Here is a 41,496-nt window from a genome sequence, read left to right as displayed (position 1 = left end):
CTCGCCGTGTTACTGGCCGCCGCGAGCCGCGCTCAGTTCGAGCGGCTCGCGGCGTGGCGCGCGGCCTGTGCCTCGGGGGCGCGACTCGATGACTGGGATCCGCCCAACCTGCCCGAGTAGTCCTCAGTCATCGCTGTCGGTGCGCCGTGGCGCGAAGGCGTCGAGCAGTCGGCTCATGTGCGAGCGGAAGTCGTCCTGCTGCTGCTTCTCGGCGCTGACGAAGCGCTCATCCTGCTCGACCAGGCCCTGCATCAGCTCGGCACCGCTGGCGCGGGCGTCCTCGAGGAAGCCGAGCGCAGGCTGCGAGAAGCGCTCCTGCATCTGATCCATCAGCTGACCGATCCGACGACCGGGGCGCTCGCTCTGCGAGTCGTTGCCGAGTTGCTGGGTCTCCTGATAGCGCTGGGCCTGAGCGACCGAGTAGCTGGTACTCGAACTCATGTTCAGCTCCATGCGCGAGAGCTGCCCGGCGTCGAACGAGAGACTGCCGGCCTGGGAGAAGGCCGCCTGCACGTCGCCCTGGAAGAAGCTGTTGGCCAGCTCGCTGGTGTCCTGTACCAGGTTGCGGATGGCGTCGAGCTCTTCGGTGTCGAGATCACCCTTGACGCTGAAGCTGTAGTTGCTGGAGGCGCTGCGCGAGACGTCGAACTGCGCCACCTGATTGCCCTCGCTGTCGCGGGCGAGTGCTGCAGTGGCGCTGTAGTCGAGCTGCTGGCCGAAGTCGATACGCACGCTGTCGCCGTCGCGGGTGCGCACCTCGAGCGAGAAGGACTCGGCGTGCTGGAAGCGCTCGGCGACGCCGATGGCGGTAGTGGCGCTGCTCGCCGTGCTCTGGCCGCCGGGGGCCAGGCCGTCGAGCGCGGCGAAGGTCAGTTGCTCGGTCTCGTCGAGCTGTTCGGCGACCTTGCCCTGAAGCATGTCGAGGTTGGAGAGGATCTCGCGCGCCTCCTCGAAGCCCTTGCGTGCGCCCTCGACGGCCTGCTGATAGAGCTGTTCGACCTCGGCCTCGGAGCGGCCACGGGCGCGGGCGCTCTCCAGCCCGGTGGCCACCGCATCGGCGATGCGGTTGGCGACCTTCTCCGGGGTGAAGTTCTCGGCGTCGAGCTTGCGCACGGCATTGGCGTCCATGCCGGGGATGTGCGCGGCGAGTCGCTCGAGCACCTGCTGCTGTGGCGCCGCTGCGCTGCCGTCGCGGGTCGCTGTCGTCGGCGAGCCCGATGCGCCGGCACCCGAGCGCAGGGTCGTGAGCGATTGGAGCTGCGAGACGGATGAGTGGAGCGAGATCATCTCTGGGCCTCCGGGGCGAGTCTGTTCCGTCCCTGAGTAACGGCCGCGGCAAGAGGTTCTTGAATCTTAGCTATCAGCGATCAGCCTCCAGCTGCCAGTCATGGCTGCCAGCCTTCGGCGCTGGCAGCTGGTCGCTGGTGGCTGAACCACCAACGGCGAGTCTCCAGCTCTCGGCCTTAGTCATGGGCGCTAGCCTTCCCTGGCGGCTGGCGGCTGGCGGCTGGCGGCTGGCGGCTGGCGGCTGGCGGCTCAGATATGGAAACGCCCGAGCAGGGTCTGGAGTTCGAGGGCGAGCGCGGCCAGGGCCTCGCTGGCGTGGGCGATCTGGCCGGAGGTGGTGGCGGCGTGCGCGGTGCCGTCGTTGATGTTGGAGACGCTGCGGTTGACCTCCTCGGCGACCGCGGACTGCTCCTCGGCAGCGCTGGCGATCTGGGCATTCATGTCGGTGATGGTGCTGATCGACTGGGTGATGGTCTGGAAGGACTCGGCGGCGTGCGTGGTCTGGGCGACGCCTTCGCCGGCCTTGGCGCGACCGCGCTCCATCGCCTCGACCGCGCCGAGCGCGCCGCCCTGCAATCGTTCGATCATCTCCTGCACCTCGGTGGTCGAGGCCTGGGTGCGACTGGCAAGGTTGCGCACCTCGTCGGCGACCACCGCGAAGCCGCGCCCGTGCTCACCGGCGCGTGCCGCCTCGATCGCGGCGTTGAGTGCGAGCAGATTGGTCTGGTCGGCGATGGCGCGGATCACGTCGAGCACCTTGCCGATCTCCTCGCTGTCGGCGGCGAGGCGCGAGATCGCCTCGGCCGCGCTCTCGACCTCGAGGGCCAGCGCATCGATGGTGGTGTTGGCCTCGCCGACCACGGCGCTGCCGGCCTCGGCCTCGTTGTCGGTGTTCTGAGCCGCCTGCGCGGCCTCGGCGGCGTTGCGTGCGACCTCGGCCACGGTCGAGGCCATCTCGTGCATCGCGGTGGCGACCTGCTCGACCTCGCGCTGTTGCTGGGCGACGTGTTCGCGGCTCTCGGTGCTGGTCCCGGAGAGCTGCTCGGCGGCGGCCGAGAGTTGGCTGGCGGCGCCGGCGACCTGGCTGACCAGCGTGTGAATGCGCGCGATGAAGGCATTGAAGGCGTGCGAGAGATCGGCGATCTCGTCGTTGCCGTGGACCTCGAGACGCTGGGTCAGGTCGCCCTCGCCCTCGGCGATGTCACGCAGTCGCGCGGTGGTGGCGCGCACCGGTCGGACCACCAGGCGGGTGAGCAGCACGCCGAGCAGGGCCGCGAGCACCAGTGCGACGCTGGCCGCGCCCAGCATGCTCCAGCGTGCCAGCTGGCTGGTCTCTGCGGAGATGGCGATGCTCTCCTGCTGCTGGGCCTGGAGCGATTCCTCGAGCACCCCGAACAGATGGCGCAGGGTCTGCAGGTAGGCGAGGGTCTCGTTGCGATAGATGCGCAGCGCCTGATCGTGATCGCCGCGCTGTAGTGCGCTGTTGATCCGCTTGGCCGACTCGTGGACGGCGCGATGCGGGACCGCGATGGTGTCGAAGGCGGCGCGGAACGCTTCGGGGTAGCGCGCATAGCCCGGGTCGTTGCGCAGGCTGTCGTACCACTTGCCGAAGTCACACCGGTGCGGGTCGAGTTCGCCGGTGAAGGGTTGGTCGAGCAGCAGACTGAGCCCGAGATCGTTGACCCAGGCCAGGTGGTCGATCTCCTTGACCAGCTGGAAGTTGGATTGCTCGAAGCTCTTGATCAGCGCCTGCTGGACCTTGTCGGTGCGTTGCAGTCCACTCCAGCCGATCAGCGCGATCAGCAGCATGAAGACGAGTATGACGGTGAGGGCCAGGCCGATCTTGCGGCCGAGGCTGAGATGGATGCGGGACATGTTGGCTCGGTTGTTCTTGACTGTGCGTGTGGACCGGGGCGGTCCTGGTCGTTGTCTTGCCGAGCGGCGATGCGGCGGGGTCGGACGTGATGAGTGCGGGCGCCCGGATGGGCGGGCCACGTCAAGACCGGGCGTGATCCGTGCGCTCGGGCGATTGGATCCTCGGGCGAGCGATCCCTGCTTCGCGAACTCCTTCAGACCATGCGCCCGGGGCGATTGTCACGCGATTGTAACCTGATCGTCACCGGGTGTCCGGGGTTCAGGTCACGGAAACCCGGTGACTTTTGTACGCCGGGTGTCCGTGTTGCCGGCGAAGGTCGAGGCGGCCGTGGGGCGGTTCGGGCCGCGCGCCGACGGGCCGATCAGGCCTGGGGTTCGGCGCCGCCCTGCGGGGTGGGTTCGCCGTCGCCGAGCAGTGCCCAGAACAGCACCGCGACCCAGCCGACGAGGGTCCAGCCGAAGAGCACATTGATGAGGGTGATGCGCAGACGTCTGGTCAGTCCGCGGTCATGGGCGATCAGCCCGGGCAGCACATAGAGGGTGAGGAAGACCGCGGAGAGGAAGAGACCGCTGACGTCGATCGGGTAGAGCGCGTTGATCCCGACCAGCACGACCAGCCAGCCGAGCAGCAGCGCGGTGACGCTGAGACGCAGCCCGAGCGCCTGGGCGAGCCGCATCGGTGCGGACGAGGCGATGCGGTCGATGGTGTCGCGCCAGTCGGTGCGGGTCTCCGGGGTGGGGTGTTCCTGGGCCATGCTCGATGTCTCCAAAGTGCGAGAAGGGGGCAGCATAGTCCAGAACCCGGGCGAGTCGGAAGCGAGCCGGCGGGTCAGCCGGGCAGGGGCGGGGCGGCGTGCGCTCGGTAGCGGCTGGGGGCGACCCCATAGCGCGCCTGGAAGCGGCGCGAGAAGTGGCTCGGGCTCTGGAAGCCGACCTCGTAGGCGACGCGGGTGACGGCCATCCCTTGGTCGAGCAGCTCGGCGGCACGGCGCAGCCGACGCTCGAGCAGATAGGCGTTGGGGGTGCAGCCGAGCAGGGCGGCGAAGCGGGCATAGAATCGGGTGCGCGACATGCAGCTCAGTCGGCACAGCCGCTCGATGTCGAGCGGCTGGGCGAGATGACGCTCGATATGGTCGAGCACCGCGCTGAAGGGGTCGTGATCGGGCTCGGCGGCGGCGCAGGCGAGCAGGAACTCGCGCCCCTGCTGGCGCAACAGCCGGCCCAACAGCTCGTCGACGCCGTGATCGAGTACCAGGTCGTTGTCGGCGTCGGCCTGGAGAAAGCTCCCGGCGATGCGTTCGAGCAGGCGCTGGGTGGCCTCCGAGTGATGGCCGTGCCAGCTGTGCCGAGACACCGTCTGCCAGCTCCCGCGCCCGCGCGGCAGCGGCGCGTGGCGATCGAGCCGGTCGCACAGTCGGCGCAGTCGCTCGCGCTCGACGGCGATGGTCAGGCAGCGCGTCGGTCGTTGCAGCGTCGCCTCGGGGAAGTCGATCAGCACCTGCTCGCCGGGGGCGAGCACATAGGACTGGTGCGGCAGGAAGTCGTGCGCCGGGTGCGGGCCGTGCATCCGCTTGCGGCCCTGGGTCATCGCGCAGTAGAGCAGCTCCTCGGCGCGCAGCGGCACGTCGCGGGCCGGGGCGAAGGTGTCGTAGATCGACAGCTCGGCCGCGTGACGCGCGAACAGCGTGCGGTTCTCGATCAGGTCCACCGGCGGTTGCGATGGCAAGGCGGTGTTCAACGACATCGGTACGCTTGGCGACATGCTGTTCCCTCCGTGGTCCCCGGGCCTGGACTGTCAGGCCAGTCTTGGGGACTGCGGGGCAAGTATTCGATGGTCATGCCCCGTTAACGTCCTGTTGCCGGCACGGCGCGTGTCTTGCCGCCCAAGCGATGACGACAACAGGAGGATCTGAGCCATGATCTATGCCAACCCTGGTGATCCCGGCGCCGTGGTGCGCTTCGCCGAGCGCTATGAGAACTTCATCGGTGGCGAGTGGGTCGCCCCGGTCAATGGTCGCTACCTGGACAACGTCAGCCCGGTCAACGGCCAGGTGTTCTGTCAGGTGGCCCGCTCCGATGCTGCCGACATCGCCCTGGCGCTCGACGCCGCCCACGCCGCCGCTCCGGCCTGGGGGCGGACCTCGGTGACCGAGCGCTCCAACCTGCTGCTCAAGGTCGCCGATCGGATCGAGGCCAATCTGGAGCGGCTGGCGGTGGCCGAGAGCTGGGACAACGGCAAGGCGGTGCGCGAGACCCTGGCCGCCGACATCCCGCTCGCCGCCGACCACTTCCGCTACTTCGCCGGCTGTATCCGCGCCCAGGAAGGCTCGATGGCCGAGATCGACGAGCACACCGTCGCCTATCACGTCCACGAGCCGCTGGGCGTGGTCGGGCAGATCATCCCCTGGAACTTCCCGCTGCTGATGGCCGCCTGGAAGCTCGCCCCGGCGCTGGCCGCGGGCAACTGCTCGGTGCTCAAGCCCGCCGAGCAGACCCCGGCCTCGATCATGCTCTTCATGGAGCTGATCGCCGACCTGCTGCCGCCCGGGGTGATCAACGTCGTCAACGGTCTCGGCGAGGAGGCCGGGCAGGCGCTGGCCACCAGCGAGCGCATCGCCAAGATCGCCTTCACCGGCTCGACCCCGGTCGGCCAGCACATCCTGCGCTGTGCCGCCGACAAGTTGATCCCCTCGACCGTCGAACTCGGCGGCAAATCGCCCAACATCTATTTCAGCGACATCCTCCGTCACGAGGACGACTATCTCGACAAGTGCGTCGAGGGGCTGGTGCTGGCCTTCTTCAACCAGGGAGAGGTCTGCACCTGTCCGTCGCGGGCGCTGATCCAGGAGGACATCTACGAGGACTTCATCGGCCGGGTGATCGAGCGCGCGGCGCGTATCAAACGCGGCAACCCGCTCGACACCGACACCCAGGTCGGCGCCCAGGCCTCGCAGGAGCAGTTCGAACGCATCATGTCCTATCTCGACATCGGTCGCGAGGAGGGCGCCGAGGTGCTGATCGGCGGCGGTGCCGAGTGTCTCGACGGCTGTCTGAGCACCGGCTACTACGTGCAGCCGACCCTGCTCAAGGGGCGCAACGACATGAAGGTCTTCCAGGAGGAGATCTTCGGCCCGGTGGTCGGCGTGACCACCTTTCGCGACGAGGCCGAGGCCATCGCCATCGCCAACGACACCGAGTTCGGGCTCGGCGCCGGGGTCTGGACCCGCGACACCAACCGCGCCTACCGCGCCAGCCGCGCGATCCAGGCCGGGCGCGTCTGGGTCAACTGCTACCACGCCTATCCCGCGCACTCGGCCTTCGGCGGCTACAAGAAGTCGGGCATCGGGCGCGAGACCCACAAGAAGGCGCTCGACCACTACCAGCAGACCAAGAACATGCTGGTGAGCTACAGCACCAGCCCGCTGGGCTTCTTCTGAGCGCACTGGGCCGCCCCCGGGGTGCGAGCCCCGGGGCGGTCCGTCGGACGACTAGTTGAACATCTGGCAGGAGATGCTGCACGAGGACCTGGTGAAGACGGTGCCCGGCGGGCAGGGCATGCGCTGCGGGACGTCCTCGGGTACGCAGACCGTCGTCTGGTGCGGCTCGAAGCTGCCGACCGAGGTCGTCCAGCCGGGCGGGCACTGATAGCGGATCTCGAGCGGCGGGCGGGCGACGTGCAGGTCATCCGGGTCCGGGTGTTGCTGGACCTCGACCTCCCTCGGGTCGGGTTTGGTGAACTGATCCCTGGGCTCGGCCTGGGTGGTCGGCGCCAGTCCGGTGAGCAGGGCCAGGGAGAGGCCGAGTGCGGTCACGGTAGGTCTCATGCGCGGATACCTCGCTAGTCCATTGATCGAGATGATGTCCTTGCGCGCGCTCCTGGCACCGATCTGCAGGGATGCGATCGGTGAGGCGCTCGCCTCACCGACCGAGCCGTGCCACCGGACCGCGTGTCTATTGAGCCGGGTCCTGTCGTCACGGGTCAGCGTCTCAGCTGTTTCTTCACCGACTTGAGGTATTTGCCGAAGTCGCGGTCCTTCTTGCGCCGCTCGGCATGGGAGCGCTGGTGGAAGGCGGATTCCTCCCGGAGCTTCAGGTAGCTGTCGAGCTGTGCCCGACCGATCGTCCCGACCTCCACCGCCTGCAGGATAGCGCATCCGGGCTCGTCGGTATGGGTGCAGTCGCGGTAGCGGCAGTGCTGCGCGAGCGCGGTGATCTCGCCATAGCTGGCGTCGAGACCGCCCTCGGCGCCGATGACGCCGAACTCGCGCATCCCGGGGTTGTCGATGACCAGCGCGCCGCCGTCGAGCCGCATCAGCTCGCGTCGTACCGTGGTGTGACGTCCCTCGCCGGTGCCGCTGACGCCGCCGGTCTCCTGACGTGCCTGATCGGTCAGCAGGTTGATCAGGGTGCTCTTGCCGACGCCGGACGAGCCGACGAAGCAATAGGTCCTGCCCGGGGTGAGCAGCAGTTCGAGCGTCTCCAGCCCCTCCCGCGTCACGCTGCTCAGTGTCAGCACCGGCGCACTGATGCCGGCGTCACGGATCTCCGCGATCTGGGCCTCGAGCACCTCCGGCGCGACCAGATCGGTCTTGGTCAGCAGGATGTAGGGCTCGGCGCCGCCGTCGGTCACCATCACCAGATAACGCTCCAGGCGCCTCAGATTGAAGTCGAAGTGGCAGGACTGGACGATCACCGCGCAGTCGATGTTTGCCGCGATCATCTGCGGCTCACTGCTGTTCCCGGCGACCTTGCGGCGCAGCGCGGTGCGCCGCGCGAGCAGTGCATGGACGATGCCGAAGTCGTCGTCCGCGCCACCCTCCACAGACACCCAGTCACCGACGCAGGGGTGTGCGTCGGGGTGTGGGTGGCGATGGAGATAGCGACCGGCGAGCCTGGCACGGAACGGGCCGGTCTCGTCGAGCAGCAACAGCTGGTCGCGATCGACCGCGGCGACGCGGGCGAGTCGTGTGTTCGGGGCGGGGTCGAGCCTGTCCTCGAACCAGTCGGTCCAGCCCAGGGGGATCAGTTCGGCGTGCATGGTGGTCGTGTCGTCCGGTGATGGGTGGGTCCATGGGGGCAGCCGAGGCGCTGTCGCGATCGTCTTCGGGAGGCGTCATCAGCCGTGCCTTCGTGCCGATTCTAGCGGTCCCGCGAGACGGGGTCCTTGCGGACATGCCGGTCGGGGACGGGCGGGGTCGCCTTCGTGCCGAGCCGCCGCGAGATCGGCGCGAGACCAGGGCGGTTGCGTGGGACGGCCCGAGGCGTTCGCTCGGGCTCGATGAACGGCTGTATGATGCGAGGCGTCGCAGACGAGGAGCGTCAGCCCGGTGATTGCCCCCTTGACGCGCATGTTCCGCGCGGCCCGACTGCTACCCTCCAGCGCACCCAATCCATCATCGACGCCACAGGGAGGGGACGCGATGTCTCGCTCAGGACACCTGATACGCAGCGCCCGCGAGAACACCGGCGTGTCTCTCGGCATCAGGCCATTGGCGCCCTTGGCCGCGCTCTTCGTCGTCCTCGCCGTGCTGCTCCTGCCGGCGACGACGCTCGCCCAATCGGCGCCAGAGGTTGTGTCTCCGGGCCAGGAGACGGCATCGGGCGCGATGATCGAGGGGCAACCGCTCGATCAGGTGGAGGACTGGCGGCTCACCGGCGTTCCTGCCGAGCTGCAGGCATGGGTCCCGTGGGCGCTGCGAGACCAGGCCGCCGCGCTCGGCTGCACCCCCGCGCTGGCCGCCGGCGCCGCCCTCGATCCCGTGTGTGCCTGGCCGGGGCCGCTCGTCCTGTCGATCGGGCGCGGGGCCATGGGTTTCCGACAACCCTGGACCTTGCTCGAGCGGGGCTGGCTGCCGCTCCCCGGTCAACGCGGGGCCTGGCCGACCGAGGTGACGCTCGACGGCGCGCCCGCGACCGTGGTCGATCGGGACGGGAGGCCGTTCCTGTTCCTGGACGGCCCCCGCGCCTCCGCTCGCGTCGAGGGCGAGATCGCGTGGCTCCGCCGCCCGACGCAGCTGTCCATCCCCGAGCAGGTCGGGGTGGTGCTGGCGGCCGACGGCACGCCGCTCAGGCTCGACGACAACGGCGATCTCTGGCTCCAGCGCCCTCGCGAGGCGACGCCGGCGGCGCCCCAGGACTCGCTGTCGATCAAGGTCTTCCGGCGCTTCACCGATGGCAACCCGATGATCGTCGTCACCCGGCTGCTGATCTCCGTGACCGGGCGCGAGCGATCCCTGACGTTCGCGGACTTCCTGCCCGAGGGCTTCGTCCCCCATCAGGTCGAGAGCGCGCTCCCGGTGGGCATCGATCAGGCGGGGCGGCTCGAGATCCAGGTCGGGCAGGGCTCGCACTCGGTCGATGTCCTGGCGCACGCCACCGGCGACATCCTCAGCATCCCGGTCCCGGATGTCGCCGGCGAGGGCTGGCCCGGCAGGGAGCTGTGGTCGTTCCAGGTGGTGCCGGCGCTTCGTTCTCTCGGCTTCACCGGGCTGGATCAGATCGACCCCAGCCAGACCGAGATCCCCGAGCCGTGGCGCGGCGATCGCGCCTTTCTGGCCGACGCCGGCAAGGCCGGATCACTCGATGTACAGTTGCTCGCCGATATCGGCTCGGGCGTCGGGCGTGTGGACCTGCGCCGCGAGGCGTGGCTCGACTTCTCCGGTCGCGGGCTGACGTTTCGCGACAGCATCACCGGCGAGCTGTTCGCGCCGGGCCGTTTCTCGTCGCCCCTGGACATCGGCCGTCTCGAGCTGAACGGCACACCGTGGGTGCTCTCGGAGATCGCCTCGGACGATGAGACGGCATCGCTGGACGGGATCGAGGTGCCGGCGGGGCGACTCGCGCTCACCGCGGAGGGGCGTCTGGAGACCGATCCCGAGCAGTCCGGCACCTTCCCCCTGCGGCTCGCGAGCAATGGCTGGGCGGCCGAGAGCGCGGTGTTCGACTCGGTCAACACCACCATCAACCTGCCGGCGGGGTGGCTCGCCGTCGCCGCCTTCGGCACCGACAACCTCCCGCAGACCTGGCTCACCAAGTGGAACCTGCTCGATCTGTTCCTGCTCATCCTGGTCGCCGCGCTCTTCGTCAAGGCCCTGGGCCTTTGGGCCGGGGTGCTGTGGGTGATCGTCGGGGCGCTGACCTGGCAGTTGCCCTTCGGCGGCGGGTCGCTGTGGATCGCCGTCATCCTCCTCGGCATCCTGACGCGGGCGTGCTACCAGCGCGATATCCCGCGTCTCGGCAACCTCGTCGGCGGGATCGCCGCGGTGCTGTTCGTCGTGCTCGCCGTGTTCGTCGCCTCCTACACGGTCTATGCGGTCAAGACGTCGCTGTTTCCGCAGCTTGATCGCAACTTCGCCAACCGCTACGACGCGGCGTTGTCCAGCCCGAACCGCGCGATGGGGTTCGCCGAGGCCGAGATGGCGATGCCGTCATCCGCGCCCATGCGAGGCAAGGCCGCCGCGCCTTCTGACTATCTGGGCCTCGATCAGGACGGTGGTCGCCTGCAGGTGATCGTCGATGCCGAGGCCAAGATCGGCACCGGGCCGGGACTGCCCACCTGGCGCGGCAACCAGACCACCCTTGCCTGGCAGGTCCCGAACGTTCCGGATGCCTTCGAGTCCGCCTCGCTCTATCTGCTCACGCCGATGATGTTCGGCGCCGCGAAGCTGATCGGCGCGGGCGGTCTCATCGTGTTGCTGGTGGCATTGGCCTTCCGCGGCTACCGGACCTATCGCGACCGGCCCGCGGCATCGGACGAGGAGGCGATGACGCTCGACGTCGACGCCGCCCGGTCCTCGTCGCCCGCCGTTGCGCTGATCGCCGTGGCGGTGCTGTCGAGCCCCGCGCTCTTCGTCAGCGACGAGGCGCTCGCCCAGTCCGCCGGCTATCCCTCGGAAACGCTGATCGAGGCGCTGCGTTCGCATGTGCTCCGCTCCCCCGAGTGCGCGCCCAACTGTGCGTCCTCGGGCGACATGCGGGTGATGATCTCCCGCGCCGACGACCAGCAGGGGTGGACGCTGCGGCTGCTCCTGGACGTCTCCGCCCTGCACGAGACCGCCTATCCGCTCCCCGCGCGACGCTCCGAGTGGCAGCCACGGGCGGTCCTGCTCGACGGCGAGACGACGCCGGTGCGCGCGGATGCCGCATCGCGGATCAGGTACGTCCGCGTGCCCGCCGGGCGACACACCCTCGAGCTGTCCGGCGCCATCCCGCCCGGCGGGCTGACCCTGACGCTCAACGCCCCGCCGCAGCGAATCCGGGTCGACGCCCCGGACATCTGGCGCGTCGATGGCGTCTCCGCGCTCGGGCTGTCCAACGGCAGTCTCAGCATCGCGCCCCGGCAGCGCGCTGAGGCCGGGGACGCGAGCGCGCCCGATACCGCGGGACTCGAACCCTTCACCCGGGTGCTCAGGACCATCTCCTTCGGTCCCAAGTGGACGGTCTCGACGCGGGTGCAGCGCCTGTCGAGCAGCAGCGACAGCGCCGTCGTGCTGGTGCCCCTGCTCGATGGCGAGCGCGTCGTCTCCTCGGGCCTGTCCGTTCGGGACGGCCGCATCGAGATCCCGTTCCGCGCCGGCCAGACCGAGCGTCGGTGGACCAGCGAGCTGGAGTTCGCCGATCGCATTCGTCTGGAGAGCCCGGGCGGGGGCGCGTTCAGCGAGACCTGGGCGATCGCGGAATCCCCCTTGTGGCGCGTCGAGGCGGTCGAGGACGAGGGCGTCGCAACCCTCCAGCAGGGGGCGCTGCGGACCTGGAAGCCCTGGCCGGGACAGCGCCTCGAACTCAACGTGACCCGGCCCAAGCCGGTGCCGGCCGCAACCATGACGGTGCGCGCCTCGACCCTGACCGTCATGCCGCGGGCCAAGGGCTCCCGATACACACTGGAGGTCAGCATCCAGTCCAGTCAGGGGGATGTGCTGCCGATCAGGCTGGCGGCCGGGTCGCGCTTCGAGGCGCTCGAGGTGGATGGCTCCAGACGGCACGTCCGAGAGACCGCGCTGGAGGATGGCCGGGTGGAGCTTCAGGTCCCGATCGATCCCGGTCTCCATAGGGTCCTGGTGAGCTGGGATGCCGAGGCGGCGATCGCGACGCGCTACCGGGTCGAGCCGGTCGAGCTTGGCGTGACCGCCGCGACGAATCTCAGCGTCAAGGTGATGCCCGCCGAGGATCGATGGGTGGTCTGGACCGCCGGTCCCTCCATGGGGCCTGCCGTGACCTTCTGGGCGCTGCTGATCGCCGTTGTCGTCGCGGCCCTGGTGTTCGGGGCGATTCGCGGGATTCCGCTCAAGCGCCTCGATTGGTTCGTGCTCCTCGTCGGACTGACGCAGTCGCTCCTTGCCGCGGTGGTCGTGGTGGTCTGGGTGCTCGCCTTCCATGCGCGCGGTTGGTTGTCACCGAAGGCCTCGGCGTGGCGGCACAACCTCGTGCAACTGGTGCTGGCGCTGCTGACCGTCGCGGCCTTCGCCACGCTGCTCGACTCGATCCCGTCGAGCCTGCTCGGCCAGCCCGAGATGCATATCGCCGGCAACGGATCGAGCGCCGATGCGCTGCAGTGGTATCAGGACCGGGTCGAGGGTGAGGCGTGGGTGGCGCTGCCGCAGCCCGAGATGATCTCTGCCTGGGTGATCGTCTACCGGGCGTTGATGCTGCTGTGGGCGCTGCTGGTCGTGCGCCTGGTCGTCCGGCTGGCAAGCTGGGCCTGGGCGCGGTTCGTCGCCCCCGTGGCGTTCAAGCCGATCGGGGGAGGGGCGCGGCGCGCGCAGCCGAAGGTCTAGCGTGCAGGGGCTGGCGCGGCCAGGGACAGGCCATGCACACTATCGGCCAGGGACGGGCGAGGGCGATGCGGTCGCTGCCGGACGATCGGTCGGCGTGGTCGGGCCGAAGAGGGCCGTGGCGCGGCGCACGCCGCGTAGATAACGACACTCTCGCCGTGCCGCGAGCGCCGTCATCCGCTCCGGCGCACCGATTGCCGCACCGAACCCCTTGAGCAGGAAACCGGCGTGCTCGACGAAGCGCTCCGTCGCGATGCCGAGTCGGGTGAGGATGTCGGGCAGCTCCGCCGGGATCGACCCGCGCTTGCGTGGGTGCAGGGCGCGGCCGAGCGAGTCGACGAGGGTCAGATAGTCGCCGAAGGTGAAGGGGATTGCTGCCGGGACTTCGGCGGGGTTGCCGAAGGGCAGTAGTGGGGCAGGGGGCAGGCGATCGAGGACGGTCTCCCAGAGGTGAGTGCTGCGGGCATCTGGTGAGCTGTCGGCGTGGTCGGTCTCGGGCGCTGCGGCGGTGCACGCCGTTGGTGGGGCGTCGACAACCTCAGGTGTCGATCGCTCTATGACAGCGAACGATCGTCCTGCCGTGTCACCTTCGTCCGCGCGCAAGTCGGCGATCCGCGCCGCGATCCCGGTATGCGCGCTCTCCTCCGGCGTCTCCGCGACCCCCGCCCGAATCGGGTTGAGATCGACATAGGCCATCACCGCCAACAGCGCCGTCTCATCGAGGATCGCCTGCGAGCGAAAGCGCCCCTCCCAGAACCGCCCGCGCACCCCGTCCTCCCGATTCGCCGCCCGCGCGATCGACTCGTTGAGCACCCGCATGAACCAGGAGAGATCCGCCAGCCGCGCCCGATATGTCGCGACCAACCCCGCGACCACCTCCAGCTCCGCCTCGGTCATCCCCGCCCGCGTCGCAGGCGACAGGAACCGCTCCACCACCACCGGCCCCCGGAACAGACACCGCCAGCGCCGCAGCACCTCGGTCTCCGACCACCCCGCCGCTCGATTGGCATCCACCCGCACCACCAGATGCACGTGATTGCTCATCACCGCATAGGCCGCGACATCAATCGCGAACACCCCCGCGAGCTGCCGCAATCGCAACTCCACCCACCCGCGCCGATGCTCGAAGCTCCGTCCGGTCAACCGATCGAAGCCGCAGAGATACGCCCGGCGCACGCACCGCGTGACGACGTGATACCAGGGCGTATCGGACAAGGAGACGAGCGCGGCGCGGGGACGAGTCATGGGGCATCTCCGCTGGAGGTGTTGGGAGAAGCGTAGGAGAGCGTCTCGCGAGCGTCAACGGTAAGTGGGTGTCCTTTACTCTCCCGAACACCCCCGCGAGCTGGCGCAACCGTAGCTCCACCCAGCCGCGACGATGCTCGAAGCTCCGTCCGGTCAACCGATCGAAGCCACAGAGATACGCCCGGCGCACGCACCGCGTGACGACGTGATACCAGGGCGTATCAGAAAGGGAGACGAGCGCGGCGCGGGGACGAGTCATGGGGCATCTCCGCTGGAGGTGTTGGGAGAAGCGTAGGAGAGCGTCTCGCGAGCGTCAACGGTAAGTGGGTGTCCTTTACTCTCCCGAACACCCCCGCGAGCTGGCGCAACCGTAGCTCCACCCAGCCGCGACGATGCTCGAAGCTCCGTCCGGTCAACCGATCGAAGCCACAGAGATACGCCCGGCGCACGCACCGCGTGACGACGTGATACCAGGGCGTATCAGAAAGGGAGACGAGCGCGGCGCGGGGACGAGTCATGGGGCATCTCCGCTGGAGGTGTTGGGAGAAGCGTAGGAGAGCGCCTCGCGAGCGTCAACGGTAAGTGGGTGTCCTTTTGTTTGCTCATCACCGCATAGGCCGCCACATCGATCGCGAAAACCCCCGCGAGCTGACGCAACCGCAACTCCACCCACCCGCGCCGATGCTCGAAGCTCCGCCCCGTCAGCCGATCGAAGCCGCAGAGATACGCCCGGCGCACGCACCGCGTGACGACGTGATACCAGGGCGTATCGGAGAGGGAGACGAGCGCGGCGCGGGGACGAGTCATGGGGCATCTCCGCTGGGGGTGTTGGGAGAAGCGTAGGAGAGCGCCTTGGGAGCGTCAACGGTAAGTGGGTGTCCCTTTCAGTACCTGTGTCCCTTTCAGTACCTTGGGAACGTCAACAGTAAGTGGGTGTCCTTTACCTCAACTGTAGCCGGGCTCGCCCTCGTTGACGCCGACCCTCTCGTTGGTCGACTCGGAGAGGTCCATCAGCACGACGATGGCGAGATCGCGGACGTGGCGGGTGATGCGGATGTTGATGCGCGGGTCGGGCATGACGCCGCGACGGATGTCGACCATGGCGCGCACCGCGGCTTCGAGATCGAGTTCCTCGCCCTCCTCGTAGCCGCGCCGACGCACCACGCCCTGGGGCTGGAGGGCGTCGATGAGGTGGCGGATGCGCGAGGCGATGGGGCGATGGCGAACGGTAAGTGGGTGTCCTTTACTCTCTTCTAGTAAGTGGGTGTCCTTTACTCTCTGGTGTCCTTTTTTTTTTTTCTGGAGGTGTAGGGGGAAGCGTAGGAGAGGGCCTTGGGAGCGTCAACGGTAAGTGGGTGTCCTTTACTCTCTTTACTCTCCACGGTGCGGGGACGAGTCATGGGGCATCTCCGCCGGGGGTGTTGGGTGAAGCGTAGGAGAGGGCCTTGGGAGCGTCAACGGTAAGTGGGTGTCTTTTTGTTTGCGCTGCGCCGCCCGGTCAACCGATCGAAGCCGCACAGATACGCCCGGCGCACGCACCGCGTGACGACGTGATACCAAGGCGTATCAGACAAGGAGACGAGCGAGGTGCGGGGACGAGTCATGAGGCATCTCCGCTGGAGGTGTTGGGAGAAGCGTAGGAGAGCGCCTTGGGAACGTCAACAGTAAGTGGGTGTCCTTTACCTTTACTACTACTACTACTACTACTACTACTACTACTACCGGGTGTATCGGAGAGGGAGACGAGCGAGGCGCGGGGACGAGTCATGGGGCATCTCCGCTGGAGGTGTTGGGAGAAGCGTAGGAGAATGCCTTGGGAGCGTCAACAATAAGTGGGTGTCCTTTTGATTGCTTGCTGATTGCTGCTTTTATTCTCTCAGGTGTCCTTTTCTACGTTAAGTGTGGCGAGATTCATCGATCGACTTTTTTAGCTTTGCGCACGCTTCGTCGATGCGCTTAATCAAAGGGTCTCTTAGCTGTTTAGCGCTAAAATTACAGGTATCAAAATTTTCTAGGGTGACTGCGCGACGGAGGCCGATCATCAGGCGGCACACCTGCGTGCGTTGAAGAAGATTGGCGTTCGATAAATCTTCGGATAATATCTTAATCATAACGAGGATTTCTGAAGCTAAGTCTTTTTCTTCTTTCTCACTTGTGTGGTATTGATAAGCGAGTCTATGGATATTATCAACTTTCCTGCAGAGTTTATCGATTTCAGATAATAACTCTTTTCGGCGCTCACTGCGCTTCGTCAGACGGGAAGTTGCAAACCATGTAAAAAACGCAACAATAGCTGTGACAGGCAAATCCGTAAATACCTGCGCCCAAGCCAAAACATCGCAACAATTAGGCAGACTCATCCGCTCCATGTCGAATATAATACTCGATCTCCATAACAACGCTGGGGTCGCTTGATCGCAGTGTAAAGATGCCCAGTATGTTTTCTGGAGAGTACCCCTTCCTGGCTAGCCCGCCGAACGCCTCCTCTAAAAATGAAGAGCCGAACCCACGCACGCCATCGAGTTCGATTTCAACCGGCTTGCCTGTTTGCATTGCCGGAACAAGAAAGTCATCGCGAAATTTCTCACCGCTATAGGGGCCATCGCTTCGGTAGCGTCCGGCTGGGTGGCGAGTAAAGTCTCGTGCAATGCTTATGTTATTGTCTGTGATCGACATTGCTTCACTCCTCTTGGTCAAGCGGGAGAGCCCAGCAAATGAGTGTTCCAAGGATAGACCCTTTGTAGTTGAAATGTGTTTCTTCTTCTTTGCCGTTATGTTTTTGATAGGAATAACATCCGGCATTGCTGTATATCAGCAAATGGCTTTCGTTTGCCTTGGATATCGCCGCCACAAGCTGTTTCAACCCCTTCCCTCTGTGCCCTAAGCCGGTGCGTGAGCGGCTTTGTTTTACCGCAGCTTCAATTGCTTTTCCGTCCGGGGGAGTCCTTCTTAAAATCTCTATAAGGCTATCCCAGAGCTGCTTTTTCTTGAGCGGGAGTGAGCGCGGAATACCAATGCCAAGGTCGCAGAAAGTGACAGATAGACGGTTGTCTTTGACCTGCGAAAACATCCACCATTCTTTTCTTGAGTCGACGTAATTGAGTCCGTCAAATCGTAAATTTTCATAGGCGTGATGGTTGGCGTTAGTCATAGCTTCGACGATGCCTTCATACAAGCCTCTTTGAAATCGGGATGAAATTTTGTCCTCGAAATCTCCTAGAATCCGCTCATACTCCTCGCCGCGTGCGCCGGTACCAGATGCATGCCGCCAGGAAACGACATCGTTATAACTCGGCTCCACATGACTCCGGTAACGCAGCAATTCGTAAATCCCGACCTGCTGTAAGACCTGGGAAACTTTTTCGTTTTCAGGCGGGCGACACTTAATCTTTGCGGCGTTGCCGATAATCCGAAGAATACGGGACAACTCAGCCTTGAGAAGCAAAGTTCCGTCTGCGAACATTCGTTCTGTGCGCGTGAAGTCGATGATGACATCACGCGATTTTCGTACAGCAAAATTCCTGAGCTTGGCAGCGAACGCGATCACCTGCTCACGATGGTGCTTGTTATGCAAACAGAACATCGGCGGGGCCTCGACATTAAACCAGCTCGCGCGTCGACTGACTTTAAGGCGTCTTCGGCGTTGCTTTTTGAGACGCCGACACTCACGCCGCCTCATGATCCGCCAGCGCCGCAGCTTCGTGCTAGTCGTTTCGCGCTTCATCTCGCCCTTATCTGCTTACCCTAACCCAAATCGCCAGCACCCCGCCGCCCCGCCGGAAGACCGTACGACCAAACACGCCAGATATCCCCACCCCGCCAGGCCACCCCCCCCACCCCCAATGGTTTCTCATAAGTAGTTGAGTCCTCGACCAAATTTGGTCAGGAGCGTCTTGCTGAGCGAGCGAAGGAGAGCCTCCAGCGAGGCTGCCAGTGGCAAAATGATGGTTGGGAAGGTTGGATTCTAGCACTACTTTTCGTACAAAACGTAGTCGCAGTGAGGCCCCCTCACCCCGTCAACACCCCAAACACCCCAGGCAACCGCTCCGGCAACCGCTCAACCTGATCGACGATCGAGTACCCGTTCTCGCCGAAGATCCGCGCGACATAGCGGTCGGCCTCGGGGTCGAGGGTGAGGCAGTGGGTGTGGATGCCGCGGGTGCGCAGGTCCTCGACCGCCTTCTTGGCGTCGTGGCGGAGGTATTGCGGGTCGCGCTCGTCGATGTCGGCGGGCTCGCCGTCGGTGATGAGCAGCACCAGGCGCTTCTGCGCCGGTTGCTGTTCGAGGTGATGGCCGGCGTGGCGCAGTGCTGCGCCCATGCGGGTGGAGAGCCCGCCGCGCATCCCGGCCATGCGTGACTTGGCCGCGTCGCCATAGTCCTGGTCGAAGTCCTTGAAACGGTAGTAGCGGACGTCGTGACGACCGTCGGAGGCGAAGCCGTGGACGGCGAAGGCGTCGCCGATGGCGTCGATCGCCCAGGCGAGCAGGCCGGTGGCCTCGCGGGTGAGGTCGAGGATGCTGGGGGCCTCGTCGTAGCCGGGCTCGCCCTCGTTGACGCCGACCCTCTCGTTGGTCGACTCGGAGAGGTCCATCAGCACGACGATGGCGAGATCGCGGACGTGGCGGGTGATGCGGATGTTGATGCGCGGGTCGGGCATGACGCCGCGACGGATGTCGACCATGGCGCGCACCGCGGCATCGAGGTCGAGTTCCTCGCCCTCCTCGTAGCCGCGCCGACGCACCACGCCCTGGGGCTGGAGGGCGTCGATGAGGTGGCGGATGCGCGAGGCGATGGGGCGATGGCGGGTGAGGATCTCGTCCATCAGCGCCGGGTCGCCGCGCTCCTGGCGGCGCTCGATCACGCTCGTCCAGTCGGGGCGGTAGAGCTGGACGTGGTAGTCCCACTCGGGATAGTGGAAGGGCTCGGAGATCGGCTCGCGGCCCTCCAGCTCGTTGATGGTGCAGTCCTCCTGGTCGAGCCAGAAGGGGGTGGCGAGGTTCCACACCTCCTGGGCGTCGTCGCCGGCAAGCTCGCAGTCGAGTTCGTTGACCATCTCCATCACGCTGACCTGACGGCGTACCTGTCGCGCGCGCTCGGGCAGGTAGTCGAGCCCCTGGGTGATGAACAGGTTCTCGTCGAAGGCCCAGCAGTAGCGGTTGTCGTCGCGATAGGGCAGGGGCATGTCCTCGAGCACGCGCAGGCTCGGCAGTGCCACCAGTTCGAGCGCGCGGTCGTGGAAGGCGAGCCCGGCCTCGCGGCTGATCGCGTTGTCGGTGCCGCGGGTGGCGCAGTGCTCATGGAAGCGTGCGGCGCTCTCGGCGATCGCCGGTTCCGGGTCCTGGTACTCGGGGTCGAGCAGGGCGCGCGCCAGCCGGGTGAGCAGCGATTGCATCGGGTGGGCGTTGGCCGCGAGGGGGAGGGCGTGGGCGTGGATGGCGCCCCAGAGCTTGCGCAGGCCGGGGAACTCGGCGACCGCCAGGGCCTCGACGCGGGCGTCCTCGAACAGGGTGACGACGAAGCGCTGCGCCGGGCTCAGGCCGGTGCCGTCGAGCGGCGCGGTGGTGTAGACCAGATGGGCGGCGCAGTGGGCGGCGGCGGCGCGGTAGAGGTCGACGCCGGGGATGCCCTGCCAGTCGTCGAAGGCATCGGGGAGATGGATCTGGAACTCCTCGATGAAGGGGCGCAGTCCCTCGCGCGACTCATAGTCGCCCGAGGTCGGACGCATGAAGAAGGCGCGCGCCCAGAGCGCGCGCAGATAGAAGTTGAGACGGCGCTGGTTGTCGACGAACAGGGTGCCGCGCCGCTCCTGCTGGAGCACCGCGCGCGAGGCCTCGCTGGCCAGGCCGAAGTAGGCGAGCTGGCCGTCGAGGTCGCGGGCGTGGGCCTGGGCGCCCCACAGCGCCCAGCGGCGCAGCCCGCCGAGGGTGAGCTTGGCGAACAGTTCGTCGCTGTGTTCGAGCATCGGACGCAGGCCGCGCGGGGCCTTGCCGGCGAGCTGGTGGAGCAGGCCGAGATAGCCGCGCATCAGCTCGGCGTCGCCGAGCCGGGTGGCGGCCAGCCCGAGCGAGCCGAGCAGCAGGGTGAGCACGGTGCCGGAGGTGTGCGAGGCGAGCTTCATCAGCGCGCCGACGATGTCGGGGATGATGTCCTCGCCGAGTTCGCGGGCGACCCCGGGCATCTCCTGCACATAGGTCATCACCAGATCGTCGCCCTTGTTGAGCGTGCACATCGCGCGGATGCCGGTGACATAGTGCTCCAGCCCGCGCGGCGAGAGCAGGCGCGCGGCCTCGTGATGGCTCGCCTCGAGCGCCTGGGCGTGCTCGGCGCCGGACTTGAGGCAGGAAAGTGCGTCTTGCATATCGCTGGTCATGCAAAGCCTCCAGATATCAGCCACCAGCCTCCAGTGGACGGTGCCGCATGCTCATCGGGCATCCTCGTCCGGTGGCGTTGACCGTGGGCTAGGGGGATGTGGGGTCGGCGGGGCGAGCGAGGTGAGTAGCCCGGCGAGCATCCGCCGGATCTCCGCGCACTCGCGCATGCGCTCATCGGCGTGTGCTGCCGGCAGGTAGTGGAGATCACGCGCCAACAGACACTGGTATTCGAGTTCGTTGACCGACCCCGCCGCGATACGCACGAAGCGGGCGAAGTCGGCATCGCTGCCGCGCCCACAGCCCTCTGCGAGGTTCGACGGTACCGAGGACGCCGCGCGGCGCATCTGCGGAACCAGTCCGAAGCGCTCGCTCGGCGGGAAGCCCTGGGTGGTCTCGTAGATGGCGAGCGTCAGCGCGTGGGCCTTGTGCCAGACGGACAGCTTGCGATAGTCGCGCATGATGCTTTACCAGCTACCAGCTACCAGCTACCAGCTACCAGCTACCAGCTACCAGCTACCAGCTACCAGCTATCAGCCTTCAGCCTTCAGCTATCAGCCGCCAGCGGTCTGTCGTCGACTGTCGGCGGTTGGTATCCGCCTCACTGGTGGCTGGCGGCTGTCCGCTGGTGGCTGACCGCTGGCCGCTTAGAAATAGGTATCCACCGCCGCGTCGAGGGTGTCGCGCATGTCGGGGTCGTCGGTGAGGGGGCGGACCAGGGCCATCTGGGCGGCGGCGCGTGGTTCGATGCCCTTGGCCATGAGCTGGGCGGCGTAGACCAGCAGGCGGGTGGACATGCCCTCGTCGAGGCCATGGCCCTTGAGGTTGCGGCTGCGCTGGGCGACCTGCACCAGCCTGTCGGCCTGATCGCGCTCGATGCCGCCCTCGTGGGCGACGATCTCGGCCTCGATCGCGGCGCTGGGGTAGCTGAAGTCGAGCGCGCCGAAGCGCTGCTTGGTCGACTGCTTGAGGTCCTTCATCAGGCTCTGGTAGCCGGGGTTGTAGGAGATGACGATCTGGAAGTCGGGGTGGGCCTCGACCAGCTCGCCCTTCTTCTCCAGCGGCAGGCAGCGACGGTGGTCGGTGAGCGGGTGGATCACCACGGTGGTGTCCTGACGCGCCTCGACCACCTCGTCGAGATAGCAGATGGCGCCGATGCGTGCGGCGACGGTGAGCGGGCCGTCCTGCCAGCGGGTGCCGTCGGCGTCGAGCAGGAAGCGCCCGACCAGATCCGAGGCGGTCATGTCCTCGTTACAGGCGACGGTGATCAGCGGGCGTTCGAGCCGCCAGGCCATGTACTCGACGAAGCGCGACTTGCCGCAGCCGGTCGGCCCCTTGAGCATCACCGGCATGCGCGCCGCGTAGGCGGCCTCGTAGAGCCGTACCTCGTCCTCGACCGTGCGGTAGTAGGGCTCCTCTCGGATCAGGTATTGGTCGCGATGGGTCTCGCTCATGGGGGCAGTCCTTGAACGCTGGGCGGGCGGGGGACGGACGCGACCGGCGCCGGTCGCGTCCGTGACGTCACAAGCGATGGCGGGCCGTGGTCAGACCGGGGTGCCGCGATAGATGACCATGGCCGCGCCCTGCGACTGGGCGTAGTTGTCGTAGCCGATCAGGCGCACGTGGTTGTCGGGGTGGGCCTGGTGACAGGCCTCGGCCTCGGCGAGGATGGTGTCGACGTCGGTCTCGCCGAACATCGGCAGCTTCCACATGTACCAGTAGTGGTCGAAGGCGTTCTCCGGCTCGGTGTGCTCGATCGCCGGATTCCAACCCTTGGAGACGATGAACTCGACCTGTTGGCGGATGCCCTCGGGGCTCATCGCCGGCAGGTAGGAGAAGGTCTCGAACTTGCGGCTGCTCGCGTCCTCGAGGCTCGATTGGTAGTCCTGCATTTCGCTCATGGTGACACTCTCTATGGTTGGAACCGCACAGGCGCCGAGGGCGCGACGAGTGATCTTGTTGGGTCGGGTCGCCGCCGCCATCGCTGGCGGCACCGCCCGTGGGACTTGGTGCCCCTTATGGTTATGCGTGCGCCTCGCGGCGCCGCGCTGCTCCCCGGCGTTGCCGGGCCCGTCCGCGGACGGGGTCCTCCTCGTCTCTACGATCGGCGAGCCTGCGGTCGGTCGGCTCGGTTGACTCTGGGTGGCCGGTGCCGGGCCCGTCCGGGCCCGGGCTCCGGGGTCACTTGTGGGCGACGTCGAGCTTGTCGACGGTGTCGAACTCGAACTTGATCTCCTTCCAGGTCTCCATCGCGGCCTTCAGCTCGGGGCTGTGGGCGGCGGCGGCGGTGAGCACCTCCTTGCCCTCCTTCTCGATCGCGCGTCCCTGGTTGCGGGCCTCGACGCAGGCCTCGAGCGCGACCCGGTTGGCCGCCGCGCCGGCGGCGTTGCCCCAGGGGTGGCCGAGGGTGCCGCCACCGAACTGGAGGACCGCGTCGTCGCCGAAGATGGCGAGCAGCGCCGGCATGTGCCAGACGTGGATGCCGCCCGAGGCGACGGCGAAGACGCCCGGCATCGCGCCCCAGTCCTGATCGAAGAAGATGCCGCGCGAGCGGTCCTCCTCGACATAGGACTCGCGCAGCAGGTCGATCCAGCCGAGGGTGGCGGCGCGATCGCCCTCGAGCTTGCCGACCACGGTGCCGGTGTGGAGGTGGTCGCCGCCGGAGAGACGCAGCAGCTTGGCGAGCACGCGGAAGTGGATGCCGTGGTGCGGGTGACGGTCGATCACCGCGTGCATCGCGCGGTGGATGTGCAGCAGCACGCCGTTGTCGCGACACCACTGGGCCAGTCCGGTGTTGGCGCACCAGCCGCCGGTGATGTAGTCGTGCATGATGATCGGGGCGCCGATCTCCTTGGCGTACTCGGCGCGCTTGAACATCTCGTCCGGGGTCGGGGCGGTGACGTTGAGATAGTGCCCCTTGCGCTCGCCGGTCTCGCGCTCGGCCTTGTCGATCGCCTCCATGACGAAGTCGAAGCGTTGACGCCAGCGCATGAACGGCTGCGAGTTGACGTTCTCGTCGTCCTTGGTGAAGTCGAGACCGCCGCGCAGGCACTCGTAGACGGCGCGACCGTAGTTCTTCGCCGAGAGCCCGAGCTTGGGCTTGATGGTGCAGCCGAGCAGCGGCCGACCGTACTTGTTCATGACGTCGCGTTCGACCTGGATGCCGTGCGGCGGGCCGTTGCAGGTCATCACATAGGCGATGGGGAAGCGCACGTCCTCGAGACGCAGGGCACGCACGGCCTTGAAGCCGAAGACGTTACCCACCAGCGAGGTGAAGACGTTGACCACCGAGCCCTCTTCGAACAGGTCGATGGGGTAGGCGATGAAGGCGTAGAAGCGCTCGTCGTCGCCGGGCACGTCCTCGATGGCGTAGGCGCGGCCCTTGTAGTGGTCGAGGTCGGTGAGCAGGTCGGTCCACACCGTGGTCCAGGTGCCGGTGGAGGACTCGGCCGCGACCGCCGCCGCGGCCTCCTCGCGCGCCACCCCGGGCTGCGGGGTGATCTTGAAGCACGCCAGGAGGTCGGTGTCCTTCGGCGTATAGTCGGGCATCCAATAGGTCTCGCGGTATTCTTTGACGCCCGCGTTATAGGTCTTGGCCATGCTCGGTCCTCCGCATAGAGCTCGGTGTGTTGCTGCTGTGCCGGTATTCTCGGGCCGGACCCGGTCGTGGTGGCCGGGGGCGGAACCTGGGGATCGATTATATGGAACAACCCTATAATTACTACTAAATATTGCTTATGTTTAATATAAGCTATAGATTATGATCTATCCCTTCTACTTCTATTGATTGGCCTCGTCATGCACGTCTCATTGCGACAGTTGCGCGTATTCGAGGCGGTGGCGCGCCACCTGAGCTATACCCGCGCCGCCGAGGAGCTGCATCTGAGCCAGCCGGCGGTGTCGATGCAGGTGCGCCAGCTCGAGAACGCGGTCGGGCTGGCGCTGTTCGAGCGTCTGGGCAAGCGCATCGAGCTGACCGAGGCCGGGCGCGAGCTCTTTCATTACAGTCGTGCGGTCAACCGCTCGCTGCAGGAGATGGAAGAGGTGCTGGAGTCGCTCAAGGGCGTCAACCGGGGCCGTCTGCACCTGGCCGCGGCGAGCACCGTCAACTATTTCGCGCCGCGGCTGCTGGCGGTGTTCCAGCGGCGTTATCCGGGGATCGCGCTGCATCTCGACATCACCAACCGCGAGTCGCTGGTACAGATGCTCGAGGGCAATGCCGTGGATCTGGTGTTGATGGGCCGCCCGCCGGAGCGCGTCGAGGTCGAGTCCGAGCCCTTCATGGAGAATCCGCTGGTGGTGATCGCCCCGCCCGAGCACCCGCTCGTCGGGGTCGCCGACATCCCGCTGGCGCGGCTGGCCGAGGAGCCCTTCGTGATGCGCGAGCCCGGCTCCGGCACCCGTCAGGCGATGGAGCGGATCTTCGCCGAGCAGGGGCTGGCGATCCGTCACGGCATGCAGATGACCCGCAACGAGGCGGTCAAGCAGGCGGTGCGCTCGGGGCTGGGGCTGAGCGTGGTGTCGCTGCACACCATCGAACTCGAACTCGAGACACGCCGCCTGGTGGTGCTCGATGTCGAGGGCTTCCCGCACCGGCGTCACTGGTTCCTGGTCTATCGTCAGGGCAAGCGCTTGTCGCCGGCGGCGCGCGCCTTTCGCGACTTCGTCATCGCCGAGGCCAGTGGGATTGCCGCGCCGGTGGCCCTGGGGCGCTGAGCCGTGGCGCCCTCCGATGCGCTTTCGCATTGGGCAGCGCGGAATCGATTCGTCTAAACTAGTCGACCTGCCAAAAAAACAGCCAGTCAGATCATGCCCGACCGCACCCAGAGTGATACCGGCGCCGCCGTGCAGCGGCATCCGCTTCTCGCCTCGATCGACTCCCCGGCCGACCTGCGCGCCCTGCCCGAGAGCCAGCTCCCGGAGGTCGCGCGCGAACTGCGCTCGTTCCTCGTCGATACCGTCTCGCGCACCGGGGGTCATCTGGCGGCCGGGCTCGGGGTGGTGGAGCTGACCCTCGGCCTGCACTACGTCTTCAACACCCCCGAGGATCGGGTGGTGTGGGACGTCGGTCATCAGGCCTATCCGCACAAGATCCTCACCGGACGGCGCGCGCGCATGCACAGCCTGCGTCAGAAGGACGGCCTGTCCGGCTTCCCCAAGCGTTGCGAGAGCGAATACGACACCTTCGGCGTCGGTCACTCCAGCACCTCGATCAGTGCGGCGCTGGGCATGGCGATCGCGGCCAAGCAGCGCGGCGAGCGGCGCAACGTCATCGCGGTGATCGGCGACGGCGCGCTGAGTGCGGGGATGGCCTTCGAGGCGCTCAATCACGCAGGCTCGATGGACATCGACCTGACGGTGATCCTCAACGACAACGAGATGTCGATCTCGCCCCCGGTCGGTGCCATCAGCAATCATCTGGCGCGACTGCTCTCGGGCAAGCTCTACACCAGCATGCGCGAGGGCAGCAAGAGCGCGCTGCGCGGCATGCCGCACCTGCGCGAGCTGGTCGGGCGCTGGGAGGAGCACATGAAGGGCATGGTGATGCCGAGCACCCTGTTCGAGGAACTCGGCTTCAATTACATCGGCCCGATCGACGGTCACGACCTCGACTCGGTGCTCAAGACCCTGCGTAACGTCAAGGGCATGCCGGGACAGCGCCTGCTGCACGTGGTCACCCACAAGGGGCACGGCTACGAGCCCGCCGAGGGCCAGCCGGTGACCTTCCACGGCGTCACCCCCTTCGACCGTCAGACCGGCGAGTTCCGCAAGTCCAAGGCCAAGGGCCCGACCTATACCAAGGTGTTCGGTTCCTGGTTGTGCGACACCGCCGCGCGCGATCCGCGTCTGGTGGCGATCACCCCGGCGATGTGCGAGGGCTCGGGGATGGGCGACTTCGCCAAGCGCTTCCCGCAGCGTTTCCACGACGTCGGCATCGCCGAGCAGCACGCGGTGACGCTCGCCGCGGGCATGGCCTGCGAGGGCGTCAAGCCGGTGGTGGCGATCTATTCGAGCTTCCTCCAGCGCGCCTTCGACCAGCTCGTCCACGACGTCTGTCTGCAACAGCTCGACGTCACCCTGGCGGTCGATCGCGGTGGTCTGGTCGGGGCCGACGGCGCCACCCACGCCGGCTGCTTCGATCTCAGCTTCTCGCGTCCGCTGCCCGATCTGGTGATCATGGCCCCGGCCGACGAGAACGAGTGTCGGCAGATGCTCAAGACCGGCTACGAGTTCGAGGGCCCGGCGCTGGTGCGCTATCCGCGCGGCGTCGGTCCCGGCGTCGCCGTCGACCCCGAGGCCCCGGCGCTGCCGATCGGGCGCGGCCTGCGGGTGCGCGAGGGCCGTCGGGTGGCGATGCTCGCCTTCGGCACCATGGTCGTGCCGGCACTGGAAGTCGCCGAGGAGCTGGATGCGACGGTCGCCAACATGCGCTTCGTCAAGCCGCTCGATCGCGAGCTGATCCTCGCGCTGGCGCGCGAGCACGCGCTGCTGGTCACCCTGGAGGAGAACACCGTCGCCGGCGGCGCCGGCAGCGCGGTCACCGAGCTGCTCGCCGCCGAGGGCGTGGTGGTGCCGGTGCTCCAGCTCGGGCTGCCCGATCGCAACATCGACCATGCCACCCAGGCCGAGCAGCTCGCCGAGTGCGGGCTCGATGTCGCGGGTATCCACGACTCGGTGAGTCGGGCGCTCGCCGCGCTCGAGACCACCACGCCGCGCCGCGAGCAGACGCTCGCCGGCTAGCCGCAGCCGTGCCGGGCGTCATGCGCCCGGCCGTCTCCCCCATCGCCGTCCCCGCTGTCGCCCGAGGAGCCGTCGATCATGCTCGAACCCATCGCCATCCCCGCCTTCGAGGACAACTACATCTGGCTGCTGCGCGCCCCCGGTGGCGCCGGCGCGACCCTGGTCGATCCGGGCGAGGCCGCGCCGGTGCTGGCCTATCTCAGCGAGCACGGGCTGCATCTCGCGGCGGTGCTGCTCACCCATCATCACGGTGACCACATCGGTGGCGTCGAGACGCTGTGCGCCGCCTTCCCCGAGGCGGTCGTTTACGCCCCGGAGGATGCGCGCATCGCGCTGGCGCATCATCGGGTGGGGGAGGGGGACGCCATCGAGCCCGCCGGGCTCGGCGTGACCTTCCGGGTGCTGGAGGTGCCGGGTCATACCGCGACCCATGTCGCCTATCTCGGCGAGGGGCGGCTGTTCTGCGGCGATACCCTGTTCGCCGCCGGCTGTGGCCGGGTGTTCGACGGTACCGCCGAGCAGCTGGCGCGCTCGCTGGCGCGGATCGCGCGGCTGGCGCCGGAGACGCGGTGTTATTGCGCCCACGAGTACACCGAGGCCAACCTCGGCTTCGCCCAGTGGGTCGAGCCGCAGCATGCGGCGCTCGAGGCGCGCATCGCCGCGGTGCGCGCGGCGCGTGCGGCGGGCCGCGCGACGGTGCCGAGCACGCTCGCCGAGGAGCTGGCGACCAATCCCTTCCTGCGGGTTGCGGTGCCCGAGGTGCGCGCGGCCGCCGAGCGCTTCGCCGGCGAGGCGCTGGAGGAGCCGGCGGCGGTGTTCGCCGCGCTGCGACGCTGGAAGGACGAGTGCTACGACTGAGGCGCCGGCGCGTCCGGGGCGCGCGCCGGCGTTGGCTGGCTCAGTCGCCGGTGGGCAGTCCCAGCTCCTGCCACAGACGCAGCGTCGGGCCGGACTGGTTCATGGTGTAGAAGTGCAGTCCGGGGGCGCCGCCCTCGATCAGGCGCCGGCACAGCTGCAGCACCACCTCGTGACCGAACTCGCGGGTGCTGGCGAGATCGTCGCCGAAGCCCTCGAGCCGACGGCGGATCCAGCGCGGGATCTCGGCGCCGCAGGCGTCGGAGAAGCGGGCGAGCTGGCTGTGGTTGGTGATCGGCATGATGCCGGGCACGATGGGGATGTCGATGCCCTCTGCCTGGCAGCGCTCGATGAAGGCGAAATAGGCGTCGGCGTTGTAGAAGTACTGGGTGATGGCGGCGTCGGCGCCGGCCTCGACCTTGCGCTTGAAATTGGCCAGATCGCGGTCCGGGGTGCCGGACTGGGGGTGGTACTCGGGATAGGCCGCGACCTCGATGCGGAAGTGATCGCCGGTGCGCTCGCGGATGAACTCGACGAGTTCGTTGGCATAGCGGAAGTCACCGCCGAGTCCGCCGCCCATGCCCGAGGGCAGGTCGCCGCGCAGCGCCACCAGGCGGTCGATGCCCTGCTCGCGGTAGTGCTCCAGCAGCTCCTCGACCTCGGCCCGGGGAGAGCCGATGCAGGCGAGGTGGGGGGCGGTGTCGATGCCCTGGCTGCGCAGCCAGGAGACGGTCTCGAAGGTGCCCTTGCGGGTCGAGCCGCCGGCGCCGTAGGTGACCGAGAAATACCGCGGCGAGACGGTGTTGAGGGTGGTGATCTCGCTCTTGAGCCGCTCCATGCGCTCGGCGGTCTTGGGCGGGAAGAGTTCGAGACTGTAGGTCGGGGTGGGATCTTGTGGCGACATGCTCTGGCACTCCGGCTACCGCCGCGCGAGGACGCGGGTGCGCGGTGCGCGACGGTCGCGAGATGAGTTGAGGTGAGGAACCGTGGCGGCCGCGACGGCCGTGGCCAAGAGGCCGCGACCGCCGCGTCCGGGACGCGCGAGCCGCTTAGTAGCGGTAGTGCTCGGGCTTGTACGGTCCGTTCACATCGACGCCGATGTAGGCCGCCTGATCCTCGGTGAGGGTGGTCAGGTGCGCGCCGATCTTGTCCAGATGCAGTCGCGCGACCTCCTCGTCGAGGTGCTTGGGCAGGATGTAGACGCCGATCGGGTACGCGTCTTCCTTGGTGAAGAGCTCGATCTGTGCCAGCACCTGGTTGGTGAAGCTGTTGGACATCACGAAGCTCGGGTGGCCGGTGGCGCAGCCGAGGTTCACCAGTCGACCCTGGGCGAGCATGATGATGCGCTTGCCGTCGGGGAAGATGATGTGATCGACCTGCGGCTTGATCTCCTCCCACTGGTACTGGCTGACGCTGGCGATGTCGATCTCGTTGTCGAAGTGACCGATGTTGCAGACGATCGCCTGATTCTTCATCGCCGCCATGTGCTCGTGACGGATGATGTCCTTGTTGCCGGTGGTGGTGACGAAGATGTCGGCGATCGGCGCCGCCTCTTCCATGGTCACCACGCGGAAGCCTTCCATCGCCGCCTGCAGGGCGCAGATCGGGTCGATCTCCGAGACCCACACGGTGGCGCCGAGTCCGCGCAGCGACTGCGCGCAGCCCTTGCCGACGTCGCCATAGCCGCAGACCATGGAGATCTTGCCGGCGATCATCACGTCGGTGGCGCGCTTGATGCCGTCGACGAGCGATTCGCGACAACCGTAGAGGTTGTCGAACTTGGATTTGGTCACCGAGTCGTTGACGTTGATCGCGGGGAACAGCAGCGAACCGTTCTTGGCCATCTCGTAGAGACGGTGGACACCGGTGGTGGTCTCCTCGGTGACGCCCTTGATGCCCTCGGCGATCTTGTGCCAGTGCTGGTTGTCACGCTCGAAGGTGCGCCCGAGCACGCCGAGCACCGCGGTCCACTCCTCGTTGTCCTCGGCGGTGGGCGCGGGGACCGCGCCGGCCTTCTCGTACTCCACGCCCTTGTGCACCAGCAGGGTGGCGTCGCCGCCGTCGTCGAGGATCATGTTCGGGCCCTGGCCGTCGGGCCAGTTGAGCACCTGCTCGGTGCACCACCAGTACTCCTCCAGGGTCTCGCCCTTCCAGGCATAGACCGGGATGCCACCAGCGGCGATCGCGGCGGCGGCGTGATCCTGGGTGGAGAAGATGTTGCACGAGCACCAGCGCACCTCGGCGCCGAGCGCGACCAGGGTCTCGATCAGCACGGCGGTCTGGATGGTCATGTGCAGGCTGCCGGTGATGCGGGCGCCGGCGAGGGGCTTGGAGGGGCCGTACTTCTCGCGCAGGGCCATCAGGCCCGGCATCTCGGTCTCGGCGATGGCGATCTCGCGACGACCGAAGTCGGCGAGGGTGATGTCAGCGACCTTGTAATCGGTGAACTCACTCATGGTTGATCAACTCTTCCTGATGAATCGTGAGTGAGCGCCGTTCGAACTGTATGCCCCGTCCCCGAGCCTGGCCCGGACCTCGGTGGTCCCGGGTTGCAGCGCTCCTCGGTGGCGGGGGGCTGGGTGGGCTTAGAGCCCGGCGGCGGCGCGCAGCGCCTCTGCCTTGTCGGTCCGCTCCCAGGTGAAGCCGGCCTCGGGACGACCGAAGTGACCGTAGGCAGCGGTATCGCGATACTTGATCAGTTCGTGGTTGGTCAGGTCAAGCATGTTGATGATGCCATAGGGGCGCAGGTCGAAGTGCTCGCGCACCAGCTCGATGATGCGCTCCTCGCTCACATGCGCGGTGCCGAAGGTCTCGATCGAGACCGAGGTCGGCTCGGCGACGCCGATGGCGTAGGAGACCTGGATCTCGCACTTGTCGGCGAGCCCGGCGGCGACGATGTTCTTGGCGACATAGCGACCGGCGTAGGCGGCCGAGCGGTCGACCTTGGACGGGTCCTTGCCGGAGAAGGCGCCGCCGCCGTGACGGGCCATGCCGCCGTAGGTGTCGACGATGATCTTGCGCCCGGTCAGGCCGCAGTCGCCGACCGGACCGCCGATGACGAACTTGCCGGTGGGGTTGATGTGGTACTTGGTCTCGGCGTTGAGCCAGCCGGTGGCGCCGAGCACGGGCTTGATGATCTCCTCCATCACCGCCTCCTGCAGCACGCGCTCGCTGACCTCCTCGCCGTGCTGGGTGGAGAGCACCACGGCGTCGACGCCGACCGGCTTGCCGTCGCGGTAGCGCATGGTGATCTGCGACTTGGCGTCGGGGCGCAGCCAGGGCAGGGTGCCGTTCTTGCGCACCTCGGCCTGACGCTTCACCAGACGGTGGGCGTAGTCGATCGGCGCCGGCATCAGCATGTCGGTCTCGTTGGTGGCATAGCCGAACATCAGCCCCTGGTCACCGGCGCCCTGGGCCTCCTCGCTCTCGCGATCGACACCCTGGTTGATGTCCTTGGACTGCTCGCCGAGGGCGATCATCACGCCGCAGGTGTTGCCGTCGAAGCCGACCTCGGAGTTGTCGTAGCCGATGTCCTTGACCACCTCGCGCACCACGCGCTCGTAGTCGATCTTGAGGTTGGCGTCGGTCACCGTGATCTCGCCGGCGAGCATCACGAAGCCGGTCTTGACCAGGGTCTCGCAGGCCACGCGCGCCTTGGCGTGGTTGGGGTCGCGGCGGTAGATCTCGTCGAGGACGGCGTCCGAGATCTGGTCTGCCATCTTGTCCGGATGTCCTTCGGAGACCGATTCCGAGGTGAAGATGTAGTCCTTGCTCATACGAGTCGAGCCCTATTCATGGCGCCGGGGTGGCGCGTTGATGAAGCCGCTCATGATAGCGGCTCGCGTGACGTTCGCGAAGCCCGCGCCGCGGCCTCATGAGGCGGCGATCGGCGGCGATCGGGGCGAGATTTGGAATCCCCTTCCGTTCCGGTAACATGCGGGGCGCGGACGGGTCGCCGACATCCTCCCCGACCGCCGGGGCGCGGGGGTGGGGATGCGCCCGAGGGGGCGGATGTGGCATGTTGCCCGGGGCCGTGCTCGCCGGCGTCGTGCCCGCGAGGACGCTGATGTCCCCTTTGGTCGCGCCCGCCAGGGGCGGCCCCGCACCATCGAACCGCCAACTCGGAGGATCCCCGTCATGGTTTCACTCGAGACCCCCGTGTGTGACTTCGGCCAGCCGGCCCCGGATTTCGCCCTGCCGGGCGTCGACGGCCGTACCTGGACGCGCGATGCCTGCAGCGGCGAGCGCGGGCTGCTGGTGATGTTCATCTGCAACCACTGCCCTTACGTCCAGTCGGTGCGTGAGCGTATCGTGCGCGATGCCGCCGAGCTGGCCACGCTCGGCATCGGCAGCGTGGCGATCATGTCCAACGACGTCGCCGACTACCCCGAGGACTCGTTCGACAACATGCGCGAGATCGCCGAGCGTTTCGCCTTTCCCTTCCCCTATCTCTACGACGCCGACCAGGCGGTGGCCAAGGCCTATGGTGCGGTCTGCACCCCCGACTTCTTCGGCTACAACGCCGCGCTCGAGCTGCAGTATCGCGGTCGGCTCGATGCCAGTCGCAAGCAGGCCGCCCCCGCCGACGTGCGCCGCGACCTGTTCGAGGCGATGCGCGAGGTCGCGCTGAGCGGACGCGGCCCGGCCGAGCAGATCCCGAGCATGGGCTGCTCGATCAAGTGGATGGAGGGCTGAGCCCGGTCCGGCCCGCGCCGGCCCGCCCGGCGCGGTGGTAAACTGATGTGGTATTTCAAGCGTCAATCCTGAATATTATGAAATGTTAAAATAGTTTTTGGCGGTATAAGTTTGTTTTGATGTCCGACCCTGGACCTTTGGTTCACAATCAAAGGCCCTGTGTGGGAATCTCCGGCCAACTCGCGCGTCCTCGCCCCGGGCCGGAGGATGGAAACTTCCCTGCTCGATGCGGCCGCCAGCCCCGCACGCCACATTCATCGCATTCGCGGGCCGTTTCCGGGTGAGCCTCAGTCCGCCGTGATGCCTCGGCGCCCCGGTCCGCACAATCAGTATCTTCGTCATCGTCAACTTCAGGAGGGGCTCATGTCCTCACGCAGAGAACTCGCCAACGCCGTCCGGGCACTCGCCATGGATGCGGTGCAGAAGGCCAAGTCCGGGCATCCGGGCGCGCCGATGGGCATGGCCGACATCGCCGAGGTGTTGTGGAACGACTTCATGAACCACAACCCGGCCAACCCCCAGTGGCCCGATCGCGATCGCTTCGTGCTCTCCAACGGGCACGGCTCGATGCTGCTGTATTCTCTGCTCCATCTCACCGGCTACGACCTCGGTATCGAGGACCTCAAGCAGTTCCGCCAGCTCCATTCCAAGACCCCGGGACACCCCGAGTACGGCTATGCCCCCGGCGTCGAGACCACCACCGGGCCGCTCGGCCAGGGCATCACCAACGCCGTCGGCATGGCGATCGCGGAGAAGGCGCTCGCCGCCCAGTTCAACCGCCCCGGTCACGATATCGTCGATCACTACACCTATGCCTTCCTCGGCGACGGCTGTCTGATGGAGGGGATCTCGCACGAGGCCTGCTCGCTCGCCGGCGCGCTCGGTCTGGGCAAGCTGATCGCCGTCTATGACGACAACAACATCTCCATCGACGGCGAGGTGCGCGGCGAGGGCGATACCCCCGGCTGGTTCCTCGACGACACCCCGAAGCGTTTCGAGGCCTATGGCTGGCACGTCATCCCCGAGGTCGACGGTCACGACCCCGACGCCATCCAGGTCGCCATCGAGGAGGCGCGTGCGGTCACCGATCGACCGACGCTGATCTGCTGCCAGACCATCATCGGTTACGGCTCGCCCAACAAGCAGGGCAAGGAGTCCTGCCACGGCGCCGCGCTCGGCGAGGAGGAGATCGCCCTCACCCGCGAGGCGCTGGGCTGGAACCACCCCCCGTTCGAGATCCCCAAGGAGGTCTACGCCGGCTGGAGCGCGCGTGAGCGCGGCGCCGCCGCCGAGTCCGCGTGGCGCGAGCGCTTCGCCGCTTACGCCAAGGCCTATCCCGCCGAGGCCGCCGAGTTCGAGCGGCGCATGGCCGGCGAGCTGCCGGCGAACTGGACCGAGCAGGCCGATGCCTTCATCGCCGAGGTCGCCGTCAAGGGCGAGAGCATCGCCTCGCGCAAGGCCTCGCAGAACGCGCTCAACGGTTTCGGTCCGCTGCTCCCCGAGCTGCTCGGCGGCTCGGCCGATCTGGCCGGTTCCAACCTGTCGCTGTGGCAGGGCTGCAAGGGCATCGGCAAGGGCGAGGCGCCGGGCAACTACGTCTACTACGGCGTGCGCGAGTTCGGCATGTCGGCGATCCTCAACGGCATCGCCCTGCACGGCGGCTTCGTGCCCTATGGCGCGACCTTCCTGATGTTCTCCGAGTACGCCCGCAACGCACTGCGCATGGCGGCGCTGATGAAGGTGCCCTCGATCTTCGTCTACACCCACGACTCCATCGGTCTCGGCGAGGACGGTCCCACCCACCAGCCGGTCGAGCAGATCCCGACCCTGCGCATGATCCCCAACATGAACGTGTGGCGTCCCTGCGACGCGGTCGAGTCGGCGGTCGCCTGGCGTCAGGCGATCGAGCGGCGCGACGGCCCGAGCGCGCTGATCTTCTCGCGTCAGTCGCTGCCGCACGTCGAGCGCGACGCCGAGCAGCTGGCGGCGATCGCGCGCGGCGGCTACGTGGTGCGCGATTGCGCCGGGACCCCGGAGGTGATCATCATCGCCACCGGCTCCGAGGTCGCCCTCGCCCTCGGTGCCGCCGATGCGCTCGAAGGGCGCGCGGTGCGCGTGGTGTCGATGCCCTCGACCGACGTCTTCGACGCCCAGGACGCGGCCTATCGCGAGTCGGTGCTGCCGCGCGCGGTCGAGGCGCGGGTGGCCGTCGAGGCGGCCGTCGGCGACGGTTGGTGGAAGTACGTCGGCTCGCGCGGCGCGGTGCTCGGCATCGATCGCTTCGGCGAGTCGGCCCCGGCCGGCGCGCTGTTCAAGGAGTTCGGTTTCACCGTCGACAACCTGGTCGCGGTCGTCGAGGGGGTGCTGCAGGGTTGATGGGTCCGGCCGCCGGGGCCCGCTCCCCGCTGGCCGAACGCTCAATGACCGACAACCGCGCGGGCGGTCGCGATGCGGCGTCGCGCTCGCCCGCGCGGTTCGACATATTTCGCTCAACAAGTTAAGGAGCTTGAACGCATGACAATCAAAGTCGGTATCAACGGGTTCGGTCGTATCGGCCGGATGACCTTCCGGGCGATCTCCAAGCACTTCCCGGACATCGAGGTGGTGGCGATCAACGACCTGCTCGACCCCGAGTACCTGGCCTACATGCTCAAGTACGACTCGGTGCACGGCCGCTTCCCCGGCGAGGTCGCGGTCGACGGCTCGACCATGATCGTCGACGGCAAGCGCATCCGTCTCACCGCCGAGCGCGATCCGGCCAACCTCAAGTGGAACGAGGCCGGGGTCGAGCTGGTGATCGAGAGCACCGGCTTCTTCCTCACCGCCGAGGCCTGCCAGAAGCACCTCGACGCCGGCGCCCGCAAGGTGGTGCAGAGCGCGCCCTCGAAGGACGCCACGCCGATGTTCGTGTTCGGCGTCAACCATCAGGAGTACGCCGGTCAGACGATCGTCTCGGCCGCCTCCTGTACCACCAACTGTCTGGCGCCGGTGGCCAAGGTGCTCAACGACAACTGGGGCGTGAAGCGTGGCCTGATGACCACGGTGCACGCCGCCACCGCCAGCCAGAAGACCGTCGACGGTCCGTCGATGAAGGACTGGCGCGGTGGTCGCGGTATCCTCGAGAACATCATCCCGTCCTCGACCGGTGCGGCCAAGGCCGTCGGCAAGGTGCTGCCGGCGCTCAACGGCAAGCTCACCGGCATGTCCTTCCGCGTGCCGACCTCGGACGTCTCGGTGGTCGACCTCACCGTCGAGCTCGAGGCGCCGGCCGACTACGACGCCATCTGCGCGGCGATGCGCAAGGCCTCCGAGGGTGAGATGGCAGGCGTGCTCGCCTACACCGAGGACAAGGTGGTCTCGACCGACTTCCGCGGCTTCAACGCCCCCTCGATCTTCGACGCCACCGCCGGCATCGCGCTCGATCCGACCTTCATCAAGGTCGTCTCCTGGTACGACAACGAGTTCGGCTATACCTGCAACATGCTGCGGTTGGTCGAGTACGTGGCCAACAACTGAGGCCGCGCGCGGCGCCGCGAGGCGCCGTCGTCCCGGCGACCGCCGTCTGGCGGTCGCCGCCGCGTCGCCGACCGTCCCGGTCGGCGGCCCCGCCGAGGGCGATCAGGCAAGCCCGGGCTTGCGCCTGATCTCTTTCCCCATCCATCCAGAGGGTTTGTCATGTCCTTCATCAAGCTCACCGACCTCGATCTCGCCGGCAAGCGGGTGCTGATCCGCTCCGATCTCAACGTCCCGGTCAAGGACGGCCGGGTCAGCTCGGATGCGCGCATCCGCGCCTCGCTGGCGACCTACGAGCACTGTCTGCGCGCCGGCGCGCGGGTGCTGGTGATGTCGCACCTGGGCCGTCCCCAGGAGGGCGAGTTCTCCGCCGAGAACTCGCTCGCCCCGGTTGCCGCCGACCTCGGCGCCAAGCTCGGGCGCGAGGTGCGGCTGGTGCGCGACTATCTCGACACCCCGCCGGAGGTCGCCGAGGGCGAGCTGGTGCTGCTCGAGAACGTGCGCTTCAACGCCGGCGAGAAGAAGGACGACGAGGCGTTGGCGCGCCGCTACGCGGCGCTGTGCGATGTCTTCGTGATGGACGCCTTCGGCACCGCCCACCGCGCCCAGGCCTCGACCCACGGGGTCGGTCACTTCGCCCCCCAGGCCTGCGCCGGGCTGCTGCTCAGCGCCGAGCTCGAGGCGTTGCGTCAGGCGCTGGCCGAGCCGGCGCGCCCGATGGTCGCCATCGTCGGCGGCTCCAAGGTCTCGACCAAGCTCACCGTGCTCGAGTCGCTCGCCGAGAAGGTCGATCAGCTGGTGGTCGGCGGCGGCATCGCCAACACCTTCCTCGCCGCCGCCGGGCTGCCGGTCGGCCAGTCGCTGCACGAGGCCGATCTGGTGCCCACCGCCAAGGCGCTGATGGAGACCATGACCGCGCGCGGCGCCGGCATCCCGATCGCCACCGACGTGGTCTGCGGCAAGCGCTTCGACGAGCAGGAGCCGGCGGTGACCAAGGCCGCCGCCGAGGTCACCGAGGACGACATGATCTTCGACATCGGCCCGGACTCGGCGCGCGCCCTGGCCGAGGTCATCCAGGGGGCCGGCACCATCGTCTGGAACGGCCCGGTCGGGGTGTTCGAGTTCGACCAGTTCGGCGAGGGCACCCGGGTGGTCGCCGAGGCGATCGCCGCCGCCCCCGGTTTCAGCCTCGCCGGCGGTGGCGACACCATCGCCGCGATCCAGAAGTACGGCATCGAGGACCGTGTCTCCTACATCTCCACCGCCGGTGGCGCCTTCCTCGAGTATCTGGAGGGCAAGACCCTGCCCGCGGTGGCCATGCTCGAGGCCCGGGCCAAGGACTGATCGACCACGACGGGTCGATCCCGGCCGCGCCATCCGGCGCGGCCCCATTTGCACGCGGGAGGCAGTGACACCATGCCCAGACGTACCAAGATCGTTGCAACCCTGGGGCCGGCAACCGACGCGCCCGAGGTCATGGACGGGCTCATCCGCGCGGGTCTCGATCTGGCCCGCCTCAACCTCTCCCACGACAGCCATGCACGCCATCGCGAACGTGTCGAGCGGCTGCGCGAGCGCGCCCGCGCGGCCGACGTCGACGTCGCGGTGCTGTTCGACCTGCAGGGGCCGAAGATCCGTATCGGGCGCTTCGCCGACGGGCCGATCGTGCTCGAGCGCGGCGCGCCCTTCGCCATCGATGCCGACTGCCCGCTCGATGGCGGTGACGCGACCCGGGTCGGTACCACCTATCCGGCGCTCGCCGAGGACGTGCGCGCCGGCGACACCCTGCTGCTCGACGACGGCGCCATCGAGCTGTGGGTCGAGTCGGTCGAGGCCGGGCGGATGGCCTGCCGGGTGGTGGTCGGCGGCAAGCTCTCCGACAACAAGGGGATCAACCGCAAGGGCGGGGGGCTCTCGGCCCCGGCGCTGACCGACAAGGATCTGGCCGACATCCGCTTCGCCGCCGAGCTCGACGCCGACTACCTGGCCGTCTCCTTCGTGCGCAGCGCCGAGGACGTGCGCCAGGCGCGCGCCCACTTCCAGGCCGCCGGCGGTCGCGGCGGGGTGGTGGCCAAGATCGAGCGTGCCGAGGCGCTCGACGGCATCGACGCCATCATCAACGCCGCCGACGCCATCATGGTCGCGCGCGGCGATCTCGGGGTGGAGATCGGCGATGCCGAGCTGCCGGCGGTGCAGAAGCACCTCATCAGCCGCGCCCGCGAGCTCAACAGCGTGGTGATCACCGCCACCCAGATGATGCAGTCGATGATCGAGAACCCGATCCCGACCCGCGCCGAGGTCTTCGATGTCGCCAACGCGGTGCTCGACGGCACCGACGCGGTGATGCTCTCGGCCGAGAGCTCGATCGGCAGCAATCCGGTGAAGGTGGTCGAGGCGCTCGACCGCATCTGCCGCGAGGCGGAGAAGAGCGCCACTCGCTCCGGACACCGCCTCGACTCGGTGTTCGGGCGTGTCGACGAGGCCATCGCCATGGCGGCGATGTACACCGCCAACCATCTCGGGGTGAAGGCGATCGCCGCGCTCACCGAGACCGGCTCGACGGTGAAGTGGATGTCGCGCATCAGCTCCGGCATCCCCATCCACGCCATGACCCGCTTCGACTCGACCCGGCGCAAGGTGTGTCTGTTCCGCGGCGTCTACCCGGTCGCCTTCGACGTCGCCAGCACCGACATCCACGAGGTCAACTGCGCGGTGATCGAGGAGCTGCTGCGCCACGGCACCGTGCGCGACGGCGACCTGGTGATCATCACCAAGGGTGATCGCAGCGGGGTCGAGGGCCAGACCAACATCATGAAGATCATGAGGGTCGGAGAGCATCGAACTGCGAGCGAAGATTGACCCACGGGCGTATCCTGAACATCGATTCCACCCCGTCACTGACACGAGGAGAACATCATGGCACTGATATCCATGCGCCAGCTGCTGGACCACGCCGCCGAGTACGGCTATGGCGTGCCCGCCTTCAACGTCAACAACCTCGAACAGATGCGCGCCATCATGGAGGCGGCCGACGAGACCGACTCGCCGGTGATCGTCCAGGCCTCGGCCGGGGCGCGCAAGTACGCCGGTGCGCCCTTCCTGCGTCACCTGATCCTCGCCGCCATCGAGGAGTGGCCGCACATCCCGGTGTGCATGCACCAGGACCACGGCACCTCGCCGGCGGTCTGCCAGCGCTCCATCCAGCTCGGCTTCTCCTCGGTGATGATGGACGGCTCGCTGGGCGAGGACGGCAAGACCCCGACCAGCTACGACTACAACGTCGACGTCTCCCGGCGGGTGGTCGAGATCGCCCACGCCTGCGGCGTCTCGGTCGAGGGTGAGCTGGGTTGTCTGGGCTCGCTCGAGACCGGCACCGCGGGCGAGGAGGACGGCATCGGCGCCGAGGGCACGCTCGACCACAGCCAGCTGCTGACCGACCCCGAGGAGGCCGCCGACTTCGTCGCCAAGACCAAGGTCGACGCCCTGGCGATCGCCATCGGCACCTCCCACGGCGCCTACAAGTTCACCCGGCCGCCGACCGGCGACATCCTCGCCATCAGCCGCATCAAGGAGATCCACCAGCGCATCCCCAACACCCATCTGGTGATGCACGGCTCCTCCTCGGTGCCGCAGGAGTGGCTGGCGATCATCAACGAGTTCGGCGGCGACATGGGCGAGACCTATGGCGTGCCGGTCGAGGAGATCGTCGAGGGCATCAAGCACGGGGTGCGCAAGGTCAACATCGACACCGACCTGCGTATGGCCTCGACCGGTGCCATCCGCAAACACCTCGCCGAGAATCGCGCCAACTTCGATCCGCGCAAGTACTACATCGCGGCCACCAAGGCGATGAAAGAGATCTGCCGGACCCGCTACGAGGCCTTCGGCACCGCCGGCAACGCCAGCAAGATCACCGCGCTCTCGCTGGAGCAGATGACCGCCCGCTACGACAGCGGCGAGCTCGACCCGCGTATCAACTGATCGGTGCGCGCAAGGCCGCTGGGCGTCTGCTCATCGGCCACTCGATCGGGGTCCGGCAACAACGGGCCCCGGTCGCCTTGGGGTAGAATCTCCGCCAGCGACCATCCGGTCGGACCTGGATCTCGTGGAGTTGCTTCCCCATGCTTGGTTTCATTCGTAACGCAATCATCCTCTCGGCCATCGCCCTGGCGCTGTTGATGCTGACCCTCTCCTGGGCCCCGCACGGACTCAAGCCGCGGCTCTGGCAGCTCAACGAGCTGCTCGCGCAGGATCAGGCGGTCGCCGAGTACCCCTACGATTTCCGCGTCCTGACCTTCCTCAACGGGGTGGCCACGGTGAGCAGTCCGCGCGCCTCGACGGTCGAGGAATCACGCTATCTCGGCTGGATCGATCCGACGCTGGGACGCGGTGAGGCCTCCGCCCGGGCGCAGTCGCTGCGCGTCGCGCGCGAGCAGCTGCAATACACCGAGATGTATGTGCTCCAGCTGCTGCTGTCGCAGTCCGACGTCGACTCGGTGGTGTGGGCGCTCGATCGCGCCTGGTTCAATCAGCACGGGGTGAAGCTGCCGCCCCAGGCCGAGCCCGGCCTGCCGCGCGGCTGATCACGTCCCAGACCGGAGGGAGCATGGCTCATTTCTATCTGCTGCTCGGACTCACCGCGCTGGTGCTGCTCGCCCTCGCGATCAGCCTGTGGCGCGCGCTGTCGCCGCGTAACCGGCGCCCCTACGTGATCGCCGGGCCGCTGCTCACGTCCACCCAGCGTGAGTTCGCGCACGCTCTGGAGCAGTGTCTCGACGATCGCTACCGACTCTATGCGCGGGTGCCGGTGGCCGAGGTGCTGGCGGTGGCGCGACGCACCCCGAAGCGTTGGCGCGAGCGCGCCGAGTTGCGGATCGGTGAGCGTGTCCTCGACTTCCTGGTCTGCGATGCCGCGACCAGCAAGCCCTGCTGCGCCCTGGCGCTCTCGCCGGTGGGCTGGCTGCGTCGGCGCGAGCCGCCGCGCGACCAGCTCGATGCCATGTGTGCCGCCGCCGGTTTGCCGCTGCTGCGCTTCCTCGAGCGCGAGCACTATGCCCCGGGCGACCTCGCGCCACGGCTGCGCGCGGTGCTCGGCGTGACCAGCCGCGGCGCGCCGCGCGCCAGAGCCGAGGTCCGCGAGTAGAT

At 67.5% G+C, this 41,496-nt stretch carries 31 protein-coding genes, 4 pseudogenes and 1 riboswitch; of the genes and pseudogenes, 13 read left to right on the top strand and 22 right to left on the bottom strand.

Features of this window, described 5'->3' with window-relative positions; genetic code table 11:
- Positions 1 to 123: 123 nt before the first annotated feature.
- The 4 genes from EBL85_RS10915 to EBL85_RS10900 form a co-directional block, all read right to left on the bottom strand.
- On the bottom strand, positions 124 to 1,287 hold the full coding sequence (locus tag EBL85_RS10915; RefSeq protein WP_123139914.1) for a DUF5610 domain-containing protein: 1,164 nt from the start codon (positions 1,285 to 1,287) through the stop codon (positions 124 to 126).
- 249 nt (positions 1,288 to 1,536) lie between these two features.
- Positions 1,537 to 3,162, bottom strand: a complete 1,626-nt coding sequence (locus EBL85_RS10910) for a methyl-accepting chemotaxis protein (RefSeq protein WP_123142924.1) — start codon at positions 3,160 to 3,162, stop codon at positions 1,537 to 1,539.
- Positions 3,163 to 3,524: 362 nt separating this feature from the next.
- Complete coding sequence (locus tag EBL85_RS10905; protein ID WP_200189239.1) at positions 3,525 to 3,917, bottom strand: superinfection immunity protein; 393 nt, start codon at positions 3,915 to 3,917, stop codon at positions 3,525 to 3,527.
- Between the two features lie 74 nt (positions 3,918 to 3,991).
- A complete protein-coding gene (locus tag EBL85_RS10900; protein WP_123142923.1) occupies positions 3,992 to 4,924 on the bottom strand; it encodes an AraC family transcriptional regulator in 933 nt (310 codons plus the stop codon).
- Positions 4,925 to 5,078: 154 nt separating this feature from the next.
- On the opposite strand from EBL85_RS10900, the gene EBL85_RS10895 reads away from it, so the two are divergent.
- Complete coding sequence (locus EBL85_RS10895) at positions 5,079 to 6,599, top strand: aldehyde dehydrogenase family protein (RefSeq protein WP_123139910.1); 1,521 nt, start codon at positions 5,079 to 5,081, stop codon at positions 6,597 to 6,599.
- 51 nt (positions 6,600 to 6,650) lie between these two features.
- Here the strand turns inward: EBL85_RS10895 and EBL85_RS10890 are convergent, their stop codons facing one another.
- The gene (locus EBL85_RS10890) at positions 6,651 to 6,986 is read right to left on the bottom strand and encodes a hypothetical protein (protein ID WP_123139909.1); all 336 of its coding nucleotides are present in this window, start codon (positions 6,984 to 6,986) and stop codon (positions 6,651 to 6,653) included.
- Between the two features lie 155 nt (positions 6,987 to 7,141).
- Positions 7,142 to 8,200, bottom strand: coding sequence for a ribosome small subunit-dependent GTPase A (gene rsgA, locus EBL85_RS10885; protein WP_123142922.1), 1,059 nt, complete (start codon positions 8,198 to 8,200; stop codon positions 7,142 to 7,144).
- A gap of 382 nt (positions 8,201 to 8,582) precedes the next feature.
- On the opposite strand from rsgA, the gene EBL85_RS10880 reads away from it, so the two are divergent.
- A complete protein-coding gene (locus tag EBL85_RS10880) occupies positions 8,583 to 12,935 on the top strand; it encodes a hypothetical protein (RefSeq protein WP_148040538.1) in 4,353 nt (1,450 codons plus the stop codon).
- Between the two features lie 39 nt (positions 12,936 to 12,974).
- Here the strand turns inward: EBL85_RS10880 and EBL85_RS10875 are convergent, their stop codons facing one another.
- From EBL85_RS10875 to EBL85_RS10820, 13 genes and pseudogenes are all read right to left on the bottom strand, one after another.
- Complete coding sequence (locus EBL85_RS10875; protein WP_123142920.1) at positions 12,975 to 14,177, bottom strand: transposase; 1,203 nt, start codon at positions 14,175 to 14,177, stop codon at positions 12,975 to 12,977.
- A gap of 344 nt (positions 14,178 to 14,521) precedes the next feature.
- A pseudogene (locus tag EBL85_RS17440) lies at positions 14,522 to 14,695 on the bottom strand (Type I secretion system protein TolC); the annotation flags it as partial.
- An 82-nt stretch (positions 14,696 to 14,777) separates the two neighbouring features.
- Positions 14,778 to 14,984: pseudogene (locus EBL85_RS17435) on the bottom strand (hypothetical protein); the annotation flags it as partial.
- Between the two features lie 141 nt (positions 14,985 to 15,125).
- Positions 15,126 to 15,398, bottom strand: a pseudogene (locus EBL85_RS10855) (VWA domain-containing protein); the annotation flags it as partial.
- A 251-nt stretch (positions 15,399 to 15,649) separates the two neighbouring features.
- Positions 15,650 to 15,781: pseudogene (locus EBL85_RS17430) on the bottom strand (transposase); the annotation flags it as partial.
- A gap of 291 nt (positions 15,782 to 16,072) precedes the next feature.
- Positions 16,073 to 16,537 carry a hypothetical protein gene (locus EBL85_RS17100; protein ID WP_148040537.1) on the bottom strand — a complete coding sequence of 155 codons (465 nt, stop codon included), beginning with the start codon at positions 16,535 to 16,537 and terminating at the stop codon, positions 16,073 to 16,075.
- Positions 16,524 to 16,853, bottom strand: a complete 330-nt coding sequence (locus EBL85_RS10845) for an STAS-like domain-containing protein (protein ID WP_123142919.1) — start codon at positions 16,851 to 16,853, stop codon at positions 16,524 to 16,526. The genes EBL85_RS17100 and EBL85_RS10845 overlap by 14 nt, the downstream gene beginning before the upstream one ends.
- Positions 16,854 to 16,857: 4 nt before the next feature.
- Positions 16,858 to 17,901, bottom strand: a complete 1,044-nt coding sequence (locus EBL85_RS17095; RefSeq protein WP_148040536.1) for a hypothetical protein — start codon at positions 17,899 to 17,901, stop codon at positions 16,858 to 16,860.
- 284 nt (positions 17,902 to 18,185) lie between these two features.
- A complete protein-coding gene (locus EBL85_RS10840; protein ID WP_123142918.1) occupies positions 18,186 to 20,549 on the bottom strand; it encodes a nitric oxide reductase activation protein NorD in 2,364 nt (787 codons plus the stop codon).
- A gap of 51 nt (positions 20,550 to 20,600) precedes the next feature.
- Positions 20,601 to 21,008, bottom strand: coding sequence for a four helix bundle protein (locus EBL85_RS10835; protein WP_123142917.1), 408 nt, complete (start codon positions 21,006 to 21,008; stop codon positions 20,601 to 20,603).
- A gap of 186 nt (positions 21,009 to 21,194) precedes the next feature.
- Complete coding sequence (locus EBL85_RS10830) at positions 21,195 to 22,001, bottom strand: CbbQ/NirQ/NorQ/GpvN family protein (RefSeq protein WP_062272487.1); 807 nt, start codon at positions 21,999 to 22,001, stop codon at positions 21,195 to 21,197.
- A gap of 90 nt (positions 22,002 to 22,091) precedes the next feature.
- Positions 22,092 to 22,448: a ribulose bisphosphate carboxylase small subunit gene (locus EBL85_RS10825; protein ID WP_005221368.1), complete on the bottom strand. Its 357-nt coding sequence runs from the start codon at positions 22,446 to 22,448 to the stop codon at positions 22,092 to 22,094.
- 280 nt (positions 22,449 to 22,728) lie between these two features.
- Positions 22,729 to 24,147: a form I ribulose bisphosphate carboxylase large subunit gene (locus EBL85_RS10820; RefSeq protein ID WP_123141483.1), complete on the bottom strand. Its 1,419-nt coding sequence runs from the start codon at positions 24,145 to 24,147 to the stop codon at positions 22,729 to 22,731.
- Positions 24,148 to 24,345: 198 nt separating this feature from the next.
- On the opposite strand from EBL85_RS10820, the gene EBL85_RS10815 reads away from it, so the two are divergent.
- The 3 genes from EBL85_RS10815 to gloB all read left to right on the top strand — a co-directional run bounded on the left by EBL85_RS10815 (position 24,346) and on the right by gloB (position 28,146).
- A complete protein-coding gene (locus tag EBL85_RS10815) occupies positions 24,346 to 25,263 on the top strand; it encodes a LysR family transcriptional regulator (protein ID WP_123141482.1) in 918 nt (305 codons plus the stop codon).
- Positions 25,264 to 25,356: 93 nt separating this feature from the next.
- A complete protein-coding gene (dxs, locus tag EBL85_RS10810; RefSeq protein WP_123142916.1) occupies positions 25,357 to 27,288 on the top strand; it encodes a 1-deoxy-D-xylulose-5-phosphate synthase in 1,932 nt (643 codons plus the stop codon).
- A 78-nt stretch (positions 27,289 to 27,366) separates the two neighbouring features.
- A complete protein-coding gene (gloB, locus tag EBL85_RS10805) occupies positions 27,367 to 28,146 on the top strand; it encodes a hydroxyacylglutathione hydrolase (RefSeq protein ID WP_123142915.1) in 780 nt (259 codons plus the stop codon).
- A gap of 40 nt (positions 28,147 to 28,186) precedes the next feature.
- Here the strand turns inward: gloB and metF are convergent, their stop codons facing one another.
- From metF to metK, 3 genes are all read right to left on the bottom strand, one after another.
- Positions 28,187 to 29,047 (bottom strand): methylenetetrahydrofolate reductase [NAD(P)H], encoded by an 861-nt coding sequence (gene metF, locus EBL85_RS10800; protein ID WP_123141479.1) that lies wholly within the window; start codon positions 29,045 to 29,047, stop codon positions 28,187 to 28,189.
- Positions 29,048 to 29,192: 145 nt separating this feature from the next.
- Complete coding sequence (gene ahcY, locus EBL85_RS10795; protein ID WP_123142914.1) at positions 29,193 to 30,599, bottom strand: adenosylhomocysteinase; 1,407 nt, start codon at positions 30,597 to 30,599, stop codon at positions 29,193 to 29,195.
- Between the two features lie 25 nt (positions 30,600 to 30,624).
- A riboswitch (S-adenosyl-L-homocysteine riboswitch) is annotated at positions 30,625 to 30,712 on the bottom strand.
- A 16-nt stretch (positions 30,713 to 30,728) separates the two neighbouring features.
- Positions 30,729 to 31,919, bottom strand: coding sequence for a methionine adenosyltransferase (gene metK, locus EBL85_RS10790; protein ID WP_062272501.1), 1,191 nt, complete (start codon positions 31,917 to 31,919; stop codon positions 30,729 to 30,731).
- A 361-nt stretch (positions 31,920 to 32,280) separates the two neighbouring features.
- On the opposite strand from metK, the gene EBL85_RS10785 reads away from it, so the two are divergent.
- The 8 genes from EBL85_RS10785 to EBL85_RS10750 all read left to right on the top strand — a co-directional run bounded on the left by EBL85_RS10785 (position 32,281) and on the right by EBL85_RS10750 (position 41,494).
- Positions 32,281 to 32,838 carry a thioredoxin family protein gene (locus tag EBL85_RS10785; protein ID WP_123142913.1) on the top strand — a complete coding sequence of 186 codons (558 nt, stop codon included), beginning with the start codon at positions 32,281 to 32,283 and terminating at the stop codon, positions 32,836 to 32,838.
- 363 nt (positions 32,839 to 33,201) lie between these two features.
- Entirely contained in the window at positions 33,202 to 35,214 is a 2,013-nt protein-coding gene (gene tkt, locus EBL85_RS10780) for a transketolase (RefSeq protein ID WP_123142912.1), read from the top strand.
- 138 nt (positions 35,215 to 35,352) lie between these two features.
- Positions 35,353 to 36,354 carry a type I glyceraldehyde-3-phosphate dehydrogenase gene (gene gap, locus EBL85_RS10775; protein WP_123141473.1) on the top strand — a complete coding sequence of 334 codons (1,002 nt, stop codon included), beginning with the start codon at positions 35,353 to 35,355 and terminating at the stop codon, positions 36,352 to 36,354.
- Positions 36,355 to 36,513: 159 nt separating this feature from the next.
- Positions 36,514 to 37,695, top strand: a complete 1,182-nt coding sequence (locus tag EBL85_RS10770; protein WP_123141472.1) for a phosphoglycerate kinase — start codon at positions 36,514 to 36,516, stop codon at positions 37,693 to 37,695.
- A gap of 72 nt (positions 37,696 to 37,767) precedes the next feature.
- Entirely contained in the window at positions 37,768 to 39,210 is a 1,443-nt protein-coding gene (gene pyk / locus EBL85_RS10765) for a pyruvate kinase (protein WP_123141470.1), read from the top strand.
- Positions 39,211 to 39,267: 57 nt separating this feature from the next.
- Entirely contained in the window at positions 39,268 to 40,332 is a 1,065-nt protein-coding gene (gene fba, locus EBL85_RS10760; protein ID WP_123141469.1) for a class II fructose-bisphosphate aldolase, read from the top strand.
- A 140-nt stretch (positions 40,333 to 40,472) separates the two neighbouring features.
- Complete coding sequence (locus tag EBL85_RS10755; RefSeq protein ID WP_123141468.1) at positions 40,473 to 40,934, top strand: hypothetical protein; 462 nt, start codon at positions 40,473 to 40,475, stop codon at positions 40,932 to 40,934.
- Positions 40,935 to 40,957: 23 nt separating this feature from the next.
- Positions 40,958 to 41,494, top strand: a complete 537-nt coding sequence (locus EBL85_RS10750) for a DUF2726 domain-containing protein (protein ID WP_123142911.1) — start codon at positions 40,958 to 40,960, stop codon at positions 41,492 to 41,494.
- Positions 41,495 to 41,496 lie beyond the last annotated feature (2 nt).

The organism is Marichromatium sp. AB32 (assembly GCF_003718675.1).
GTDB lineage: Bacteria > Pseudomonadota > Gammaproteobacteria > Chromatiales > Chromatiaceae > Marichromatium > Marichromatium gracile.
This window is presented reverse-complemented; position numbering and strand designations above follow the sequence as displayed.

Bases quoted from the DNA above. Each gene is read 5' to 3' on its own strand.
- EBL85_RS17100 (WP_148040537.1), bottom strand. From the start codon at position 16,537: ATGAGTCTGCCTAATTGTTGCGATGTTTTGGCTTGGGCGCAGGTATTT.
- dxs (WP_123142916.1), top strand. From the start codon at position 25,357: ATGCCCGACCGCACCCAGAGTGATACCGGCGCCGCCGTGCAGCGGCAT.
- fba (WP_123141469.1), top strand. From the start codon at position 39,268: ATGGCACTGATATCCATGCGCCAGCTGCTGGACCACGCCGCCGAGTAC.
- rsgA (WP_123142922.1), bottom strand. From the start codon at position 8,200: ATGCACGCCGAACTGATCCCCCTGGGCTGGACCGACTGGTTCGAGGAC.
- EBL85_RS10915 (WP_123139914.1), bottom strand. From the start codon at position 1,287: ATGATCTCGCTCCACTCATCCGTCTCGCAGCTCCAATCGCTCACGACC.
- tkt (WP_123142912.1), top strand. From the start codon at position 33,202: ATGTCCTCACGCAGAGAACTCGCCAACGCCGTCCGGGCACTCGCCATG.
- EBL85_RS10905 (WP_200189239.1), bottom strand. From the start codon at position 3,917: ATGGCCCAGGAACACCCCACCCCGGAGACCCGCACCGACTGGCGCGAC.
- EBL85_RS10890 (WP_123139909.1), bottom strand. From the start codon at position 6,986: ATGAGACCTACCGTGACCGCACTCGGCCTCTCCCTGGCCCTGCTCACC.
- EBL85_RS10910 (WP_123142924.1), bottom strand. From the start codon at position 3,162: ATGTCCCGCATCCATCTCAGCCTCGGCCGCAAGATCGGCCTGGCCCTC.
- EBL85_RS10820 (WP_123141483.1), bottom strand. From the start codon at position 24,147: ATGGCCAAGACCTATAACGCGGGCGTCAAAGAATACCGCGAGACCTAT.
- EBL85_RS10825 (WP_005221368.1), bottom strand. From the start codon at position 22,448: ATGAGCGAAATGCAGGACTACCAATCGAGCCTCGAGGACGCGAGCAGC.
- gloB (WP_123142915.1), top strand. From the start codon at position 27,367: ATGCTCGAACCCATCGCCATCCCCGCCTTCGAGGACAACTACATCTGG.
- metF (WP_123141479.1), bottom strand. From the start codon at position 29,047: ATGTCGCCACAAGATCCCACCCCGACCTACAGTCTCGAACTCTTCCCG.
- EBL85_RS10755 (WP_123141468.1), top strand. From the start codon at position 40,473: ATGCTTGGTTTCATTCGTAACGCAATCATCCTCTCGGCCATCGCCCTG.
- EBL85_RS10895 (WP_123139910.1), top strand. From the start codon at position 5,079: ATGATCTATGCCAACCCTGGTGATCCCGGCGCCGTGGTGCGCTTCGCC.
- ahcY (WP_123142914.1), bottom strand. From the start codon at position 30,599: ATGAGTGAGTTCACCGATTACAAGGTCGCTGACATCACCCTCGCCGAC.
- EBL85_RS10750 (WP_123142911.1), top strand. From the start codon at position 40,958: ATGGCTCATTTCTATCTGCTGCTCGGACTCACCGCGCTGGTGCTGCTC.
- EBL85_RS10900 (WP_123142923.1), bottom strand. From the start codon at position 4,924: ATGTCGCCAAGCGTACCGATGTCGTTGAACACCGCCTTGCCATCGCAA.
- gap (WP_123141473.1), top strand. From the start codon at position 35,353: ATGACAATCAAAGTCGGTATCAACGGGTTCGGTCGTATCGGCCGGATG.
- pyk (WP_123141470.1), top strand. From the start codon at position 37,768: ATGCCCAGACGTACCAAGATCGTTGCAACCCTGGGGCCGGCAACCGAC.
- EBL85_RS10835 (WP_123142917.1), bottom strand. From the start codon at position 21,008: ATGCGCGACTATCGCAAGCTGTCCGTCTGGCACAAGGCCCACGCGCTG.
- EBL85_RS17095 (WP_148040536.1), bottom strand. From the start codon at position 17,901: ATGAAGCGCGAAACGACTAGCACGAAGCTGCGGCGCTGGCGGATCATG.
- EBL85_RS10840 (WP_123142918.1), bottom strand. From the start codon at position 20,549: ATGACCAGCGATATGCAAGACGCACTTTCCTGCCTCAAGTCCGGCGCC.
- EBL85_RS10830 (WP_062272487.1), bottom strand. From the start codon at position 22,001: ATGAGCGAGACCCATCGCGACCAATACCTGATCCGAGAGGAGCCCTAC.
- EBL85_RS10880 (WP_148040538.1), top strand. From the start codon at position 8,583: ATGTCTCGCTCAGGACACCTGATACGCAGCGCCCGCGAGAACACCGGC.
- metK (WP_062272501.1), bottom strand. From the start codon at position 31,919: ATGAGCAAGGACTACATCTTCACCTCGGAATCGGTCTCCGAAGGACAT.
- EBL85_RS10785 (WP_123142913.1), top strand. From the start codon at position 32,281: ATGGTTTCACTCGAGACCCCCGTGTGTGACTTCGGCCAGCCGGCCCCG.
- EBL85_RS10845 (WP_123142919.1), bottom strand. From the start codon at position 16,853: ATGTCGATCACAGACAATAACATAAGCATTGCACGAGACTTTACTCGC.
- EBL85_RS10770 (WP_123141472.1), top strand. From the start codon at position 36,514: ATGTCCTTCATCAAGCTCACCGACCTCGATCTCGCCGGCAAGCGGGTG.
- EBL85_RS10815 (WP_123141482.1), top strand. From the start codon at position 24,346: ATGCACGTCTCATTGCGACAGTTGCGCGTATTCGAGGCGGTGGCGCGC.
- EBL85_RS10875 (WP_123142920.1), bottom strand. From the start codon at position 14,177: ATGACTCGTCCCCGCGCCGCGCTCGTCTCCTTGTCCGATACGCCCTGG.